The following is a 52,577-nucleotide window of genomic DNA, read 5'->3' as shown; positions in this document are numbered from 1 at the left end:
ATAATAATAACCGCACACTTAACCTCACATTATTTAACCCTGCCTTAACGCCTCTTACAAATACATCCATTTAAACCTTCGAATCTAACTTTAAAACGAAACCACCGTGTTCCCTTACGCATTTACACTAATTTAAAAATGCTTAAATAGGTGATAAATCGAACAAATAGAACCTTTATTTGAACATTTATACTTTCGAATAGTGATAATTGTATGCGCGTCACATTTCGTTTATATAATCTACCCTATTATCTCGCCATCGTTTAGTTACAAAAAGGTTAAAAATGAAAAGATTGATTGCTCATCGTGGAATGTCATCACTGGCACCAGAGAATACATTAGCCGCATTCTCTTTATGTAAAGAACATCACATCCAATGGTTTGAATGTGACGTTGATATTTTAAAAGACGGTACAATCATTGTTTCCCATGACGATACATTAGATCGTTGTACTGATAAGAGCGGTCAATTATGTAAAATCAGTCATGCCGATATCGACAACATCGATGCCGGGAGCTGGTTTGCAGATGAATTCATTGGTGAAAAACTACCGACCCTACAAGAGTTGATTGCATTAGCAAATAAGCTCGAACTAAACATGAACATCGAAATAAAATCATGCTCAGCAAGTGCAGCGCTAAGTTATACCCTCATTGATAATTTAATTGCTGGTTTGAAAGATCTTAATCCTGATCGCGAATTAATCGTATCAAGTTTCAACCACCTTGCGCTAACCGAATTTAAACGTCGTAGCCCAGAAACTCAAGTTGCTTGTTTATTTGAAAGCCACACTTTGTGGGACGATTGGAACTCAATTCTAGATTGGTGTAACGCTGATTACATTCACCCCGAAGACAAAGGCTTAACCCAAGAAATGGTGCACAAATTTAAAACCGCTGGTTTTAAAGTAAACGTGTGGACGGTGAACGATCTGGCTCGTGCAAACCAATTATTCAACTGGGGCGTTGACGGTATTTGTACCGATATTGCTCATAAATTCCCATCAAAATACAAAATTTTAGGTAATAAATAATGAGTTTATTAAGCAAAATTGGTTTTGACTCAAAAAGCCGTTTTTACGGTTTCTTGTCTGTCGTGCTATCAGGACAAATCATCTACTCTGCTTTTGAAGCATTTAAAGGTACGTTTTATAACTTACTGCTAGAAGTTTTAAACATCGACAATACACAGATGGGTGTATTATTCACCTTAATTGGTTCCGCGATGTTCTTCTACATTCCGGCAGGCTGGGTAAACAACCGTTTCTCTGTTCGCTCTATTTTGATGACCAGTATGTTCATTCGATTCTTGAGTATGATGGCCATTATCATCTTCCAACCAGAATTTACTTACTTAATCGTCATTGCCGGACTTTGGGGTCTAATTGACGCTATCTTCTGGCCAGCGGTTGTTAACGGCGTTAACTTAATGTCAGGCGATAACAATAAAGGTATGGCATTTGGTTTATTAGAATCTATCCGCCGCGCGACAGAAATGAGCATGAACGAGATTATCGTTGGTATCATGGCGCTAGTAAGTGGCTCAATCTTAATTTTCCAAGGTGAGATCTTATTCTATACTCTACTTATCCTACCAATGATCTTCTGTGTATGGAAATTCGTACCAGACAATCAATTAGAAGTTAAAGCTGGCGAAAGTAAAAACAAAGCAGCATTACAAGGCTTATTCTATGTATTGAAAATGCCGACAGTATGGTTAGCAGCACTCACATCGCTAACGGTTTACTGGACTTACATCACCCTTATCTACACTGTACCGTACTTACAAGCAGTATTCGGTTTAACCACGGCAGAAGCCGCTATCTTCGGTATAATTAATACCGGTGCGATGGGTGTTGTTGCCGGTCTTGTCGCTGGTTCGATTGCTGACTTTATATTCAAATCATCGATTAAAATGATGCTGTGTGCACTGGGTCTTACGGTTATCTGTTTAGGTATTACCATTTTACTGCCTAAATCAGCTGAAATGTTAGTGATGAACATGATCCTACTTATGTGTTTCTCGTTTAGTATCTTCCTAGCAAAAGGGATTATCTTAGCGCCAATTGCTGAAGCTGGCGTGCCAAAAGAATTCAGTGGCGCGGCAATGAGTGTTGGTTCATTCGCAGCCTATGCATCGGTATTCTGGGCTTACGCACTAAACGGTTGGATCATTGATAGTTACCCTGCTATTGAAGCTTACCAAATGATCTTTGGTATTGGTTTAAGTGTTTCAGCATTTGGTATGTTCACAGCAATTTGTCTGTTGCTACTAAAACGCAAGCAAGGTGATGGCGATATCACTGCAGACGACGCAACACTAGCTTAATATTTGCACCTAAAAATAAAATAGCCGCAGCAATTGCGGCTATTTTTAAAGCGCTGTACACTTAATTATTAAAACCAAGCAACAGCGGCCAGACAACATGATATTCAATCATTTAAAAGTCATATTCATCTTTATTACTGGTTTAACACTTACCTCTTGTAGCCTATTCGATATCCAGCCACTAGATGACGCAACCAGCGTCATTAAACTTTATGATGCATACGAACATCTCGAACAATGTACATTTGTTGATGAGTTAGTCGGCTCTGAAGGGACTTGGTACAACTATCTATTTATTTCCAACAAAGACTTAACGCTTGGCAGTATTAATGATTTAAAAAATCAAGCCAATACCATGGGCGCTAACGCTATTCACATTCAATATAACTTGAGCTTTAATACATCGGTAACCTTTTTTGCTCAAGCCTATGATTGTCCACAATAGCCGGTATTATCATTAATTCCCGTAATAACTGATTAAGCTAAAGATAATACCAACCTCTGTTTTAAAGTCATTGGATTGATTGAATTCAGTAAATGGTTCTACTTCAAAGTACATCCATGACTTATAAAGTAGGTTTCTATAACGAATCGAAATGTAATAATTTTCATTGGGGATATCGTCTGCATCATTGCTTTTGCTGTATTGAACACCACTGACGAGCAGCTGATTCTTGCCGGTAGGTTTGATGTGATAAAAACCAATCTTGCGCCTAGTGTTTGCTTCAGTCTGCAATTTTTGCCAGCTGGCGGATAAAGACAAATAGCTTTTTTCCAGTGGATAGGCAGCCACTGTTTTGATACTTGGCTCCCAGCCGTCTTCTAGAAAATAAGCCAAACGAGGCTGGAGGCTCAAATCAACGTGTTGAACCTGCCAACTAAACTGCATTTCACTTCTTAAGTATACTTGGCTTCGACTAAAACCAATTCTATTTTTAACCTGTCTTTCTTGACCAAATCGCTTAATATATTGAAACGCAACATTTATCCCTTCTTGCTCGTTATCAAGATCTTTTGATTCATAATCTAATAAGAGCTCATCTTCATCAATATTATCAATAACCAAAGCGAACCTTTCATCCCACTTTGGTAAATTCAAAGACACTTTGAAATTAGCATCCACATCACCTAAATCTGCGGTGCGAGGTAACCAAGATAATTGTAAATAACCATTAGCCGACCCCTTATCACTATCACTATCACTATCACTATCACTATCACTGCCACTATAACCAATATCATCTACCCAAGCAGCTGTATCTTGCATCATGGTATTGAGCTGACTTTGTAGCACATCAACTGTAGGTAGCTGCTCTTCTACCGAGACAACCTGTTCTTCCGCCAAGACAATCTCTGCTTCCCCTACGGGTATCTCTTCGGACAAAGTCATAAAAGAGCTTAATAAACAAATACCGGCGACAATTAATTTCATAGGTAATAACACTCTACAGACGAGACATAGTTATGATGCTGTAAGTGAAGTGTATAAACATTAATGTGATCCCGCCATGATAAAGCGATGACTAGGTATTAATAACTATATGTATACTAGTTTGAATTAACAGTAATAACATCGCCACTAAAGACAGTGCAAAGGCGCGTAGCCGATGTGGTATATAGTTCGTTCCGACATGTACATAAGCATGGATATACCTGAACACCATATACGCGACCGATAATGCAATCGCAAAGCTATTCACAGCGCCAACCAACACTGTAATAATGCACAAGGCATAGAAAACCAAAGGTGATTCAAACTGATTATCTAAGTTATTAGAGACTTGAACGACATCTTCTGGCCAAGCTTTGTTATTTAACGCAGTTTTCTTAAAGTCGACCGACTTCGCTTTAATCGCTTTTGATTTACGCATTATCAACAAAATATACAGTGATAAAACTAACAGCATATGCCCAAGCAGTGGATATAAAATGCCTATTCCATCCATCGTTGTTTTCCCTCTTATTTCTAGAATATGATTAATCTATCAATTAGATATAAAGCAAACAACCAGCAATGGGAAATGATTAATAGCAATTGCATTAAATAAGTGAGGAAAGAGTGACAAGGGTTAAAGAAATAAAAAGGCGGTGAAATAAAAAAGCCTCAATGAAAACTGAGGCTTTATGGACGTAGTTAAACTACGTCATTAAACAGCATTACATTGTTTTAGAGAATGTACGGCTGATAACATCTTGTTGCTGCTCAGATGTTAATGAGTTAAAACGCACAGCATAACCCGATACACGGATTGTTAACTGTGGGTAAGCACTCGGGTTTTTAATCGCATCTTCAAGTGTTTCACGAGTTAATACGTTCACGTTTAGGTGTTGACCACCTTCAACTTTTGCAGGTTCTTCAATTGCAATATCACGCGACTCAAAGTTACCAAGTTCAGCTAAGCTAACAACTGCATCTTGTGCAATAACATCATCAACTGTACCAATGCATCTTGCTTGTTCTGCACTTTCATCAATGAGCCAAATTGAATTATTAAGACGCTGATCGTCAGCTTTAGTGATTTGAATACCTTTTAATTTACTCATTGTTTTACCTTCTTTTAGTATGTTTAAGGTCACAATACAACAAGAAACCTTAACAACACAAGGGTTAACATACAAATAGTTAATACTTTATGAGTAGTTTGAATTTATGTACACGCAAAGTTAACAACGCGTTAACCAACCGTGCAACCACTGTTAAGAAACACGTTTTCTGACATTGTCAAAGGCATCTTGGCAGCTAACAATCCAATGCGGCACCGCGGCACCACAACCTGCGGCTTTAACGCGGGGATGAGTTTTCATTATTACTCTAAAGTTATGTTCTTGTACCGGATCAACATCGACAAACAAGATATGTTTGCCTTTTTTGAGTAGCGCTTGAAATCGAGAAAACCGAGAATTCGGTTTTTTGAAACCTAAAAAGCCACCCTCCCAGGTACAAAAAATAAAACAGCCAAGTGCAATGATGATAAATGTATCCCAACCGGCAGGGCCATAATGCCAACCAGCCATATAGGGAATAATTAAGGCGATTAAGGCAAGTAAGGAGCCAATACCAGCACCGATACTTGTGCCTCGAACCACATCTTGTTTAAATAAAGGCTCTACTTTATGTAAATTATGCTGTGCAATTTTGGCATTATCTAAACTGAGCACATGGATCTGAGGTTCAGTGAATCCTTCATCGTGAAGTTCCTTTTCAACAGTCACTAATTCATTAAGGTCATCCGCTACGTAATAGTGTCTTAACATATAATTCACCACCTAATACATCAAATAGAACCATAACTATCTGTTGATACGCCTGTAATCAATATAATTAAAATATATAAGCTTGCTAAACCATAGCCCGATTATTGGTATAAGTGAAGTACACAAGAGTAATTAATGCATTACAGTTATGCATATTGTATTAACGTAATCGACTGAGAATCGTTGTGACCGGAGGCATAAATAAATAATATAATTAACGTCTTAGATCACAAAGTGACTCATCATTTAAGCCATAAAAAATACTCGTGATTCATGCTACAAACCAGCCATTTAAGTTATGTTAAAGTAAGCTATCAATGAGTGTTATACAAATACTCAGCTCAGACTTAAGGTTTAGAACATGGATGATTTCATTACCTCAGTTGTAAGTAATAATATTTTAACCTTAAAAATAAATCGCCCCAATGCACGTAACGCTTTAAATCAGCATATGTATTTATTGCTCGCTCAAGGATTAGAACAAGCACAACAAGATGAATTAATTCGCGTCGTATTAATCCAAGGCACCAATGATATTTTTTGTGCTGGCAATGACATGCAAGATTTTCAAGCTATGTCACAAGGTCAGCCAGATCAATACGGAGCCCGCTTTATGCGCGCGTTAATTAATTGTGACAAACCTATCGTAGCGGCGGTTAATGGCCCTGCTATTGGTATTGGCACAACTCTACTACAGTTTGTTGATTTCCTTTATGTTGCACCAACAGCTATATTTCAAACACCCTTTATCGCAATGGGACTATGTCCTGAGTTTGGTTCAAGTGAACTGCTCGCACAGCAGATTGGTACTCGTAAAGCCAAAGCAATGATACTTGCAGGTGAACGTATGCTTGCAACTGAAGCGGTAACACTTGGCTTTGCTAATGAGGTATCCACATCCGCTGATGATACGGCGGCAGCCAAGGCTGTGAGTCTTGCTAAACTTGCGCCAATAGCCATGCGAACCAGTAAAGCAATGCTAATGAACGCATCTCGGCAGCAGCTATTAGATATAATTGAATATGAAAACAAAAAACTCGCCTACTTAGTAACACAACCTGAATCCCAAGAAGCTGTTAACGCTTTTATTGAAAAACGCCAACCCGATTTTAATCTGTGTTGATAGGTCCGACGTCAATGTTTTTATGGCGTTCTCGTTATAGTTTTTATGGCACTCACGTTACAGCAGCAACCGTTTCTAATAACCACGTCTTAAAGGCCTGCACTTTTTCTATCGAGTCATGTTCAGGCCGCCAAACAATGTAATAAGCTAACTCAGTACTACTATCAAGCGCAGGGAATGGCTTCACTAAACGTCCACAGGCGAGATCGTCTTTGACCAATACGCTACGGCCTAATGCGACGCCCTGCCCAGCCACCGCCGCTTGTATAACAGACGCCGAGTTATTAATCTTCAAGCCTTTAGTCGTGTCTACATCATCCACTTCTTGTACAGCTAACCAACTCGTCCAAGTCGGAAAGCCCGAGCTTATTGGCATAGAATGATCATGTAATAATGGATAATTCGATAAATCTTTCGGTAACGCTAATCCTTGCTTAATCAGATCAGGCGAGCACACCGGAAATATATCCTCCCCCATCAGCAATGCTTGTGACAACCCCAGCCAATTCCCTTTGCCATAACGTACGCCGACATCAATGTCTTCAGCAAAGTAATCAACAGAGCGCGAATTGGTATTTAAGCGCAGATCATAATCAGGGTGTTTAAGTTGAAAATCATCAATACGTAATAATAGCCACTTGGCGGCAAACGCAGGACTTACTGATACGGTAATGGCATTGTTGATGTTCGGTTTTTGTAATAACGCTAACCCTTGAGATATGTGCTCTAAACCGAGACTAATTTCCGGTAATGCAATTTTAGCCTGCGCGGTTAATGTAAGGCGTGAAGCGCCACTGCTAGCGCGAATAAATAAGCTCAGCCCTAGCCACTCTTCTAATAACCGTACTTGCTGACCAATTGCTGCAGGGGAGACATTAAGCTCTTTTGCCGCCAAAGAAAAACTAAGGTGCCTTGCTGATGCTTCAAAAGCACGCACTGCGTTTAAATGGGCTATATTATTCATTTATGCTCTAACCTCGCCTTAACACACCGATAAACAAAAACTATATCGACAGTATAGAAGTAGTGCTTTGTCATAAGCAAAGAATATAGCCATAATTAATACATAAAGTCATCGAACGACTTGCCCTTATCACATGACAGTGGAATAACGATATGAACATTAATAGCGATCTTACCCTAGCTGCAAAGGTATTCTTTAATCAATCAACTTGGATCCCCTCTCCGCTGAAAGGTGTATCACGTAAAATGTTAGAGCGTGATGGTGCAGAGTTCGCTGCAACACCAACAACACTGGTGGTTTATGACGCTGACAGCTATTTCACTAGCCATGTGCATACTGGTGGCGAAGAGTTCTTGGTATTAGCAGGTGTATTTTCCGATGAACACGGAGACTACCCTGTTGGCACGTATAAACGTAACCCCGTCGGTACAGAGCACGCACCAATAGTCAAAGGCGGCTGTATGATCATAGTAAAACTCGGTCAATTCCAAGATGGTGACGAGCAAGATATAGAAATAAATACCGCTAATCAGGCCTTTATCCAAGATGTAAACAGCTCTGCAGTACAATATCAATTACTGCATGCTTTCAAACAAGAAACGGTGCGCTTAGAACGTTGGGCTCCTAACTCACATATCAGCCTAGAAAACGCTGGCGGTATTGAAGTGCTGGTGATTAATGGTGAGTTACATCATCAAGGTGATGTGTATAACAAATTTGACTGGCTACGCTTACCGATTGGTGAAGCGCTAGACATCACCACCACTGCTGATGATTGTGTTGTTTGGATCAAAACAGGTCATCACAGCTATCGATTATAACCATCGTTTAGAAGAAACAGTTTATAAAAGCTCGGTTATCGCGATTAATTTACAACAAACCGTTTATTAACGGCTGCTTTGATACTTAAAAATCTGGATACTTAAAATATGAAAACTGAATTTGTTATTGTTGGCGGTGGCTTAAGCGGGTTATATGCGGCTTATTTATTAGAACAACAAGGTAAAGACTATATTTTACTGGAAGGTCGTCAACGACTTGGCGGACGCATATATACCGAAGACAAGTTTGATATGGGCCCCTCGTGGTTTTGGCCTGATATGCATCCACGTATTACTCAGTTGATTGATGATTTATATTTACCAGTCTTCCCACAGCATGATAAAGGCGCGTTCTTGTTTGATAAATACGAGAACAAAGCACCGCTACGTTATGAATCAGGCTATGCCGGATCGCCACAATCAATGCGTGTTGCAGGTGGCATGCAAACGGTTGTTGACGGCATCGTAGCGAAACTAACAAACGAACGACTGATCTGCAGCGCTAAAGCATCTCACGTAGCACTGCATACAGAGGAGCAAGGTAGTTATTCCATCGTTACCGCTGAAATAAACGGCAAGCAACAAACAATACAAGCACGACAGGTCATCTTTGCAATGCCATTGCGCTTACTTGTAAGCAGCATTAAATTTACCCCTGCATTACCGATGCAGGTGCAAAACAAGTTTGCAACAACAGCGACATGGATGGCAGCGCATGCCAAGTTTTTTGCCATCTACGATACCCCATTCTGGCGTGAAACAGGTTTGTCCGGCTCAGCCAGCAGCCAAGTGGGTCCATTAGCAGAAATACATGATGCCAGTACTATGGAGGCGTCTATTAATGGTAGTGATAATGCGAGTGGCAATGAGAGCGGTGCGCTATTTGGTTTTGTCGGTATTGATGCCCACACTCGTCACTCGGCAGGTAATGAACTAATCAAATCGTTAGCCGTAAAGCAGCTTGTGCGAATTTATGGTGAACAAGCCGCAAATCCTATTGATGTAAAGTTAATCGACTGGAGCCAAGAAACCATGACCGCGACCGATACCGATAAAAATGCACCAAGTGCCCATCCACACTATGGATTACGCGATATGCAATCAGCACTCGTACCAATCCATCAACAAGGTTGGTTCTTTGCCGGAACAGAAGCCGCTGAAGAAAATGGTGGTTATATTGAAGGCGCGTTAGAAGCGGCTGAAGCAGTAATCGTACAACTAAAAATTTAGAGTCTTAATCTTTAAACTACAGCCTGTTTACGCTGACTTTCACTGTAAACAGGCTTATTCATCGTGACGACTTATTCTCAATAATATATAAATCACCAGTACAAGTGCAGCATGTGATTAGTCAAACATTAGCACTACATATGCAAAGAATAACAGCAAGTGAGTCACACCAACTAATACATTGGATTTACCACTCGAAAAGCTCACACTAGTCATCAATAACGTCGCAGAGAGCAACACCATATCAGGTGTAGTTAAGCCCAGTACTACGGGTTGTTCTAACAGCATAGAAATAAATAATATAGCAGGTACTGTTAGCGCAATTGTGGCTAATACTGAACCAAAGAACAGGTTCATCGCTCTTTGTACTTGATTTTGCAATACTGCTTTAACGCCGCCTAACCCTTCTGGAGCCAAAACTAACAGAGCGATGATTAATCCACCTAATGAAGCAGGTGCTCCCAAGCTAGAAATACCTAAATCAATCGGCATAGCTAAATTTTTGGCCAATAAGATAATGACAGCCAAATAGCTTACTAACATCACGGCGTGAAAAACATTACTATGTAAAGGGCCATGATATTCATGCTGATCTTCATGGGCATCATCAATGAAAAAATGAGTATGACTTTTAGTTTGTGTATATAAGAATACGGCATACAACACTAGCGACATGACGATTAAAGCGACATTCATCGCGATACTAGTTGTTCCGGTTCCTTCAGGTGATATAAAGTTTGGCATGACCAAACATAACAATGCCAAAGGTATTATTGCCACCATGTAGGATTTAATACCCTCACGATTATATTCTTGCGTGTGATGTTTCCAGCCGCCGATTAATAATGACATACCCACAAGTCCATTTAATACCGCCATGATAACGGCAAACATGGTATCCCTTGCCATTTCTACGTTCGAGTCACCAGTAACCATAACAGACGAAATCATAACAACTTCAAGTAACACGACAGACAGTGTCAAAATCAATGTGCCATATGGGTCACCTAACTTTATTGCTAGCGCATCAGAATGACGAACCACCGCAAATATCGCCACTAATACAACCGCGAATAAAACTACAGTAGAACTTATATATGTAGCAATTGAATTAGTGTCAAATAGAACTTGATCTCCCCCCATTTTCAATACCAAGACTAACAGTAGTCCTATGAACAATGAATATTCGTGTTTCAACAGTTTTACCATAAATTGATCCTTTAGAAATAAACGAAATTAAACAGCACAGGCTAAGTATCAAGTATCTTCCAAACAGCAATTATTAAGTTAATAGCGCTGTTTTGAAGACGCTTGATTTTACGGGAAGTGAACTTAAAGTCCACTCAACATCGATACTAACTAAACATAATTATTAGGATCATAGCTGCAGCTCTGGAAATACCTAAAAACGGTTTGATAACGTCCAAGAATGGTATGCCACATGGGGTGTAAGTAAGCGCTATGGCAACAACTATCGACGTTACGAATACTAATTTTATCAATAACAGAATCAAAAAAAACCAACGCAAAGCTAAGCCTGCGTTGGATTTTAATACTTGCTCTCAATTCATCACGACACTCAATATCAGTGGCTAGCGACAACCGAGAAATAGTAAATCATCGCAAGTGCAATAACATACACAGACCATTGATCTTCTTGCATACGGCCAGTCGCAACTTTCAAGAAAGCATACACAATCATAGCAGCGGCAATACCATTACCTGAGTTAAAGCTAAAAATAGTCATGGCAACACAGATAAACGCGGGGAAGTATTCGGTAATATCGTCGTAGTTTACTTTCTTCATTGACGACATCATCGAGAAACCAATATAGATAAGCACTGGTGCTGTTGCTACAGTCGGGATCATTGTCGCGATTGGCGATAAGAACAAGGTAAACAAGAATAAGATAGCTGTAACAACCGCCGTGAAACCAGTACGACCACCCGCTTCAACACCTGCCGAACTTTCTAGATATGTAGTCAGCACGGGACACGAGAAGAATGAACCAAAGGTCGTTGCACATGAATCAACGTGAAAGTTCTTTTCAATACCAGGTAAATTACCGTCTTTATCTAAGTAGCCAGCTTGTGCTCCCACACCCAGCAGCGTTCCTAACGTAGAAAAGAAATCAGGAATAAAAAAAGCCAGTAAGAAAGGTAAATACTTCGGTTCTAACGCACCTAAAATATCAATCTCAAACAACATGCCTTCCATGCTACCCGGCATAGCAAAGAACGTCTCCGGTATTGTAGCTAAACCAAACGGCACACTGATAGCGGTGGTGATCAAGATAGCTAGAATAATACCGCCACGGGTTTTCTGAGCAACAAAGAACATCACCAAAAAGAAGCCAGCCATCGACATCAAGGCTTTCGCCGATGATAAGTCACCAAGATTAAGTACATTTTTAGCTGGATTGGCAATTACAATACCCGCTTGCTTCAAACCAAGCAATGCAATGAACAAACCAATACCAACACCAACCGATACCTTGATACTGTGCGGAATAACCCGAACAATAAAGTCACGCACACCTAAAAATGATACAGCCATAAAGATAGCACCACTGATAAACACAATACCCGATGCAATGCTTAGCGGGACACCGTCACCTAACAAAGTAAATGAGAAGATAGCCACACTGCCTAAGCCAGGGCCAAGTACGAACGGACGGTTGGTATAAAATGCCATCGCCAAAGTAGTCAATACTGTCATCACGATAGTTACCGTCATCGCGGCGGAGAAAGGTAACCCCCCCTTACTTAACATGCCTGGTACAACCGCAATCAGATAAGCCATAGTTGCAAACGTTGTAAAACCAGCAATTACCTCCGTTCTTAAGTCCGTATTATTCTTCTCAAACTCAAAGAACTCCTTTATTTTAATCATTACTGATTTCCTTTCCATTTATAGTTTTATGCAAGATATAAAGTGCTTTGAAACGGGATGACGACGGTATTCAATCAGCTGCTCCGACGCTATTTCAGGTTCTTGATCTATTTGATCTCGGAGTAAATCAAATTCAAGCGTCCATTGTGAAATCCATTGCTTTTTAATCACGTCTGGTAACCAACTCGCACCTAGGCTGTTAAGCATAAAGTGTTTCAAACTTTCAATATCAAAGCCAAAGTCTTCCACCATTACGCGATAACAATTTGTGCTGTCCGTCGCATGCATGTGCCAATCATCGGTACAGGGAATGATATTGAGCCCGGCTTTGGCCATGGCTCTGATAGGATGTTTAATTTTCCACTCAGTATGCTCAGGCCACTGACTTAAAAAATAGGTGTTCGACGGCACCACGGTAAATGGAATACCTTGCTCAGCATATTGCTCAGTTAGCTCTGGGTTATCAATAATGCTGTAGCCGTGATCAATACGATCAACTTCGACTAACTCAATACCTGCAACCACATTACGCCAATGTAAACCAAACTCAGAACAATGGGCGGTTAGCTTGTAACCATGGTCTTGTGCTAAACGATAAGCTTGCCAGAATTGTTCTACCGATGCGTTATGCTCTTTATAATCAATACCAATACCCAACACATAAGGATGCGGGTGCTGCAACATAATCTCGACCATTTCCACTGCAAGTTCAGGAGACTTTTCACGATTGATAGAAGGAATAAGGCGGATAGTAATATTAAATTGCTGTAAGGATTTCTCGATGCCTCGAACGAGGGCTTGGTTGACATCTTGATAAGAGATATGGGTATCTGAAGGGTTCCAAAAGGTTTCAATATAACGAACCCCACAGGCGTGGGCATCTTCTGCAACTTCCAAAAGTACGCGTTCGTAATCTTCGGCTTCTTGCATCAATTCATACAGGAAGGTTAACGCCGCAATACCGCCTTTGGTTGAACCGGTCTCTGTTTTATAAGCACGGTAATAACTTTTGGCTTCTAATTCCGATAATGGATAATCATACTTTTTCGCAAAGGCCAACATGGTCTCTAAGCGCACGCCGCCAAGCAAATGATAATGCAAGTCAGCTTTAGGGAACTGACTTAAAAACTGATGAAATGATATTTGACTCACAACAACCTTCAACACAAAGTAAGTAAGCCGTGAGTATCGCTGATTTAAACGTAAGAAAGAAATGCAAAAAATGGTATGGCAATGCAAAAATAGCATTGCCGCAATGCAGAATCGATTATCGACACGAGATCATGTCATCAAGGTGTATAAAACGCCTCGGCAATCTGCCAATCTTCATTGGTTTTGTGCTGCACGGTACGCCAGAACTGTTCAGCCTCTACAGATAAACGCGCGCGATTCCGATATAACCGCACTTGAAAAGGAATACGGTAAACCTCAGGATTAATCGGCACTAATTTACCCGACCTTAACTCATCTTTAATCAAGCAATCAGGTAACCAGGCAATCCCCTTACCTCTTAATGCCATCTCTTTATGCAGCTGGCACACAGATGATTCAAAAACCGGATGACAGTTAAAAGTCGGTTGCTGCATCTGCCCACTGCTAATCAGTCGCGCGCTATAGCTTTCTGAAGAATAACGTAAATACGGTACAGACTCTGCGCCAAGTTGGTACATAGGCAAACCAACATCATCCGCTTTGGTCACTAACAGGAAATCCCCTCCCCCTAAAAATAGATTCTGATACGGGGGTTGTAACAAAGATAAAATATCAAACGCAAACAGAAAATCACACTCGCCATTGGCTAATGATTTAACCGCTAAATCAACCCGTAGGATATCCACACTGTAAGTCAATGATTGCGGTGATTCGGCAATATCCATGAGCTCGATTAGCGTCGGTGAAGAAAGTGAATGTGGGGAGGCAATACGTAAGGGAGCTAGGATAGGTTGATCAATCCCATTGATTTGATCTAAGCCTTGGTTAAGTTGTTTTAATAAACTTTGCGCCAAGCTGCGGAATTGTTTACCGGCAGGAGTAAAGCGAATCGGCTGTGAACTGCGATCGACTAACTGCTGACCGACAGCCGCCTCAAGGGCTTTAATGTGCCGCCCAAAAGCAGGTTGAGTTATGTGCCGCAATTGCGCCGCTTTGGAAAAGTTACGAGTTTCATTGAGGGTTAGAAAATCCTCTAACCATTTACTGTCAAAACTCATCGTGCAACGCCTCGCTAAATTGAACCGCTATTGTAGCGAACCTCACCTTACATCACTACAATTATTACAAAGCCATCATTTTGCTAGGTGAAAAAATAAATGCTGATATCTATTTGTATGTGTACATATCAAAGAGAGCATGTCGTCAATACACTACAAAGTATTGCGGCATTACGTCTTCCTGATCACGTCGGTCTCGAAGTTATTGTGGTCGATAATGACGAACAAGGTTATGCTGAAAAGCTGGTGAAAGACCAAGCTAATCGCATGAATATACCCGTTTTTTATCATCAAGAGACAGCCAAAAATATTGCCCTAGCACGTAACTGCTCACTTGATAATAGCCAAGGCGAATGGGTAGCATTTATCGACGATGATGAAGTCGCCGACCCCGATTGGTTAGCGCAATTATTATCAACCGCACAGAGTTATCAAGCAGACGCTGTTTTCGGGCGCGTTAAATCAATCTACCCGAGTCATACACCGCAATGGATCATTGAATCAGGCGTATTTGAACGAGCCACGGTAACTAACGGACAAGAAGTCACCAGTGGCGCGACTAATTCAACATTAGTGAGCCAAGCAGCGATTAACAAACACCAACTCCGGTTTGATTCCAACTATGGGCTAACAGGTGGTGAGGATGCCGACTTCTTTTATCGGTTATACCAGCATGGTGGTAAATTAGTTTGTTCGAATGAAGCGTATGTCAGTGAAGAAGTGGCTGGTAATCGGTTAAACATCAATTACCTGTTAAAAAGAGCCATACGCATTGGCGAAACATATACCCGTTACCGTATACAACAAGCACCACTAGCCAATAAACTCGCTTACTTTAGCGATGTGTTATTAAAACTCATTATATTACTCTTTATCGTGTTAATTAAATTACCTTTTGGTCAATCTAAATACGCTAAACCATTATTACAGTTAGTTGATAAATACGGCAAGATAAAAGCATTATTCAGCAGCAAGACCGTCAAACTATACAATTAATCATCATTGTCAATCAAATAACGAGTTACCAGCCGCCCCGAAATCGAAGTCAAATCTGGATAAATAGCGCACAAAAAAGCGAGTCAATGCTAACAATGACTCGCTATAGCGCTAAGCTCGAATGTGGATAAAAACGGCCTAGCTAAGCTAAACTCACGCGTTTAATCAGATTTAATTCTAATCGCTGTTTTTCCAGTACCATATCACTAAATCGTTGTCGTAATTGGCAACCATCTTTATGACCGAGGATCTCAACTTGATGGAATAAGATAGGTTCACCCTTATTAATATCAACCAGCAGTGTCGCGCCAGTGGCTAGCCCTAAAGGCAACGCATGATCGTTGACTGAGTGTTCCGCACTGGTCATCTCACCATAATAATCATAACCACCAATACAATCGAGTTTATCGCCTTTTTTCAGGTCACGCTTGGCACGCGTGATAACATCCGAGACTGGCGCGCCCAGCGGGCGGACCACAGATTGATGTTCAACAACGTTCACGTATATACCGTACAAGGCCTCAATACCAGGCATATGATAAGGTAAATACAATAGGTAATTTGGACCATCCCCCATTTTATAATAAGAAAGTGAATTGAGTATCTCGGGTTTATCCGTTGAAATAACAGCAAACACACCGCCACTTGGTTCAACACCACAAACAACTTCAATCACGCCTGTTTGGTTCAAAATACCGCCATCTTCTTTTAATCTCAATAAACCGACAATATCTTCAAGCGTGCCTTTGGCTAAATGCATACCAGGCACATCAGCGACTAAACCTGTGGCATTAGAAACAATGGTCATTTCCATCGACATTTTAGAACCATCTGCAAAGGATGCGATCATGGCTGGTTTTTGTCCTGATTTTTCAGCCCAAGGTAATACTGTATCTGGGTTAGCAAAAGAATCATGAAAGCCTTTGAATTTGCCGACGGCCACAATTTCAAAGCCTAATACATCAGCATAATTATACAGGTGCTTAATTAACCCCGGTTCATCGCCCCACATATTGCTGTATATCAGATCTTTTTCGCGAAATAGCTCAGCAAGAACAGGACCAACAAGCGCATCCGTTTCGGCACTGACTACAAAATGTTTATTAGCCGCTAATGTAGCAAGTGCAAGCTCACAACCAAACTCTGTATCGCCCGTCAATTCAACCACAATATCTGCATCACTACTGCAAAACTCTTCAATGCTGTCGGCAATAATAGATAAAGGTAAGTTCGCATCTTTCAGCAAGGCAATAATTGGCGCTCGCGTTTTGGAGTAAATCGACACGACATCAATAAAATCCAACAGCGAAATCTGTTGTATCAAACCTTTACTGATATAGCCAGCACCCGCGATGGCCACTTTGATATTGCCATGTTCTATTTTATACGCATCTAATAAATTTCGATTAATCATTGATTTTCCCCAGCAGTAACCAGTTATGCCATTGTTATTTCAATTACATGACGTAACTTACGCCGCCAATCCGAAGGTCTAAAGATCGGTGAAATTTTATGACAGTTTAGAATGCCATTTTTAGGCCGTGTGGCAATTGAAGCATACTCTTCACTTGTCACCGCTGTTAAATTTCGGCCCTGCTCACCAGGTTGGTATTTATCTAATTCTTCAAAAATAGCGCAAGCAAAATCGAACCAACTTACTCCGCTATCTCTATCTCTATCTCTATCTCTATCACCACCATCACTACAAAAGTTATAATCACCAAGTTGATACCGACCCGTTTCCGCCTGATTGTCCTTGGCTATATCAACGACTAAATTTGCCAAATCACCAGCATAGGTTGGACAGCCAAACTGATCGTTAACAATACAAATCGGCGCTTTGCTACGATTAAGATACAACATAGTGGTGACGAAATTTTGTGCATACTCACTAAAAACCCAAGAGGTTCGAATAATGATGTAATGGCTCAAATAAGCCTTTATATATTGCTCGCCTTGCAGCTTCGTTCTCCCATACACATTCAAGGGAGATGGCGTATCGGTTTCAACATAACGGCAATGACTGCGGCCATTAAAAATATACTCAGTCGAAAAGTGAATTAATAACGCACCTATACTATGACATTGTATTGCCAATAAATAAGGTCCATAAGCATTAACAGATTCAGCCGCTACCGCGTCATGTTCCGCCCTATCTACGTCGGTATAACCCGCCGCGTTAATTACCACATCAGGCTTAAACGTCTTAAACACAGCCTCTACCTGCTTTGCATTGGCGATGTCTAATGTGTCTATATCAGTAAATAAGACATCCCAGCCTTGATGTTGTATACGGTCTGTTATCGATTGGCCGATCTGACCACTTTGCCCAGTTATCAGTACTCGATACATAGAGGCCGCCATTGCTTAAACATGTCTTCAAATATAAGTTAAAACAAGTCCTTAAAATCAAGACCCATTTTATCTTTGTCTGACAGTAAGGGATTATCACAAGGCCAATTGATGTTTAATTCAGAATCATTCCAAATCAAGCAACCTTCATCACTATTATCATAATAGTCAGTACACTTATATTCAAAATCAGCCAGATCAGATAACACCACAAAGCCATGCGCTAATCCCGGCGGCAACCAAAATTGCAATTTATTCTCAGCATTTAACCGCACTCCATGACATTGACCATAGGTAGGTGAGTCTAAGCGTATATCCACCGCTACATCGTAAACCTCTCCCATTACCACTCTCACTAACTTGCCTTGCGGATTGTTTTTTTGAAAATGCAGCCCACGCAATACGTTTTTTGAAGACCGAGAATAGTTATCTTGAACAAAATCAAACTCCCCACCAATCACATCGCGATAACGCACCGCTTGGAATGTTTCCATAAAGAAACCGCGGTCATCACCGAATACATCAGGCTGAATAACCAAAGCACCATCAATTGCGGTTTTTGATACTTTCATCTACAACTCCTCGCGAAGTAAACCGTAAAGGTACTGCCCATACTCTGTTTTTTGTAATAAAAATGCTTGGTCTTCTAATTGCCCGCGTGTGATCCAGCCTTTAGAAAATGCAATTTCTTCTAAACAAGCCACTTTTAAACCTTGATTATGTTCAATGGTTTGTACAAACATTGCCGCTTTCAATAATGAATAATGCGTCCCCGTATCAAACCACGCAAACCCACGACCAAAGCGCTCAACATACAATTCACCAGCGGCCAAATACATATTGGTAAGATCCGTTATCTCGACTTCATTTCGAGCAGAAGGCGTTAAAGACTTGGCCATATTAACGACTCTGTTATCATAAAAGTATAAACCAGTAACGGCATTATTTGACTTCGGATGCTCAGGCTTTTCTTCAATGCTTATCGCATTACCTGCTTTATCAAATTCAACCACGCCGAAACGTCCTGGGTCTGTTACTCGGTAACCAAATACCGTCGCGCCAGTATCTTTATCTGTCGCATTCAGTAGCTTGCCAGTGAAATGCTGCCCATAGAAAACGTTATCACCTAAAATAAGGCAGACGTTGTCCTCACCAATAAAGTCTTCCGCAATAATAAATGCTTGCGCGATACCTTCAGGTCTCGGCTGCTCGGCGTATTCAATATTCAGTCCGAATGTCGAACCATCGCCGAACAGATCCTTAAAATGAGGCAAGTCATGAGGGGTCGAAATAATTAAAATATCTTGAATATCCGCCAACATAAGCACTGAGAGCGGATAATAGATCATCGGCTTATCGTAAATAGGTAACAGCTGCTTTGAGACAGCTTTAGTAATGGGATGTAAACGTGTGCCAGAGCCACCCGCTAACACAATACCTTTGTATTTTTTATTGCCCATCAGCATTTTCTCCTCGACGTGTTAACTGATAATCACCACTTAAAACACGCTGCCACCACGTTGTATTATCTAAATACCACTGCACCGTTTTTCTGATACCAGTTTCAAATGTTTCTTTTGGTTGCCAGCTTAATTCACGTTGAATTTTACTCGCATCAATCGCATACCTAAGGTCATGCCCCGGCCTGTCGCTGACAAACCTGATAAGGTCGCGATAATACGCAACCCCATCAGGTTTGTCCGGCACCAGGGTTTCCAGCGCATCACAAAGGGTATTGACGACGTCTATATTGCGTTTCTCGTTATGCCCGCCTATGTTATAACTTTCACCAACCTGACCTTTTAGTGCCACCAGCACCAAGGCGCGAGCATGATCGTCCACATATAACCAATCCCTAACTTGCAAACCATCACCATAAATAGGCAAGACTTGGCCATTTAACGCATTTAATATCATGTGCGGAATGAGTTTTTCAGGGAAATGATAAGGGCCGTAGTTATTTGAGCAATTAGTGATTAACGTCGGCAGACCATAGGTTCGTAGCCAAGCACGAACTAAGTGATCTGAACTTGCTTTGGTGGCAGAATAAGGGGAGCTAGGATCATAAGCCGAGGTCTCTACAAACAAGCCATCTTGGCTCTCTTTACTTCCTTGACCAGCTAAATCACCAAATACTTCATCGGTGGAAATATGATGAAAACGAAAACTTGATTTTTTTTCATCTGCTAATGACAGCCAATAAATACGCGCAGATTCGAGTAAGTTATAAGTGCCAATGATATTAGTTTCAACAAAACAGCTTGGATTTTCGATTGAGCGGTCAACATGAGATTCAGCGGCTAGATGCATGACAATATCAGGCTGATGTTGCAGAAAAACACGATCAACCTCTTGTCTGTTACAAATATCAACACACTCAAATGCATACTGCGATGAAAGTAAGGTCGCTGGAATTGAATCAAGATTTCCAGCGTAAGTTAAACTATCTAGGTTCACCACCTGATAATCAGTATCACTCAATATATGTCGAATAACAGCACTGCCAATGAAGCCTGCGCCACCTGTTACTAATATCTTCATATTGCTATTGCTCATAGTTAACGTTTGAAGAGCTTTGGTCTTGTGACTTTCGTGCTGTAGGGATACTCGGTTTTAATAAATACTGGAAATGGTAGATGAAGGCATCCCGAATATGGAAACGTAAAACTCGGTTACTAAATACGTCCTTAAAGCCGCCATCACTACAACGTAATCCATCCGCCCCAACCACAATTTCACTCTCGTAATGGACTTTGTAACCGAGTTCCCAGCACTTATAACAGATATCGGGATCGGCCATAAAGATAAAATATCGGTCGTCAAAACCGCCAATTTTATTCCAAATATCACGGCTTATAGCCATAAATGACGATTGTAACCAGTCGACATTGGCGGGTTTGAAATAATCAAACTCCACATCTTCATAATAATCTGCAATGCCTTTTAATAAAGGCCAGTTTCTGAGTGACGTTCTACGTACGACTTGCGCGACTAAGTTAGGAAAATGGCGCACGGTATCAGGTGTCGAACCATCATCATTAAGCTGGCGAGTACCGACGATACCAACGTCAGGATCGCGTTTATAGATAGCGACAATGTCAGCTAATATACTCGCAGACTTCCATTCAATATCTGGGTTCACAAACAATAAATAGTCACCATTACAGATGTCTGCTCCCTGGTTACAGCCTCGGGTATAACCATTATTGTGCTGATTGAAAATTAACGTCACGCTATCAGTATCATCGTACTGAGACAGTATCTGTTGGTTACCACTATCTATTGAATTATCAATAATAACCACTTCGGTATCAAAATCACCTTGTTGAGTCAGTATCTTTTCAACATTCTGCACAACGCGTTCCGCTTTAAAAAAATCAACAATAACAACAGAAATCAATATTTTCTTAGCCATAGGAGTCTTCTCTTTGCTCAACGAATAATTTTTTATCGATAACCGATGCAAAAGCATGATTGGTGATATCAATTGTTTGGTCATACCTTGGTATAGACATTAACTCTGCAACGGAATATGCTGGCAAAAGTTCATCTGGATACACAACCGTCATATTAGGATTACTTAACTCTTTGGCGATCTGTAATTGATGGTCATCTGAAAACTCGCCAAATTTTTCTAATCTCGGCATAAATATCACTTTCTTTTGAAAAATAAGCATGTGATTAATACTGCCGACACCACAATGACTAATGACAAGACTACTTTCTTTCACCAGCTCATCCATTTTGTCTTTTCCAACCATATCCACTATTTCGCCATTGGCTGGTTTTACATCAACGTCAAAACCACCCGTTTGAATAAACCAACGTACGTTAGGGTCGTGGTAAATATCAAGTTTTGCCATCGCCTCAATCAGACGTGGAAAAGGATAACAATTAGTGCCTGTTGTGACCAAAACCAATGGCTTCTCAGGTGGTGATAGCGGTGTAATGATCTTATTTACTTTACCTTCTAGATCAAAGGTTTTACCCGCATAGCCAACATTATATTGGTTAGCAACCGCTTCCCACTGCGACATAAATTCATCATATAACTTATATTTATGGATCAACTTACCCGTATTCGATAGCTCAACAACGCGTGATAATGTATCTAAATATACAAACCTTAACGGCAAGAACTTACACACCAAGGCAAAAGGTAAAACGATTGGTCCACCAGTAGTAAATACGGTCCGTGGCCTTTCTTTCACTAGCACATAGAGCGCATAAAAAATATTAACAAAATGAATAAATGCATTTTTTTGGGTGCTCCATATTTTATATACCTTCTTAATTTTATCGTCATTAACTAATGAATGAGTCGTTACTAAGGCAATATCGTCAACATGGTTACAAGCACAAAGCGCCTGAGTAAGGTGCCCACCAGCAGAGGCAATAACAAGTACTTTTCTATTTGACATTTGGACACTCCAAATTAAGATCATCAATTAAACATTGGTAATGACTAACAACGGTTCTTTTCTCAAAGATGTCCAACAGATTGGTGCCTAATGCGCGATTGATACGAGCGTTAAATAAATCATGTTGTAAAATCAGCGCTTCCACTTTTTCAACTAATTCATCTGTATTTTGGTTATAAACTTTAACAGCAGCATCAATCCCTTCTAAGTAGCCATCAATACCGGTATTTGCATGATATAAAATAGGTAACCCAGAAAATAATGCTTCAACAAATACCATACCGAATGACTCGTTCTGACTCGGTAATAGAAATGCTGAATACTCGGTTAGTTTTTCTTGCAGCTCTTTATTATCAATACGTCCCTTGATGGTGACGTGTTTACCTATAGACAATGCTGATATTTTATCCTGCACTATTTTCATCTTACTTTCAGGTCCACAACCGTATATATCTAGCTTGATATCCGGATAATTAGCTATAAGTTTAGCGATAGCTTCCAATAATGGCATTATTCCCTTACGTTCATATTGCTCAAAACGAAAAACTGTAACAAAATTAGCGGCTTCTTTTGGCACATGCAGGTGAGATAATTGCTTCATTTCGCAAAGATTGGGTAGCAAGCTCGATTTATCAGTATCATTGTTCACACTTGACTTAAGCAATTGTGTTATCGGGATTTGCGCCCAAGCGCTGACCCAAAAGATATGTTCAGCCTCTTCCAACACCCTTTTCCAACGTCTTCTTAACAATAATTTATGGCGTAAAATACGCACATCGGTACCGCCACGGACAGAGAGAAAATAAGGTACTTTTGCACGTTTAGCTAACGTTGCGCCTAAGGTGCCATCAATAGCAAGTTTATGCCCATGCACAAGCTGATAATTAATACTGTGTTTTTGGATCAGGTTTAACAGTAAACGACGAGCAAGAAACAGCGACAAAGTTAGTGCGAGGCCAAACGGCAGTCCCCAATAGTAAATAGAGTAAAGTCGCGCATTATTTTGGATAACCTTAACTTGCCAAGGCCATGGAGTACGGTGGATAACAAAGACCGTATGTGTAATGCCTGAAGTGGCATCGAGTAGTAATTTTACTGCGGGCGTACTTAAACTATTACGACCGTCAGGGTAATCTGAGTGTACATGTAAAACATTCATATCATAATAACCTACCACAACCTGCATTTAACCAGCAAGTGACCACTGTTAAATAGGAATTATAGGCATTACATTCTGATACTGGCCACATTAATGGTTAAATATAGCAATGATAATATCTAAGTACATAAAAATAAAGCCAAGTTTCACATCATGTATTTTCACTACAATCAGTAATACTTGGCTTAGATAAATAATTTAAGCCGTTAAGCTTAAATCTGCTGTTAAAGGCTTATAGACCTTTATAAACCTTGCTTGTATTGCGCATTGGTAGATACCGGTACTAAGTTGTTTAAAGCCGCTTTTGATGCTTCATCGCCAGCAAGCAGCGCTTCAAAGTATTTGATTAACTGAACTTTATCTTGTTCTTCTTTAGAGCCGGCACCGATATTAGTTAAATCGATAAAGAACTCGTCGAACAGATCTGAGAAATCATTTACTACGTCAAAGTTTAAGAACTGCTCGTCGTTGTAAATACTTGGGTAACCACCCTTTTGTTTATCAACGGCAAACGAAATACCTTTCACATTGGTAATTGTTGTGGCTTTTTCACATTTCAGCATGCAACCATCTTCAATTGCTGGTTTCTTACAGCCAACCGTTTGTTGGAAGAAACATTGGCGACTGGTCATCATCAGAATTGGGTGGTAAATACTGTAGAACATTTTGAAGTTTTTCGGACGACTAATATTTCTGATTTGAATACGGTTGATCTCATTAGAAATAAACGCACCAGCACAGTTTAATTCTTCTTGCAGTGTTAATAACGCATGTGAGTTAGTAGTATTCAAGAACGGACCAGCAACCCACTCAATCCCCATTTCAAAGGCTTTGTAAGCAATACCGGTATTGTTAGTAACAATACGTTTTGGTTTAACTTGTTCAAGGATCTTCACTGACTCTAGGTAGTCTTTACCAATCAGAACCGCTGGAAACCAAGGGATCAAGCGTGGATTATCTTGCAACAGCTTGATGTGTTTAGGGCAATTCTTTTTCAAGCTTTCAGGGATCTTGAAGTAGATATCCGCATCTGTTACATCTGCAAGGTGTAGATCTTTAGCATTAGCAATCATCAATGATAATTTAGGTGTTTCTTCTACTTTAGGGTGCTTAGGCAATGCAGGAACGTCAACGTGTTTAACCACATCACGTGAACCATTTAGGATAAACGCCACTTGGTTTTTAAGTTCGGTTAATTCTTTAAACGGTACTGTCAGATTCGCATCAAAATTGTTGAAATTCATTGGCGCAAGATCAAACGTTGCATTACTAAAGCTACGGAAACGTTTTTCAACGGTTTCAGGGGTAATTGAAATTTCGTCTGCCGCAGTTAATACAGAATTGCTTTGCACTTCAAACGCAGTGTTGCCAGCAGTAACATTCACTGTTAGCGGGCTGTTTAATTTTGCTGAGAATGCCAACGTTAATGCAATTTTATCAATGCTTAGATCTTTGATTTTTTCTGCTAGTTCAGCACCTAAGGCATTTTTATCAGTATAAAGCTCTTGCTTTACATCATGAATTTGTACTACAGAGATAGCATCACTTTTTTCTACCGCGTAATTAACACTGTTATCACGTGGGTTATCTGTAAACATTCTCTTGTTTAGGTCGCCCTGTAAGAATGAGTTAGTAAAGCTACGGTTAAATACTTTATGCAGGTTGCCATCATCAGCGAGTAATTTACCTGATTCTACAAAGTTGTTGATCTGCTTACGCCATGTATCAACCACAGTGTAAACATAGTGTGCGCCTTTAATACGGCCTTCCACTTTTAATGAATCAACACCTGCGTCGACCAGCTGTGGCAGGTCATAATATGCAGAGTTATCTTTTAGATTCAGAGGGAAACGATGACCTTCCGCTGTCACTTCGTATTCGTCACGACAAGCTTGGCTACAACGACCACGGTTACCCGAGTTACCCACACTCACAGAACTTGAATAACACTGACCAGAGAAAGCAATACATAGCGCGCCATGTACAAATACTTCTGTTAATACGTCATGATCGTGTGCAACCGTTGTTAATTGTTTTATTTCAACTAGGTTTAACTCTCGAGATAAGTTGACGCGCGTTGCACCAATTTTCTGTAAGAATAAGATCTGACCTTCGTTGTGAGTGGTTAGCTGAGTAGATGCATGAATATGTAAAGACGGGAAATGCTTTTTAACGATATTGAAAATACCGAGATCTTGCACGATAATGCCATCAATACCACTGTTAACCAGTTTATTAAGCAGTCGCACTAAGCTAACAACTTCGTGCTCTAAGATCACGACGTTAAGGGTTAAAAAGACTTCACAACTGTGTTCGTGTGCAAGTCGTAAAACGCCATTTAGCTCATCAAATGAAAGATTGGACGCACGGTTACGGGCATTGAACATATCCAAACCACAATAGACAGCATTTGCACCAGCAACAATCGCCGCTTTAATTGCTTCTACATCACCGCCCGGCGCCAATAATTCTATTTTTCTACTCATGCGAATAACCCACTTAATGCTTTTATTGTAATTTTTTGAGGGGGCATTCTACCTGTATATGCAGGTCAATGCTATGAATTAGCAGTTATTGATCTAGATCAATAACTATCCGCCTAACTTTTACCCCTCAATATATAGATCTAGGCGCTAGTCTCAACGGCAGATCTCAACTACTTCGCGTCAGGTACCCATTGCTTCACTGTATTCGGTAATAATATGACGATCTTACCGCGCACTGGATGCCATAATGCTGACAACAGTAATAAGGCTGCACCAATGGCAATACCTGTCATCGCAAAGTTAGTTCCAACATCACCATACATGCTCATCAATCTTGATAATGCATAAAGTACATAGACCAGTGATGACACCATAAAGGCACGGCGGTCGATAATAATAGAAACCAGTGACATCAATAAGTACAACGCAATAATAATCGCGATACTGCTAATGCCTTCTTCACCATTTAAAATACCCACGCCTAAAAATACCGGATGAATAATTAACGGTGCTGACAAGAGATGTAACCAAAATGCCGTATCAGTACGGTTAGTCACCCGTTCGCGATCTGAAGCATCCCAGTACATAGCAAACAGAAAGGTTAAAATACCGCAGGAAAATATCACCACTAATATCCAATCAGTAAGTACATTGATCATATCTGGTGTCGTAAACATCGACACAAAAGAAGACACAATAAAACCAACGGTTGCCGCGGTGCCTGCTGCGATTGTAATCGGCACCCGAAAACGACGCCAGTGGCAAGCGGCGGCGATAACTGATGCGCCAGTCGCCGCAATAATCGCTTGTTGATCAAGGGCTGAAAAGACCTCCATCGATAACTTAAATACGCCACCAATAAAAGCAAGTAATAACATAATAGCGGGAAAGGCCATTTTTCTTTTCAGTACAAAGAACTCGGCAAGCGCCCATGACAATAACGCAAAAGTGGCTAGGCCTAGGCGCGGGTCAATGCTTCTGACCGCCCAAAGCGATGAAAACAATAGCAACGCGCAAGCGATAACAATAAATATATCGTTAAATCCGCCAATTAAACGAATATTTTCTTCATCTGCAATCGTCACTTGTTTTGCAGACTGTTGGTCGCGTCGAAACTCATCAACGGACGAAGCAGTAAAAATTCCTTTATCTACTGCACTGTTAAGATCTTCATCTGTATACATAGTGGTCCTAAAAATGTTATTAATAATCTATAAAGTGCTGAAGTGTATTGGCTTTATTTATAAGGGACAAGAAAAGCGTTAAATAATTTCATAAAACAACTAAATAGAATGTAAATACAACACACTGCCACGCCGTTTTAGTTAAAGTGTGACATAGGTCCTACCGCTGGCTATTTATTTAGTCGTATTTTCTAGTTAGTTTTTTTACTATTGAATCCATATTTTATTTCTTTATTCATAATGCCCGCTTTATCACTGGATATTTAATCGCAATAACACAAGAAATAAACAGCAAAAACAAATAATAAAAATCAAAATAGCGTATGCATTCATTCCGTGTTTCAGATGCACCTTCACCGTTATACGCTGTTTTATAAGGAGATATTTTGAATCCACAAGATTACTTTAACCAGCTTAACGATGACTATTTAGCCCTGCACCGCTGCAAAGAAGACCTGTTTTGGCAGACTTACATGGGCACCAGTGATAACCATGACGGTTTTACCGCTGCAGAAGAAGCGCTAAGTGCGTTTATCTCAGACCCAGCTCACATCCAAGCTACACGTGGTAACCTTGAAGTGCTATTACAGTTAACAGATGAAGACGATGAACTTGTCAAAGGTCTTAAAGGTTGGTTGGCCTTTTTCGATGCCAATGCGATTGAAAGTGCCGAAGGTCGAGATAAAATGGCCGCGCTTATTCGTACTGAATCAGCGCTATTTGCCAAACGCCAAGAATACCTGATGTATTGTAATGACGAAAACGGCGATAAACAGCAAGCATCTCTCACCGTACTTGCCGCTAACATCCGTACTAGCAATAACGAAAGTGTTCGCCAATCAGCGCACCAAGCATTATTAGACCTTGAACAATGGGTACTGAATAACGGTTATATCGAGCTGGTTAAACAACGTAACGACTTTGCTCGTCAACAAGGGTTCCGTAACTTCTTTGATTATAAAGTCAATAAAACCGAGCAGATGACACCTGAGCAACTGTTCACTATTTTAGATGATTTCGAATTACGTACCCGTGAACGTAACCACAGCAGTATTAACAATCTAGCCGAAGTTAAAGGTAACAGCGCCGTTCAAGGCCATAACTTTAGCTTTATGTATGCTGGTGACGCTGCACGTCAACTTGCCCCTTACGTGCCATTCTCGCAATCGTTACGTCGCTGGATGGAATCATTCGGTCGTCTAAATATCGATTATTCACAAGCTGATTTGACCCTGGATTTATTAGACCGACCGGGTAAATACCAAAATGGTTTCTGCCACGGCCCTATCCCATCGTTTTATGCAGAAGATGAATGGCAAGCTGGCAAAATCAATTTCACCAGTAATGCCAAACCCGATCAAATCGGTAGTGGTTATGATGGCATCAATACCTTATTCCATGAAGGTGGTCATGCTGCGCACTTTGCCAATGTGAAACAAAACTCACCCTGCTTCTCACAAGAGTTTGCACCGACATCAATGGCCTATGCCGAAACTCAATCAATGTTCTGCGACAGTTTATTAACGGACGGTGATTGGTTAAAACAATACGCTTATAATGCCAATGGTGAAGTAGTACCAGACGAGGTTATCCAAGCATTGATTGCCGCAAAACAACCCTTCAAAGCTTATGAAGAACGCAGTATTTTAGTGGTACCTTACTTTGAATGGGCCGTATATAGCTGCGATGAAGACTTACTAACACCTGAGTATTTAACCACGCTAGCTCGTGATACAGAGCAACGTATTCTAGGTTTAGCCGCAAGCCCGCGTCCATTACTTGCCGTACCGCACTTACTGTCACAAGAAGCAGCCTGTTCATATCAAGGCTACCTACTCGCGCACATGGCGGTATACCAGACTCGCGCTTATTTTACCGAGAAGTTTGGTTACCTAACCGATAACCCAGCCATTGGTCCATTATTGGCTGAGCATTACTGGAAACCGGGTAACAGCATTAGCCATGATGCCACCTTGCGCAGTTTAACGGGTGAAGGCTTCTCTGCTGCATACCTTGCCGATACCTGTAATAAAACCAGTGCGCAGGCTTGGTTACAAGAACAAGCGAAAATTGCTGCTGCGCAAGCCAGACCCCGCGTCGAACCCGCTGCTCTGAATGCTAAGATCAGTATTGTGGATGGCGCTGAAACCATCGCTGATAATGGCATATCTGACGGTCAATTATGCGATGATTTTGAGACTTATATTACCCAGCGTTATGGTAGTGACTGTTAACAGGTAAACACTGGCAAACAATAAATATCATTGTTCAAGGAATGAAAGGACGAAATTATGGACGAGATCGTGATACAAGAAGAGCTGCAACAAGAATTGCTACAACTGCAGGGGGTGTACACTATGCTCACTGAATTTGTGGTGCAATACAGCTTCCAGATTTTTGGGGCGATGATTATCTTCATCATCGGCTTGTGGGTGGCGAGCAAAGTGCAACGCTTTATTGCAGCTTTGTGTGTAAAGCATGATGTTGACGTCACCCTGAGCGGATTTATTTCCAATCTTGTGCGTATTCTCGTTATTGTGATGGTCGCGGTGATTGCCCTAGGTAAACTCGGGATCAGTGTCGCACCGTTCATTGCAGCCGTCGGTGCTTTGGCATTGGGTGCCGGTTTAGCCCTGCAAGGGATGCTGTCAAACTATGCGGCTGGCGTTACCATTATCCTAACCCGCCCGTTCGTGGTGGGTAATACCGTTAAGATTCAGGGTGTTGTTGGCGTAATTAAGGAAGTCTCGCTCGGGATGACTATTCTTACGAATGAAGAAGGTGACAAGATCACCATTCCTAACAGACACATCGTTGGTGAAATCCTACATAACTCCTTCGAGTATATGTTGGTGGAAGCCAGCATCGGTATTAGCTACAGCGACAATCCGGAACAGGCAATTGAGACCTTAAGCGCGGTGCTCACGAGCATCGATGCAGTAGCCAAAGATCCCGCCGCTAAAATCGGTATCGAAGCCTTTGGCGATAGCTCAATCAATTTAGGCATACGTTTCTGGGTACCAACACAAGACTATTACGAAGTAAAATACAGCGCTAATCTGAAGATGTTTCAAGCACTGCAACAAAGCGGGATCACCATCCCCTTTCCGCAACGTGAAGTACGGTTATTGTCAGACACAGCTTAACCGAAGCCGCCCTCTCGTTTTAATATTCAACGAGGGGCCACTAACGGTATGTACAAATAAACATCCATATTCTCTAGCAGCCACTCTTCGCCAAATGAAGTAATTAATTTAATATAAAGTGGGTGTATAAGATAGCTACCCAAAATGGTCATGCACAAGGCCACGATAACGACCATACCCCAACAGTGCAAGAAGCTATTCTTGCTTTACTCTATTTTAAAATATGGCTCCGCTATAAAAATTTCTAATACACAAGAATAAGCCCTTCTCATTAACCGACTTCATTTCGCAACCGCTCTTTCAGGTATTTAATAAACAACTGCGTACGAGTATGTTCATAATCCAACGTAGGATAATAAGCACATACGGCACCATGATCGACAGTCACATCCGGTAATACTTGGATCAGATCGCCTACTTCGATTAAATCTTCAAGCATCTTCTGGCCAGCGAGCAATACTCCCATACCGCATTTCGCCCCGTAGAACAGAGCCTCAGGGTTCGTGGTAGCAAAGTTTCCTCTTAAGGTAATTCGATTGCCAGTTGATAATTTCACATCGCGTATCGGTCGTTCACCCCAAATAAGCATGTTATGCGATTCAAGATCATCGATACTTTCTGGTATACCGTATTTTTCAATATAGTCTGGTGACGCAAAGAACTTGGCATCATTTTTAAACAACTCTACGGCTTTATAACTGTGTGTATTTAACTGTTCTAAATCACGGCTGATAAAAACATCCACATAAGTTTCGGGCATTTGCCCCGGTAATGTGGTCAGCAATTGTATTTGAATTTGAGGGTACATCAGTAAAAAATCGTTTAAGTATTTTATAATAAATTTAGAGCCAATCGCCGTTGTCGCGCCAATTCTCAATACCCCAGTGGGGGTTTGATTGACCGACCGCGCTTCATCCACCATCGACATCCACTGATCAAGTTGCAATCTGGATCGCTGATAAAACAGTTGTCCCGCTTCCGTCTGATCTAACGATCGCGTCGTACGCTTGAGTAATTGTACACCAACCTGCTCTTCCAACCAGTTGATACGCTTACTGATCGCAGAGCCAGTGGTATTCAGTTGATAAGCCGCACCATTAAAACTACCCTCTTCCACGACTTTGATATAACTTCGCACGCACATGATCCAATCCATCACTATATACCTATGTTAGTATTACAAATAAAATTAAGTCCCACAAAGACCTAATCACATTCCAATAAACCTTATTATCATTTAAATATTCTTAATGTAAACTAAGTTCATGAATATAAATAAAACCAAATTTAACAAAATCCCACTTGCTTTAGCCATGATGATCATTGCTACTGGACAAGTCGGTGTCAGTATTTATCTGCCTTCACTACCGTTAATAAGCCGTGATCTTGGTGTATCTCAAGCTGATGTACAGCAGTTGGTGACACTATTTTTACTCGGCTTTGGCTTATCTCAGCTTTTTTATGGTCCGCTATCAGATGCAATTGGTCGTCGACCGGTATTTCTACTCGGACAAGGTATCTATTTAGTCGGTACTCTCTTGTGTGTATTACTGCCCAACAGTTATAACGCACTTATTGCGGGTCGTTTGTTGCAAGGTTTAGGGGCTGGCAGCGCATCGGTACTAGGGCGCAGCGTGATCCGAGACAGTTACAGCGGTAGCCAGCTAGTTCAAGCCATGTCTTATATGTCGATAACCGCATCGATATTACCGATTATCGCACCGGTTGTTGGCGGTTGGGTTGCGTGGCATTTTGGTTGGCAGTCGGTATTTAGTTTTGTATTAGTCTATCTCTTGGCTATTTTGACCTTGGGTTATTGCGTGCTGCCTGAGACATTACCGCATGCGGTGACTAAGTTTAACATTAAAGAGACCTTACGAGGCTATTGGCGTTTATCCCGAAACTACCAAGTTATTTCATCTGCGAGTTATAACTGGATTGGTTATTTATCCAGTTTAGTGTCTGTTTCAGTACTGCCTTTTTTATTACAAGAAGGACTAGACCTGAGTGCGGCTGATTATGGGCAAGTGATGATCATTCCATCAGCGGGATTACTCATGGGTAGCTTGATTTTAAATAGATTAAATAAACGTTTCACCACCAATCAACTCATGTATCTTGCTTCAAGCATCATGCTGATAGCGGGCTGCTGGTTGGTATTTAATGAGATGTCGTTGGTCAATCTTATCTTTGGTTTCACTCTGTTAGCCATTGCCCAAGGCATCAGTTTTCCCCTCTCAATAAGCATGTTATTAGCACCACACAGTAGACAAGTTGGGGCAGTCTCGGCATTATCAGGGTCCGTGCAAATGTGTCTAGCAGGACTTGTTGGCGGCTTCTTAATTAAACATTTTATCAATGGCCAAATGAGCCTTGGTTTGTTTTATATAGCAACGGGATTCTCAATTGCCTTGGTACTGACACATAGCCGCTACAAACAGAGACAAACTAATGCGGCTAAATGTTATCAATAACACAGCGCTCATGAACTAGGGATTGTAAAAACGCCCTACTTTGTATTTTGGTCAATACGCAAGTTTCAGTATTGATCAAAGTATGACCTTGAAACACATCTTGCAGCCAGACGTCACGCCTAAACACTTAGTTTACATAACCCGTCATTTCCACAAAGCCCTCTCCGTTATGAGTCCCCTGAAAAGTAACCATGCCCTCAAAATATTCAATACCAAAACGCATGATCTGCTGCTGATTTATGACAGCGACACGTACATCAACATTGAAACCAATACTTTGTTTTTCTACCTGTAAGTCAAAAGCATAGGGATAATCTAGCGTATCACTAACATGACTGCTCAACTTAATATCGTTGGTATCGAGGATATCGATATTGCCATCACTATGCATCAAACTACCATAAACAAAATCTTGATCAGAAGAACGAATACGGTAAATCATCAGCGCTTTATCTGCTGACAAACGCAGAGAAAACCAGTCCCATCCCTGTTGATCCTTGGCGAGCATTGCCGACCCCCATTCACGGTCAAACCAAGCAGAACCGGTCACATTCAACCATTGTCCCTGCCATAATATTTGACCTTTAACGTCAATAAAGGGCTGAGAATAATAATGGCTAGCGATCGCTTCACGCTGATGTTTTTTACTATAGCCCTGCTCGCCTTGCAGAAAAAATGGACTCATCGTCGCCAGCGATAATATAACCTGCCACTCTTCATCGGCGGTGCGCGCAGAACCATAGCTAAGCTGTGCAGGTAATAGCTTTGAAGGTAATAGCTTTGAAGGTAATAGCGCCGCCGATGACTGCCATAACCAATCATCAATTGCAGCGCTAAAAGGTTGTTCAGTAATTTCAACATTAGCAAACTCCTCCCTGCCCTGGCGAAAAGCTGCAAGATGCACCTTGGAATCAGCAAGCGCACCATGAGCAAAGTACCACTGCGCTTGATTGACCGCGGTACGGAATAACGTCCATTGCGTGGCAAAACGCATACCACTGTCACTTTTTAGGTTAGCAGTTAAATACCACCATTCATGGCGATAATCTTTATGCGGCGAATGTGCTTGCGGAAAACTGAATATGTACTCTGGTGACGCTTGCGTATATTGCTGTTCATTTGGTTGGATTTTAAGCGGATTTTGATTTAAACCAGAAGGTGTTTTACCTTGCTTCTCACAAGACAATAGCAACAATGTCACTAATACTAAAAACACGAACAATTTTAAAAATTTACGTGACTTCATCTGCGACTCCTTAGGTTCAATTTAAACAGCGGGATACCCAGCGCTGGCAACAGAAATAACAAGCCGAGCATACTGCTAACGGCAAAGGAGCCAACGTTGAACAGCAGTGGCATTGACCAACCAAAAGAAGCCGGTAATGCCTGACTCACCAATGCATGCGCCAATATCGTAGCCACAGGCCAACTCAGCAGCACGCAACTAACAGCAAGTAATAACCATTGCATCAGCATATGAGCAAACAACTCAGCCTTGCTATAACCCAGACTACACAAAATATATAAATCGGCTTTACGCGCCAGCTCTAAACCAGTCGCCGATAAAAACAGTCCAAAGCAAGCAATCACCAGTAATATCACCGAGATCAGCTGAGTCAGTACGAATGTCTGCGCAAATACTGCCAGTGCTGATTTTTTTACTTGTGCGGGGTCATATATTTGATCTTCGGCCAGCCCCAGCGTCAAACTCACCGCTTGCTTGTCTATGACTGTATCAGGATTAAAATACACGCCGAAGCCACTATAAATCCAACCACTAAAGAACTGATTTGCTTGTGGTGAATCTAAAACTAGCGAAAATCCCGGATAACCATATTCATAATAGATACCCTGAATAACACAGCTATATTGCTTCTTTCCCTGACTAAAGATGATTGATTGATCGACAGTCAATTGCCGTTTAAGCGCGAGCTGCTCATTGATAAAACACCCCGATTTGGTCTTGATTGATGACGACTTTAATAATAGCGATGCCAGTTGCCGTGATGAATGAAAGTTGGATACCTTAATTGAATCATTACCTCGCTTTGCCCAAGTATGCTGACGCAGGATATATTCATCAATATTACTGTTATTTTGCAGCCAATTTTCCACTTGTTGTTTTTGACCATGATGATAACGGATCAATAAATCAGCACTTAATTGCTGATCGAGAAAACGCACAAATGCCCCCTCGAAACTGTGTACCATCAAAGCGGCAGCAATACTTGTCGTCAGCGCCAAATAGAAAGCAGCCAAAGGTAAATAGCGCCGTTCAACCTGGTTACTTGCATCTTTAAAAATATAGCTAACCCAGAAAGAGTTAAATCGAAAAAGATTAAAAAAATGTTCACCTAGAAATAACATGCCTTGTAAAAAATGGGGGAGTAGCGCCACACTCGCGATCAATAACAGTCCATACTTCACCATGATCTGATGCCAACTATGACTCGGCCACCAGCTAAATAACAGCAATAAACCAACCGCTATACCTAAGGTCAGCAATCGAGGAAAACGCGCGATTAACACATTTTCTAATTGCGCGACGTGGGCAGTACTGATCCGCTTAAATTGTTTCACGAGCGCCAGCAAGACCGCAACCAAGGAAATAACCAAAGCCCATAACACGTATTGCCATTGCCAAACAAAATGACCACTCATATTAAGGGCATAAAGCTGACTAAATGTTAAGCCCAATAATGGTAGCAACACTGTCACTAAAGCCACTGCAATCAACATCCCAAAAACACTGGCAACCAGCACCAAACATAAAGCTTCCAGTAACATCGCCATTTTAATCGTCTGCAGCGTTACCCCTAACAAACGTAATTGCATCGCTAGTTCTGCACGTTTATACCATGCCTGCTCTCCTGCCTGAAACGCAATAAACATGCTCACAACAAATCCTAATGACGCTAATGCCATTAAATTTAGGTGTAGCGCATCGGCAAAGCCACTGCGTTCTTGGTATGACCAAGGCTCGTTGAGAGATAAATGCGCAGGCAATGCTGTCTCTAACTCTTGCTTCTGCTGTGCTGTCAATGGCGCGACCATTAACGCACTAAAACCTGTCTGCTGGGGAAATAGCTGCCAAGCGAGTCCAATATCAAGCAATGCGACTTTACCCCATTCCTCACTCGTTGTTAAAGCGATAGGGATAGTGGTGTTATCAGCCAAGGTAAGTACTGTATTAACATCTGAGTTGATACCACTATCAGCCGTCAGTGACACCAAGTGTGCTTGAGTGAGTAACACCGCTTGGTGATTATATTGCGCGGGGTTGGCAATGCTCAGCGCCAGCATATCAATCGCCACAAACTTCAGTCGTTTGCCATTCTTCAGGTGTTTTCGGAACGTTAATACCGGTGTGACTTGCGTAAATCCTTGTCTGCGCAAGTCCGAAAAATCACTTTTAGTCACTCGTGCCCCCTGCTCGGCAACGATATAAAAGCCGACCGGACTGGTTAACTGGGTATTAGCTTGTTGATATTGTTGTTTACTCGCATGATTTAACACCAGAATGCATAACAAGGTACTGGTGGCGATAGCTAAGCTGAAGATAAAACCCAAATGTAATAAGCGATGCTGCTTATATTCTGCCAGTTGGGTTTGTAATACCAACCAGAGTTCTTGCCGACCTGATCTGCTAAAGAAACAGCGAAGAAAATAAATAATATGGTGTTCCGTCACTTAACCGTCCCTCTTTGGACTCTGATTAAATAAGGTTAGCTGACCATTCGCTAATTGATAACGCTTATCCATTGTCGCTGCGACATGAACGCTATGGGTGACCAGTACCAGTGCGGTATCGTGAGACTTTACTAACTTGGTCAACAATGCCACCACACGGTGACTGTTATTGTCATCAAGATTACCGGTTGGTTCATCTGCCAGTAATAATGTAGGTTGCGCGCTCATCGCTCTGGCAATTGCGACGCGTTGTAATTCACCACCAGAAAGGGTTTGTGGGTACTGCGTTAATAAGGACTCAATCTCCAACTGTTGGGCTAATTCACAGCACAAGTCAGCATCATAACGTCCAGCCAGTTTGGCACTAAAAGCTATGTTGTCCTGTACCGACAAACTAGACAATAAATTATACTGTTGAAAAATGATCCCCAGCTTTTGCTTTCGCAGTTCACTCAGTTGCTTGTCATTCGCTTGCGCCATTGGCAGTCCCGCAAGCGTGATTTGACCTTGTTGTATCGGCTCAAGTCCGGCAATAAGATTAAGTAAGGTCGTTTTTCCACTGCCACTGTCACCCATTAGACCAATACATTCGCCAGCTCCCACCGCTAAGCTGACATCTGACAATAATTGTCGCTGACCATGGCCGTCGGTGATTTGGTGACTAAGGGATTCGATGATTAATGACAAGTGTACTCCTTGGCAAACAGTAATCGTGGCGATATAGATGGGAAAATACCAACGTCCTTTTAAGAATAGGCTTTACGTCGGCAACAGACCAACTAATACTGCACCAAGTAGCAGAAAACCAAATCGCACAGCAATGCAGTGCATTGTTAATGAATGATATAAGAACACACTGCTACTCTTTGCTATTATTATTGATTATTAAATTTAAGAAGGTAGGCAGTATGTCAACTTGGAAGAGTCTTGTTATGGTATGCGCTTTGTTGCTAAGCGGTTGCTCTAGCATACAAGGGTTACGAGATCTGGACGTGAGTTTAGTTAAGATCGAACCAATACAGCCAGTCGGATTATCACCCCGCTTTAACGTGCATTTATTAGTCTCAAATCCCAACGCGGAAGATTTAAATATTGAAGGGATAAGTTTACAACTTAATGTCGCAGACCAAAAAGTACTGTCTGGCGTATCTAACCAAATACCGGAACTGAAAGCTTACGGCGAAACCGCGATTGAAATACAAACCAGCGTCAATTTATTTTATATATTCAAGCTACTCACCGCTTTAAACCAACAATCAGATAAAGGTATTAAATACCAGCTTAAAACAACCATAGATCCGGAGGGTTTTGTGCCATTTAATGTGAGTAAAGAAGGCATTTTAGATGAGGATATTTTACAGGGTTTAAGCAGTCTTACTAAGTAATGGAAGACTGAAATAGTGCGGTCAATGATTTACATTGACCGCTAAAACGATTAAAGCCTAATCGTTATTTCTTAACCGGACGTCGACGACGTGGCGGTTGTGAACGTTTTGGTACATAACCTAAGATAGAATCAGGGATACCAACTTTCGCTGCAAAACCGTCAACTTCTTTACGTTCGATAACATGCTCTAGCAATTGTTCGATAGCACATAAACTACGGAAATCATCACGAGATACCAGTGAAATCGCTTCACCCGTTGCACCAGCACGGCCTGTACGACCAATACGGTGAACATAATCAGCGGCTTCTTCAGGTAGATCGTAGTTAACTACACGATCTAAATCATCAATATCAATACCACGAGAAGCAACACCAGTAGCAACAAGCAAGCCTAGATCACCGGCTTTAAACTCTGCAAGTAACTGCTCACGCATCGCTTGACTACGACCACTGTGGAATGATTCTGCTTTGATACCACGTTTTTCAAGCTGAGCAACTAATTTAGCCGCGCCACGTTTAGTCTCAATAAAGATCAACGCTTGCTTCCAATCATTTTCAATAATCAAATGGCTAAGCAATGCAGATTTCACATCTTTATCAACCACTGTTAACCACTGTTCAATTTCTGGTGCAGTTGTATTTTCTGGTTCAATCGAAATTTCCAGCGCGTAGTTAATTGCCGTTTTTGCTAAGAAACGCACTTTGTTTGATAACGTTGCTGAGAATAATAAGTTTTGACGTTCTTGCGGTAAACGCTCAATGATTTTGTTGATGTCGTTAACAAAACCCATATCTAGCATTCTGTCCGCTTCATCGATAACTAATACTTCAAGTTCATCAAAATGCAGTGCACGTTGATGGATCATATCTAATAAACGACCTGGCGTCGCAACCAGAATATCAACACCTTCGATTAGACGTTGTTTCTGTGGTTCTAGATCAACACCACCGTACATCGCCATTGAGGTAAGGTGTAAATGACGACCGTATTGTTCGATGTTGTCAGCTACCTGAACCGCTAGTTCACGTGTTGGTGTTAAGATCAGCGCACGAATACGTTTAGCACGTAGTGTATGTTTGTGGCTGAACATTTGTAATAGTGGTAATACAAAACTTGCTGTTTTACCTGTGCCTGTTTGCGCAGCCGCGATCAGGTTTTTACCCGATAAAATAGCCGGTATTGCTTTTTGTTGAATTGGAGTTGGTTGCGTATAGCCTTGTTCCGCTACCGCTTGTGTAATTAATTTGTTTAATCCAAACTTAGAAAATGGCATTTTTGATCTCAGGTATTTGATAAATAGGTAAAATAAATAAACTGTTAAGATTGGAATAAGTAACAGTTGGATATTGGCGTGCATTCTAACACGAAGCAAGGCTTGCGGGGTAATTTAACGTTTACTGTTTTTATTTTGATACATAAGTTGATCCGTTTGTGCAATCATCTCTTCAAGTATCGGCAGGTGCTCATGATGGAAGGCTCGATAACCATAACTAAGCGATGTTATTTCATTTGTATCGAACTCTGACACCGCACTATTATAACCGCCCAATATACGTAATGCGAGTTTCTCCAAGTGATGTTCATTATCATCCTCATCACTAAAATATGTCATAATAATAAATTCATCACCACCAATACGGGCAATAATATCACTTTCACGGCAGTTCGCTTGCAATACATTCGCCAAGGTTATAATGCATTTGTCACCGATCTGATGCCCATGTTCATCATTGGCCCGTTTCAAATGATCAATATCAATATAAACAAAACCAATGTTTTGTTTAGCACGTCGCGCTTCTTTGATCCGTTGCTCGCCTAAAAAAGATAAACCTCGACGGTTGTGAATACCTGTTAATTCATCCGTTAACGCTAAATCACGGATCTCTTGGTAATCACGTAACATTTTTAAATCTGCAGTAATTAACCGACAAAACTGTTCAAGTAATTTAATTAATGTTAATGAATGTTCTGTTGCTTTAATATCAATAATGCAGATAGTGCCAAACAATTCACCATCGGGCCAAAATATCGGCAGGCCACAATAAGAGCGTATTTTACCTTCAACAACAGGTGGCGACAACTTCCAATCAGCGTCAGAAAGCGCCTCTTGTACATTAAGCGCTTTCTTAGTTTCGATAATTTTGCGACAAAAACTATTAAGATCCCATGACCATGAGTCATTACGAGACAGAAAATTATCCTCATTTTGACTCGCAACAACCACATTAAATTCATTCTGGCGTAATTGCACAATCGTGCCGCATGCCGAGCCAAACAGCTCAGCAATAAGATCAACCGTTTGCTGCCATTTATCCAGATCGATAACTTTTTGCTGTGAACGGGATAAACAAGCTTGGTTATCGACCATGGTTTCTTTCCTTTTCATATCTTAAAAATAATTATAGCACTGGGAATAACAACTCTTGGTTATAGCCGCTATTTTTTGTATGCTGCATTATGCTCATAATTTTTCTATCATATTTTAACTCAGATTATAGTCAATACCTCTCACCACGACCAAAGAGCACTTATTTTATGTTTGATGCCATTAAAAAATTCATTAGCCCAAGTGCAAATCCGGATATAGAAAAAGCGTTCGCATATCAAAATACCTACTTACCGACATTGTGGTTATTAGGTAAAACTGGCGCAGGCAAGTCCTCACTGATCCAAACTATCACAGGGGATAGTGACGTAGAGGTCGGTAATGGCTTCGAACCTTGTACCATGACATCACACGCTTACAGCTATCCTAAAGCAACGCCCCTTCTCCGGTTTCTTGATACTCGCGGTTTGTCTGAGGCCAATTACGACCCAACAGAAGATATCGACGTCAGCGCGCAACAAGGTCATGCCTTACTTATCATCGCTAAAGCCGAAGAACCAGAGCAACGCGATGTTATCAATGCACTTAAAAAGATTAAAAAACAAGGTTCAATCAAACAAATTTTAATCGTGCACACTGCAGTGAAACAGCTTAGTGTTGATGAACAAATCAAAACCGTACAATACAACCAACAGCAGTTAGAAAAAACATGGGGAAATGAGATCCCGTATGTCGAAGTCGATTTCGAACTCGCCAACGGGGATACATTTGGTATCTCCACATTAAAAGACCAGTTAACGGAACTATTACCTATCATCCAGCAGTTTAATAATGAACAGCAACATGCGGGTACCGAAAGTGCTAATTTTCAAAAACTAAAAACTGAAGTACTCTGGTATGCAGGTTCTGCAGGCGCTGCTGATGCCATCCCCGCGGTTGGCCTTGTGGCCGTACCAAGTATCCAAGCTAAAATGCTACACAGCCTCGCTAATCAATACGGGATTACTTGGGATAAACGCGCATTTGGTGAGTTTATTAGCACCTTAGGCTCAGGCTTTGCGCTGCAGTACGCATCCAAATTAGGCATTCGCCAACTAGTTAAGTTAATTCCAGCATATGGACAAACCGTTGGGAGCGCATCCGCTGCCGTTATCAGCTTTGCATCAACCTATGCCATTGGTCGCGCCGCCTGTAAATACATGTACCATAAAAGCAAAGGCGAAACCGTATCGAATAAAGATATGCAGGATATATACAAAGACGCATTAGCAAATATTAAAGAGGTAGCGAAAAGTGAGACGCGTTAAAAACAGCCTGACCCAGTTAGATAAGCTTTCCAGTGGTGTAACCGCCGTTCTTACGCTCGCCATATTACTGCCTCTATTGGTACTGTGTGGTTTTGGTCTATACGCCATAATTCAATATGGGTACACCTTACATTTTGCCATTGCACTGGTCGCTAGCTTTTTCTTATTCTATATTCCGCTGTTACTGTTACGCCGAAAAGCAAACGCTAAAGTGGCTACATTTAAAGTGAGCGAAGACAGTCTTGTTCAAGCATCTGCAGATTGGTCAGAAGCTGAAAATGCGATTTGGCAGCGCCTTAATCAAAACATTGAATCGCGATTAGCCGAAGAAGATGCGTGGAGTTCCTTAAAAAGCCATGGCTTAGCTATTGCCAACACGACAGCACAAGAATTTTCTCGCGGAGATCTGCAATTCTCTGTCACTGACGGTCTAAAACTACTCGAAGAAGTGAGCAGACGCTATCGCGTGGTCCTGAAAGAGAACGTGCCTTTTGTCGAAAACATTAAACTCTCGCACCTCAAGTTTGCTTTTGATCATCAAGACAAAATTGCCACCGGAAAACAAGCGGCGGACTTACTCAGTAAAGCCTATCGCGTTTATCAATTTATCAACCCTGTTGCAGCTATCACTAAAGAAGTCCGCAATAAGTTGCTCGGCGATATTGCCGGTAACGTCGGGGATAACTTACAACTCAATATGAAACGAGCATTTTTGCAAGAAGTTGCTGCCGTTTCCATTGATTTATACAGTGGCCGCTTTTCGGTTGAAGATAAAGACATTAAGAAAAGTACCATCGCAGTGGAAGATGAGCAAAGTGAACCTAAGCCACTGGAGCCTTTACGCATTGCCGTTATCGGGCAAATTAGTGCGGGTAAATCATCACTGATTAATACCATTAAAGGGGCGCTTGATGCCGAAGTCAGCGCGTTACCTTCAACCAATGCGGTGAATGTTTACAGCTGTGCGGTGGGTGATGTTGAAGTACTTAATCTTGTCGACTTACCGGGGCTTGATGGCAATGACAAAACCAATAAAACCATCCTTAAACACGTCATTAATGCAGATATGGTGTTGTGGGTGCTAAAAGCAAATCAATCATCACGACAACTTGATCGCCAATTTATGCTCAGCTTAGAGGATTTTTACGCCAACAAGGATAACTTGCATCGTAAAAAACCGGTTATTACCGGTATTCTAAACCAAGTGGATAAGTTAAAACCTTTGGGGGAGTGGTCACCACCGTATGATTTAACCCTATCCGATTCAGCCAAAGTGACCACCATTAATAAAGCCATTGACTACAACCAAAAACTGCTTAATTTGGATAGCATCATTCCAACTTCGTTTTCATCAGGATCGCAACAATGGGGGCAAGAAAGCGTAGAACAACTGATTGCTAAGAATGTCGATAACAGCATTAACGTACAACGTAATCGACAGCGTTTAGAAAGTAGCAATAGCAGCACGTCAGAACAATTTAAGCGTGTCTTTAAAGGCAGTAAAACGCTATTTAAAAAAGCTATCTCCTAACGACTTCCGAGCTACTTCCGAACTAGCCCACTCAGCATCACCGACAGCCGTTCAATTTTGATATTGGATAACTGTCGGTAATCAAAATAGGGGCAGACAACTAAACGGTTTTTTACATCAATCGCAAATTCGTCATCTAACCAAATTAAGTTAACCTGTAATTCACCGGATGCTAATAGCTGCTTGGCATAAGTGCGCCCACAGATAATGTGAATAGTCTGGATATTTGCATTAAGTACTGGCGGGCTAAATAACAAGGCTGTTGCACTGCCCCTTTGCAACAAATAACTATCACGATACTGCTGCCAAGTCGGCGCACGCTGTGCAAAGTCAAAATCTGCGGGATTTAATGCATACAAGAGTTTTGCATAGACGTTAAAGACTTTACGCCAGCCATTGCCACAGGCTTGACCGATAGCATTCACTTCACCACTGACGAGTGAATTAACGCTGCTTATGTCTTGGTATTCCAACATGTTCGGCGTATTTGCTAGATATACTGCAAAGGTAAATTTAGCACAACCAAGTCCTGTGTTTGTCATCACTCACGATGCCTATATTTCGATTATTAACAGGGCTGCATTATACAGAGATGTATTAAACAGACACGTAATATACATAGCTATAAACAACTTAAAATAACATCAGTGCACAGAGATATCCAACTTAGCGATGAATATCTCGTCTGCACTTTTTATGGCGGTGTTTTAGAGATGTTTTTATGACAGTGCTTTAAGACTTTTTTTAGGCATCTGTTTTATATCGCATTTAAATAAGACTTGTACGAATGTAAGCGTACCGTCGCTGCACCAATCACATCAATAAAACCAAAGAAAGCATGTGGTTTTTTAGCTGCAATCCAAGCAGAGCCCGTCGCACCAATTGGAATTATTTTGCCATCAGGTTCAACAATTTCAAGTATCACTGTACGACCGTGCGCACTGGTATTTGCGCCTACATGTTGCCTTACACTCTGCGGACCTTGTATCGGAGAGATAGATGATTCACCTGTACCCGCGGTAAAGCTATGTACTTTTGCACGAAATATTTCCCCAGGATAAGCATCGACATAAAACTCTGAAAATTGACCCGGTTCTACGTAACGGTAGGTTTGATCAGAGATGCGCATTTCTACAAACTTCTTCGAGGTATCATAAATATGCATATTACCAATACGACTGCCATCGGCGATATTAACCACTGCAATTTGTCCATCAAAAGGCGCTCGAACCGTTTTTCTTTTTTGCACAAATAACGTTTTGTCTAAATCGGCTTCCAGCGAAAGTAGCGACGCATTAGCAACTTTTAAATCAGATTCAAATTTTTCAATATCTCTAAATTTAAATATCTCAGGTGACTTTTTCGCTCGTTTCAAATCGCGCTGCATTTGCGAAATTGACTCTTGTTGTTTCACAATAGAGGCTTTAATTTTCTCTATATCCGCAGCAGAATTGGTGTCCACTAGGGTATAAATAATGGCGCCTTTTTTAACCACCTGATTGTGTTCTACAAAAACTTGGTCAATCTCTTCACCAAATAATGGTGACAATACCGCATGAGGTGCTTTTACTGTTGATGAATAGGTTAAATCTACAGGCGCCCACAAGCGTGACATAATGCCTAATATAACTAAAATAAATACACCACCAAACACTATCCACACCGCACTTTTTAAAGACCACTTTATCGCGCCGGTAGAAACTAATACCCACATCAGTAGGATATACGGAATTATTATTTCTTTCATTGTCTTACCCTTTTATTCTGGTTGTAAATCTACAGGCCTAATTAATGTGATTTCGCATCTTTATTTATCAGCGTATTCACCTCATCGGCTCCTGCTTTGTTGTTTTTTGTCGCTAAGCCATTTTTAATAATGTTGGTCAGTGAAGCACCGATATGTTGCCAATTCGCAAACGCAATAATAATGGCAAGCACCCACCAAGCTTTGTGTATAAACAAGCCACACAGTGATAGCGCAAACACCAATTGGATATGAGTACTATTTTGTTCCTGCGCTTTATGTACGGCAACTTCGTGCAGCTGCCAGAGTAGATAGACAACAAAAATAACCACCGCGAGGGTAACGGCAAACAGGTAACCACTAAAATACTCTGAATTAAAAACGACCATCATGGTGTCATTAGGCGTGTTAGTGAAGGTGCTTAAATCTATCTGTTTAGAATTAATCGTACCGAGTGGCGCCAGTAAATAAGCGCCGCAAAGCATCAAGGACATGAAGCAGGTAAACTTAAATAAAACTTTAAAAATTATCGCGATTACTCGATAAATACTTTTTAAGATGTTCATATTATTTCCTATTTAGTTCTCAATTTTTGAGTTCTCAATATGCTGCGAGGTTAATGCGTCTTGCCATGCTGATGAACGTCTTTATTGCGTGACAGTTCACCTGAAAAAATCTGATATATATCTATGTCTTTCAGTGCAGGCTGATTTAATTGACTGCTATTGGCATTTTCTATCGCGATAAGTAAGCCATTTTCATCATGAATATGCGGCACACTCATGTCGATATCACCACCGCAGGCGAACGCGTTAAATGCCACGAGATTACAACTGAAAAACATCACCGATAATGTGCTAACTACTCTTTTTTTCATCGTCTCGTTCCTAAACTTGGGTATGCCAACGGATGTAGATTGCAGGCATACCCGGGGTTATTCATTTCCAGAACTAATTAACGAAGTGTGATTTTTGGAGACTCCGCAGGCTTATCGAATAAACTGAAGAACTCAGGCACCGCTTTCGCATCGCCTTCGACTTGGATGTAACCCTGTTTAACAGCTTCAACAAAATCGACTTTACCAACCAGTAATCCTAGGAATACATTTTTAGTTAGCTTAACGGTTGCTTTAGGTTGGCCTGCAAAATCTTGATGGAATTGCGCAACACTACGACGAATTTCAAGTGCATGGGTCTCGTTAGTATCAGCAAATTCAAACGCAACAGTGAAGTGCTTATCTTGACTACGCTGTGCATTCAAACCAAAACGCATCGCGCTAACCAATTGTGCTGGTTCAAACTCAGCCATCAAGTCAGGTGCTTGCAGGTTGATTTTTTTAGAGTAATCGATACTACCATCAAGCTCTTGTGCCGAGGTTAAGTACCAATTACGCCAATTGTTGTTGGTTTCACGGTAAGCCAGTTCACGCAGTGCTGTTGCTTTTAGTTCACGCGGAGCCATATCGTCTAAATCGATACGAATTGCATGTGTTGCCAATTCTGCGCACCACTGATAATCACCGCTATCACAGGCGTCAATGGCAAACTCCATCATCTTCTCTTTACCGCCAACCATGTTGACGTAGCGTGTTGATGCCTCTACCGAGTAAGTTGGGTTTAGTGTTGTCGGATCACCATCAAACCACCCCATTTCACCAACAAATATTTGTTTTGCAGCATGACGAATCGAACCATAGAAATCACCTAACCATGGGTGGTTAACTAGGTGTGCAGGTAGTTTGATTTGACGAATTAAATCTTCTTGCGTCGCACCATCATTAATCGCTTTGATTGATTGATCATAAGTAAACTGGATCGCATCACGGTATGACGTTAATGTGTCATCAACATGCTTGGCACCGTTTACAGGACGACCATGTGATACCATCATCGTGTTAGCGTTGTATTCACGTAACATATCAACACCTGGGAACCAGATGCTTGGGTCACGATATTGCGTGCCACGAATAGTATGCAGATTCGGGAAACTTTCACCTTGAATAACTTCAGAACCAAACAACATGTCAAATTCAGGGAAGTAAGCAGTGATCTCATCAGATGCTTCAGAAGGTACGTGCTGGAACTCCACCTTTATGCCTTCGATTTCCATGTCTAGCTTGCCAAACTTACCTTCAACTAAGGTATTTGGCTTAATCAGACTGTGCTCACGAATTTCAAAGTCAGGCCCTAGACCACCGTTAATACGGCCATCTTCTTCAACATTAAGCAAGGTACCTAACGAGTAATCAACACGAAAGCCAAGCGCTGGACCAGTTCCGCCCATCGAGCCTTTAACAACGTTTTCCATAAAAGTTTCATGGGCGATAATTTTAGCGTTTTCAGCGCCTTTAATACCACGTACACCAGCGTAGTGATCTGGGTGCCAATGTGAATACATAATCGCCGCAACAGGTTTGTTATTACCGGTTACTTTACGAAAGTCTGCCATGACCAATTGCATTTTGTCGACTGACTCAACGGGATCAAGGATTAATAAACCATTATCACCATCAACAATCATCGGTGAAGTTAAACCATAGCCATAAATCTGGAAGAATTTATTTTTATAAGTAAAAATACCTTTATCCATCTTTTGTGAATGCGCGGTTAACTGTGGGTGAACCTTGTCAGATTTCGCATCAAAAGCATCATTACCGCCAGTGCGGGTAAAGGTCATGTCTTTGGTATCGCCATGCCAGAAATGCGTTGCACCCGAGTTTTCACCTAAATAATAATCGTGAGAGAGTGTTGGGATATCGACATTAACGCCGTCAAAACGGTGCTGATGGTTATCATCTGCTAATGCAATGCTTGAAAGAGAAGTCGCGAGCAGTACAGATAAACTAATAATAGAGCGTTTCATATTAAGCCTCGTTAAATGTTTAGACATATTTAATGAGGCTATCGTAACTAAAAAATGCAGAAGTTAAGTGATATATGATATAAGTTAACTTATGTCAGTTGCGCTATTTTATAAAAAGGGTAAGAGATGAAGCATTCAGATTACAGTTTAATTCCCACATTTGTCGCAATTGTTGAAGAGAAAAGCTATACCGAAGCAGCAAAACGCTTGGGCATCAGCCAATCGGCAGTGAGCCAAGGTGTTACGAGATTAAAAGAAGTGTTTAAGGACCCGTTGTTTATCCGCGGTAGCCGTGGCGTTGAACCCACACAGTTTGCATTAGACATTTACCCGACTCTGGCAAGTTCTGTCGAAAATATCGCGTATATGCTGCCGGAATTCAAAAAGTTTGACCCCTTACTGTGCGATAAAGAATTTGTGATTTCCTCACTCAGCGTATTTGGCTTCACTATATTGCCAGAACTATCAGCACTGATGAGTCAAGAGGCCCCTCTAGCGAGCGTCAAAGTTGAACCTTTATACAGTCACGACCACAGCAATATACTGCGTTCACAACAGTGTGACTTGATTATCGAAGCCTACTCAAACCAAAGCTCACAGTTACGCTCTAAAGTGATAATGGAAGATACTTTGAGTGTGATGTGTCGAGAAGATCACCCAAGGCTGACCGGTAACGCGATCACACCTGAACAGTTTTTATTTGAAAGTCACGTCACCCATTCTCAATTTGAGAAAAAAGGCGGCTATTTATTAGGGCGCGGCCTTAAAGATGAAAGCATACTCGGTAAACGTCGTGTCGCTTGGCAAGCCAGCAGTATCATGGAAATGCTTCCCGTGATTGAGCGCTGTGATTACATTGCTTTGTTGCCACAAAAACTGGTGGATAAATATATTCACATCCACAACCTCAAACAGCTCGACGCTGATTTCTTACAAGAACCAGTCAAAGTAGCCATTTACTGGCATTCATCACGAACCAATGACGCCACGCACAAGTGGTTTAGAGAACTCTTTAATCGCGCGGCGAAAAAGTATCGAGAAGCTTAAAAATTAATCCAGATCAATAAACCACTTATCAAATACACATTTCAATTTACACCTATTCGATAGTGATGTAAAAATCACATCATTCTCGGTATTAAGGTTTTTGTATGCAAACAACTCTCGATCAAGCGATGTTACAAATTGCACTCGATCTCAATTTAAACTTACCTTCAGGGCATCATTACCAGCGTTTAATGCAGTCCCTACAATCCGTTTTACCTTGCGATGCCAGTGCGTTGTTTATTCTAAATGATTCAGGTTTGTTGTCTGCTGCTGCAGTTAATGGTTTATCCGATGAAGTATTAGGACAACGATTCGACCCACAACAGCACCCTCGCCTGCAGGCTATTTTAGCCAGCCGTGAGCCAGTGCGATTTCCCGCCAGTTCAACTTTACCCGATCCGTTTGATGGTTTATTAAAGAATGATCCAAACCGCTCGATTGATGTGCATGACTGCATGGGTTGTAGCTTATATGTCGAAGATCATTTAGTCGGACTTATCACCCTAGATGCGATGCAGGTCGGGGCTTTCAATAGCATTGATGATATTACCGTGGCGACCTTTGCTGCGCTAGCCGCAGCGACAATTAGAAATGTAAATCAAGTTGAAGCCCTGCGTAAAAGCCATCGTCAACAGCAAAACATGAATCAAGTACTGATCCAAGAAGCGCGCAACAAAGGCGGCGAATTAGTGGGTATCAGTCCTGAAATGCAAACCCTGCGTGATAATATCAGCATGGTTGCCTACTCGGATTATGCAGTGCTAATCAGCGGTGAAACAGGCACAGGTAAAGAACTTGTCGCTCATTCGGTACACTCAAATTCATCACGAGCCACCAAGCCGATGATTTACGTAAACTGCGCCGCCTTGCCAGAAAGCCTTGCTGAGAGTGAATTGTTTGGTCATATCAAAGGGGCATTTACCGGCGCGACCAGTAACCGTGCAGGTAAATTTGAGCTAGCGGATGGCGGCACTATTTTCTTAGATGAAATTGGTGAATTACCGCTGTTAATGCAAGCTAAACTACTGCGTGTGATCCAACAAGGCGAAGTACAGCGTGTTGGTGCTGATAACAATTTAATCATTAATGTCCGCATTATCGCGGCAACTAACCGCGAGTTAACCGAAGAGGTCGCAGCCGGTCGTTTTCGCAGTGACCTATACCACCGCTTAAATGTCTTCCCAATTAAGGTACCACCGCTGTGCCACAGACAAGGCGATATAGCGGTATTATCCGGCTACATACTTGATCGTGTTCGTACTCAATTCAATGTAGAAAAATTACAATTACACCCACAAGCCTTAGCGGCGCTAATCCATTACAGTTGGCCTGGTAATGTACGAGAATTAGAGCATACCTTAATGCGAGCAGGCTTACGGGCGATTCAAGCACAACAAAGCTTGATCCAGCAACAACACTTATCTGATGAAGTAAGTAATACTTATTCATACCATGCCGAAACCAAACCAAATGATCTGCCCACGACCTCATTTGAGCTACGTGGCGCAGTCGAAAGCTATCAAACCAAGCTTATTTCCCACGCCCTCCAGCAATCTAACTTTGTATGGGCGCAAGCAGCCGAGTTTTTACAAATGGATCGCGGTAATTTATACAAAATGGGCAAAAAGCTTGGTATTGAAACGAAAACATTACGCGCTGCAGAGTTAGTATAAAGTCAGCAAATAAAGAATGATGTACTAATTACATCAGCAACGTTGTAGTTAGTACATCAAACCTAGTGTAGGAAAAACATAAAAACCATAAATATCAACAAGATAAAAGTTGGCACGTTAGATGCAATATAGATTCCGAGATCATCGTTAATTCGATATCAATAATATAATTATAATGGAGTCTTAAATGTTCTGTATTCAATGTGAGCAAACTGTTCAAACACCAACGGCTAAAGGCTGTTCTTATACGCAAGGTATGTGTGGTAAAACGGCAGATGTGTCGGACCTACAAGATATACTCGTATTTAATCTTCAAGGTGTGTCTTTCTGGGCAGAGCTAGCGCGTAAATATGACATCATCGACGCTGAAATTGATGCTTGGGCACCACGTGCATTCTTCTCTACATTAACTAACGTCAACTTTGTACCAGAGCGTATTACTGAATACACTGAAATTGCTGAGCGTTACAAGATCCAATTAAGCACCCAAGTAATGGCAGCCGCTGCAGCCGCTGGTGATACATTACCTGAATTATCGCCAGCAGCGCAGTTTGTATTACCAAGCACAGCTGAAGAAATCATGAACTTCGCACCAGAAGCAGCGGTTAACCGTGGTCACGAAGAGTTACACGAAGACATCATTGGCTTGCGTCTATTATGTCTTTACGGCCTTAAAGGTGCAGCGGCATACATGGAACATGCTCATGTACTTGGTCAGAGTGAAGAATCAATCTGCGCTGAATACCATCAAATCATGGCATTCTTAGGTACTGAACCGACAGATGCCAATGCGCTACTTGAAACATCAATGCAAATTGGTTTATTAAACTACCGCATCATGGAAATTCTAGACCGTGGTGAAACCAATACCTTTGGTCACCCACAACCAACACAAGTAAACGTAAAACCAGTTGCGGGGAAATGTATTCTTGTTTCTGGTCATGACTTACATGATTTAGAAAAAATCTTGCAACAGACTGAAGGTAAAGGCATCAACGTTTACACCAATGGTGAAATGTTACCTGCTCACGGTTACCCTGAACTAAACAAATACCCACACTTAGTTGGTAACTTTGGTAGCGCTTGGCAGAATCAGCAAAAAGAATTTGCTAACTTCCCTGGCGCAATTGTGATGACATCTAACTGTCTAATCAATCCAAACGTAGGTCAATACGCAGACCGTCTATTTACCCGTAGCATCGTGGGTTGGCCTGGTGTTGTGCATATTGAAGGCGATGATTTCTCGCAAGTTATCGAATGTGCATTAGCACAAGACGGTATCGCGCACACAGAAATCGAACACATGATCACGGTTGGTTTTGGTCGTAACGCACTAATGGAAGCTGCTCCTGCAGTTATCAAAGAAGTTAAAGCGGGCAACATCAAACACTTCTTCCTAATTGGTGGTTGTGATGGTGATAAAGAAGAGCGTAGCTACTTCACTGATATCGCTGTTAATACCCCTGAAGATTCTGTAGTACTTACCCTCGCTTGTGGTAAATACCGTTTCAATAAGAAAGAGTTTGGCGATATCAATGGTATCCCACGTCTGTTAGATGTTGGCCAATGTAACGATACTTATTCTGCAATTCAATTAGTGTTAGCACTGGCTGAAGAGTTTGATTGTGGTGTGAATGAATTACCATTAAGCATTGTTTTATCTTGGTTCGAGCAAAAAGCAATTGTGGTGTTATTAACCTTATTCGCTTTAGGTATCAAAGGTATTTATACCGGCCCAACTGCTCCTGCGTTCTTAACTGACAACTTAATCAAAGCGCTGCAAGATAACTTTGATATGCGCAGTGTTGGCAACGTTGAAACTGACTTAGCGACTATGCTTTCAGGTCAATAATCCTAACGGGTAAATAGTACTGATAAATAGTACTCGTTAATCAATGCGGTAATATGCCGCATTGGTTAAAGACGTTCGACACGCCGTAAACCCATTCATGGGGATTATTTCTAG

General features: G+C 41.3%; 46 protein-coding genes. 16 read left to right on the top strand and 30 right to left on the bottom strand.

The features are described from left to right. Positions 1 to 284: 284 nt before the first annotated feature. The 3 genes from QNK26_RS05275 (at position 285) to QNK26_RS05265 (ending at position 2,774) form a co-directional block, all read left to right on the top strand. A complete protein-coding gene (locus QNK26_RS05275; RefSeq protein ID WP_319221314.1) occupies positions 285 to 1,034 on the top strand; it encodes a glycerophosphoryl diester phosphodiesterase in 750 nt (249 codons plus the stop codon). Next, positions 1,034 to 2,329, top strand: coding sequence for an MFS transporter (locus QNK26_RS05270; protein ID WP_319221312.1), 1,296 nt, complete (start codon positions 1,034 to 1,036; stop codon positions 2,327 to 2,329). The genes QNK26_RS05275 and QNK26_RS05270 overlap by 1 nt, the downstream gene beginning before the upstream one ends. Before the next feature lie 97 nt (positions 2,330 to 2,426). Continuing rightward, positions 2,427 to 2,774: a DUF4156 domain-containing protein gene (locus tag QNK26_RS05265; protein ID WP_319221310.1), complete on the top strand. Its 348-nt coding sequence runs from the start codon at positions 2,427 to 2,429 to the stop codon at positions 2,772 to 2,774. Between the two features lie 12 nt (positions 2,775 to 2,786). Here QNK26_RS05265 and QNK26_RS05260 read toward each other — a convergent pair whose 3' ends face one another. The 4 genes from QNK26_RS05260 to QNK26_RS05245 all read right to left on the bottom strand — a co-directional run bounded on the left by QNK26_RS05260 (position 2,787) and on the right by QNK26_RS05245 (position 5,584). Further along, the gene (locus tag QNK26_RS05260; RefSeq protein WP_319221309.1) at positions 2,787 to 3,761 is read right to left on the bottom strand and encodes a hypothetical protein; all 975 of its coding nucleotides are present in this window, start codon (positions 3,759 to 3,761) and stop codon (positions 2,787 to 2,789) included. A 91-nt stretch (positions 3,762 to 3,852) separates the two neighbouring features. After that, positions 3,853 to 4,275, bottom strand: a complete 423-nt coding sequence (locus QNK26_RS05255; protein ID WP_319221307.1) for an MAPEG family protein — start codon at positions 4,273 to 4,275, stop codon at positions 3,853 to 3,855. Between the two features lie 211 nt (positions 4,276 to 4,486). Next, the gene (grcA, locus tag QNK26_RS05250; protein WP_319221306.1) at positions 4,487 to 4,873 is read right to left on the bottom strand and encodes an autonomous glycyl radical cofactor GrcA; all 387 of its coding nucleotides are present in this window, start codon (positions 4,871 to 4,873) and stop codon (positions 4,487 to 4,489) included. A gap of 153 nt (positions 4,874 to 5,026) precedes the next feature. Then, entirely contained in the window at positions 5,027 to 5,584 is a 558-nt protein-coding gene (locus QNK26_RS05245; RefSeq protein ID WP_319221304.1) for an NAD/FAD-utilizing enzyme, read from the bottom strand. A gap of 361 nt (positions 5,585 to 5,945) precedes the next feature. Between QNK26_RS05245 and QNK26_RS05240 the strand changes: the two genes are divergently transcribed. Continuing rightward, positions 5,946 to 6,707, top strand: coding sequence for an enoyl-CoA hydratase/isomerase family protein (locus tag QNK26_RS05240; RefSeq protein ID WP_319221303.1), 762 nt, complete (start codon positions 5,946 to 5,948; stop codon positions 6,705 to 6,707). A 52-nt stretch (positions 6,708 to 6,759) separates the two neighbouring features. Here QNK26_RS05240 and QNK26_RS05235 read toward each other — a convergent pair whose 3' ends face one another. Further along, positions 6,760 to 7,671 (bottom strand): LysR substrate-binding domain-containing protein, encoded by a 912-nt coding sequence (locus QNK26_RS05235; protein WP_319221302.1) that lies wholly within the window; start codon positions 7,669 to 7,671, stop codon positions 6,760 to 6,762. Positions 7,672 to 7,823: 152 nt separating this feature from the next. Here QNK26_RS05235 and QNK26_RS05230 point away from each other — a divergent pair, with 152 nt between their 5' ends. Together QNK26_RS05230 and QNK26_RS05225 are read left to right on the top strand one after the other, a co-directional pair. After that, on the top strand, positions 7,824 to 8,492 hold the full coding sequence (locus tag QNK26_RS05230; protein ID WP_319221300.1) for a cupin domain-containing protein: 669 nt from the start codon (positions 7,824 to 7,826) through the stop codon (positions 8,490 to 8,492). Between the two features lie 108 nt (positions 8,493 to 8,600). Then, positions 8,601 to 9,722 carry a flavin monoamine oxidase family protein gene (locus QNK26_RS05225; RefSeq protein WP_319221299.1) on the top strand — a complete coding sequence of 374 codons (1,122 nt, stop codon included), beginning with the start codon at positions 8,601 to 8,603 and terminating at the stop codon, positions 9,720 to 9,722. Positions 9,723 to 9,839: 117 nt separating this feature from the next. Here QNK26_RS05225 and QNK26_RS05220 read toward each other — a convergent pair whose 3' ends face one another. The 4 genes from QNK26_RS05220 to QNK26_RS05205 all read right to left on the bottom strand — a co-directional run bounded on the left by QNK26_RS05220 (position 9,840) and on the right by QNK26_RS05205 (position 14,825). After that, positions 9,840 to 10,931, bottom strand: coding sequence for a calcium:proton antiporter (locus tag QNK26_RS05220; RefSeq protein WP_319221297.1), 1,092 nt, complete (start codon positions 10,929 to 10,931; stop codon positions 9,840 to 9,842). Positions 10,932 to 11,307: 376 nt separating this feature from the next. After that, on the bottom strand, positions 11,308 to 12,615 hold the full coding sequence (locus QNK26_RS05215) for an NCS2 family permease (RefSeq protein WP_319221296.1): 1,308 nt from the start codon (positions 12,613 to 12,615) through the stop codon (positions 11,308 to 11,310). Positions 12,616 to 12,633: 18 nt separating this feature from the next. Further along, the gene (locus tag QNK26_RS05210; protein WP_319221295.1) at positions 12,634 to 13,767 is read right to left on the bottom strand and encodes an adenosine deaminase; all 1,134 of its coding nucleotides are present in this window, start codon (positions 13,765 to 13,767) and stop codon (positions 12,634 to 12,636) included. 137 nt (positions 13,768 to 13,904) lie between these two features. Beyond that, the gene (locus tag QNK26_RS05205; RefSeq protein WP_319221293.1) at positions 13,905 to 14,825 is read right to left on the bottom strand and encodes a LysR family transcriptional regulator; all 921 of its coding nucleotides are present in this window, start codon (positions 14,823 to 14,825) and stop codon (positions 13,905 to 13,907) included. A gap of 99 nt (positions 14,826 to 14,924) precedes the next feature. Between QNK26_RS05205 and QNK26_RS05200 the strand changes: the two genes are divergently transcribed. Then, positions 14,925 to 15,821 (top strand): glycosyltransferase family 2 protein, encoded by an 897-nt coding sequence (locus tag QNK26_RS05200; protein WP_319221292.1) that lies wholly within the window; start codon positions 14,925 to 14,927, stop codon positions 15,819 to 15,821. Between the two features lie 142 nt (positions 15,822 to 15,963). Here QNK26_RS05200 and QNK26_RS05195 read toward each other — a convergent pair whose 3' ends face one another. From QNK26_RS05195 to QNK26_RS05150, 10 genes are all read right to left on the bottom strand, one after another. Continuing rightward, positions 15,964 to 17,235, bottom strand: a complete 1,272-nt coding sequence (locus QNK26_RS05195) for an NAD(P)H-dependent oxidoreductase (protein WP_319221290.1) — start codon at positions 17,233 to 17,235, stop codon at positions 15,964 to 15,966. Between the two features lie 23 nt (positions 17,236 to 17,258). Continuing rightward, positions 17,259 to 18,173: a dTDP-4-dehydrorhamnose reductase gene (gene rfbD / locus QNK26_RS05190; protein ID WP_319221288.1), complete on the bottom strand. Its 915-nt coding sequence runs from the start codon at positions 18,171 to 18,173 to the stop codon at positions 17,259 to 17,261. Between the two features lie 38 nt (positions 18,174 to 18,211). Next, positions 18,212 to 18,745: a dTDP-4-dehydrorhamnose 3,5-epimerase gene (gene rfbC, locus QNK26_RS05185; protein ID WP_319221286.1), complete on the bottom strand. Its 534-nt coding sequence runs from the start codon at positions 18,743 to 18,745 to the stop codon at positions 18,212 to 18,214. Then, positions 18,746 to 19,633 (bottom strand): glucose-1-phosphate thymidylyltransferase RfbA, encoded by an 888-nt coding sequence (gene rfbA / locus QNK26_RS05180; protein ID WP_319221284.1) that lies wholly within the window; start codon positions 19,631 to 19,633, stop codon positions 18,746 to 18,748. Next, complete coding sequence (gene rfbB, locus QNK26_RS05175; protein ID WP_319221282.1) at positions 19,623 to 20,714, bottom strand: dTDP-glucose 4,6-dehydratase; 1,092 nt, start codon at positions 20,712 to 20,714, stop codon at positions 19,623 to 19,625. The genes rfbA and rfbB overlap by 11 nt, the downstream gene beginning before the upstream one ends. Positions 20,715 to 20,718: 4 nt before the next feature. Continuing rightward, the gene (locus tag QNK26_RS05170; protein ID WP_319221281.1) at positions 20,719 to 21,588 is read right to left on the bottom strand and encodes a glycosyltransferase family 2 protein; all 870 of its coding nucleotides are present in this window, start codon (positions 21,586 to 21,588) and stop codon (positions 20,719 to 20,721) included. After that, positions 21,581 to 22,594, bottom strand: coding sequence for a glycosyltransferase (locus tag QNK26_RS05165; RefSeq protein WP_319221280.1), 1,014 nt, complete (start codon positions 22,592 to 22,594; stop codon positions 21,581 to 21,583). Before QNK26_RS05165 ends, QNK26_RS05170 begins: the two co-directional genes overlap by 8 nt. Continuing rightward, on the bottom strand, positions 22,584 to 23,753 hold the full coding sequence (locus QNK26_RS05160) for a glycosyltransferase (protein WP_319221278.1): 1,170 nt from the start codon (positions 23,751 to 23,753) through the stop codon (positions 22,584 to 22,586). Before QNK26_RS05160 ends, QNK26_RS05165 begins: the two co-directional genes overlap by 11 nt. A gap of 242 nt (positions 23,754 to 23,995) precedes the next feature. Further along, complete coding sequence (locus tag QNK26_RS05155) at positions 23,996 to 26,239, bottom strand: peptidase U32 family protein (RefSeq protein ID WP_319221276.1); 2,244 nt, start codon at positions 26,237 to 26,239, stop codon at positions 23,996 to 23,998. Between the two features lie 170 nt (positions 26,240 to 26,409). Next, positions 26,410 to 27,423, bottom strand: a complete 1,014-nt coding sequence (locus QNK26_RS05150) for a hypothetical protein (protein ID WP_319221275.1) — start codon at positions 27,421 to 27,423, stop codon at positions 26,410 to 26,412. Between the two features lie 386 nt (positions 27,424 to 27,809). On the opposite strand from QNK26_RS05150, the gene QNK26_RS05145 reads away from it, so the two are divergent. Together QNK26_RS05145 and QNK26_RS05140 are read left to right on the top strand one after the other, a co-directional pair. After that, positions 27,810 to 29,657 (top strand): M3 family metallopeptidase, encoded by a 1,848-nt coding sequence (locus QNK26_RS05145; protein ID WP_319221274.1) that lies wholly within the window; start codon positions 27,810 to 27,812, stop codon positions 29,655 to 29,657. A gap of 57 nt (positions 29,658 to 29,714) precedes the next feature. Then, positions 29,715 to 30,569, top strand: coding sequence for a mechanosensitive ion channel family protein (locus tag QNK26_RS05140; protein WP_319221272.1), 855 nt, complete (start codon positions 29,715 to 29,717; stop codon positions 30,567 to 30,569). A gap of 271 nt (positions 30,570 to 30,840) precedes the next feature. Here QNK26_RS05140 and QNK26_RS05135 read toward each other — a convergent pair whose 3' ends face one another. Then, the gene (locus QNK26_RS05135) at positions 30,841 to 31,725 is read right to left on the bottom strand and encodes a LysR family transcriptional regulator (protein WP_319221270.1); all 885 of its coding nucleotides are present in this window, start codon (positions 31,723 to 31,725) and stop codon (positions 30,841 to 30,843) included. A 109-nt stretch (positions 31,726 to 31,834) separates the two neighbouring features. Between QNK26_RS05135 and QNK26_RS05130 the strand changes: the two genes are divergently transcribed. Further along, positions 31,835 to 33,043 (top strand): multidrug effflux MFS transporter, encoded by a 1,209-nt coding sequence (locus QNK26_RS05130; RefSeq protein WP_319221269.1) that lies wholly within the window; start codon positions 31,835 to 31,837, stop codon positions 33,041 to 33,043. A 127-nt stretch (positions 33,044 to 33,170) separates the two neighbouring features. Here QNK26_RS05130 and QNK26_RS05125 read toward each other — a convergent pair whose 3' ends face one another. From QNK26_RS05125 to QNK26_RS05115, 3 genes are read right to left on the bottom strand one after another with little or no spacing between them, the layout of a single operon-like run. Next, positions 33,171 to 34,289 carry a lipocalin-like domain-containing protein gene (locus QNK26_RS05125; RefSeq protein WP_319221267.1) on the bottom strand — a complete coding sequence of 373 codons (1,119 nt, stop codon included), beginning with the start codon at positions 34,287 to 34,289 and terminating at the stop codon, positions 33,171 to 33,173. Continuing rightward, complete coding sequence (locus QNK26_RS05120; RefSeq protein WP_319221265.1) at positions 34,286 to 36,733, bottom strand: ABC transporter permease; 2,448 nt, start codon at positions 36,731 to 36,733, stop codon at positions 34,286 to 34,288. Before QNK26_RS05120 ends, QNK26_RS05125 begins: the two co-directional genes overlap by 4 nt. Next, entirely contained in the window at positions 36,734 to 37,420 is a 687-nt protein-coding gene (locus QNK26_RS05115; RefSeq protein WP_319221263.1) for an ABC transporter ATP-binding protein, read from the bottom strand. A 221-nt stretch (positions 37,421 to 37,641) separates the two neighbouring features. On the opposite strand from QNK26_RS05115, the gene QNK26_RS05110 reads away from it, so the two are divergent. After that, complete coding sequence (locus QNK26_RS05110; RefSeq protein ID WP_319221262.1) at positions 37,642 to 38,118, top strand: LEA type 2 family protein; 477 nt, start codon at positions 37,642 to 37,644, stop codon at positions 38,116 to 38,118. Positions 38,119 to 38,182: 64 nt separating this feature from the next. Here QNK26_RS05110 and QNK26_RS05105 read toward each other — a convergent pair whose 3' ends face one another. Together QNK26_RS05105 and QNK26_RS05100 are read right to left on the bottom strand one after the other, a co-directional pair. Beyond that, the gene (locus tag QNK26_RS05105; RefSeq protein ID WP_319221260.1) at positions 38,183 to 39,394 is read right to left on the bottom strand and encodes a DEAD/DEAH box helicase; all 1,212 of its coding nucleotides are present in this window, start codon (positions 39,392 to 39,394) and stop codon (positions 38,183 to 38,185) included. A gap of 114 nt (positions 39,395 to 39,508) precedes the next feature. Next, entirely contained in the window at positions 39,509 to 40,489 is a 981-nt protein-coding gene (locus QNK26_RS05100; RefSeq protein WP_319221259.1) for a sensor domain-containing diguanylate cyclase, read from the bottom strand. A 167-nt stretch (positions 40,490 to 40,656) separates the two neighbouring features. On the opposite strand from QNK26_RS05100, the gene QNK26_RS05095 reads away from it, so the two are divergent. Both QNK26_RS05095 and QNK26_RS05090 read left to right on the top strand, forming a co-directional pair. Next, positions 40,657 to 41,754: a YcjF family protein gene (locus tag QNK26_RS05095; protein ID WP_319221258.1), complete on the top strand. Its 1,098-nt coding sequence runs from the start codon at positions 40,657 to 40,659 to the stop codon at positions 41,752 to 41,754. After that, positions 41,741 to 43,285, top strand: coding sequence for a GTPase family protein (locus QNK26_RS05090; protein WP_319221257.1), 1,545 nt, complete (start codon positions 41,741 to 41,743; stop codon positions 43,283 to 43,285). Before QNK26_RS05095 ends, QNK26_RS05090 begins: the two co-directional genes overlap by 14 nt. A gap of 11 nt (positions 43,286 to 43,296) precedes the next feature. Here QNK26_RS05090 and QNK26_RS05085 read toward each other — a convergent pair whose 3' ends face one another. From QNK26_RS05085 to QNK26_RS05065, 5 genes are all read right to left on the bottom strand, one after another. Next, the gene (locus QNK26_RS05085) at positions 43,297 to 43,827 is read right to left on the bottom strand and encodes a DUF6942 family protein (protein WP_319221255.1); all 531 of its coding nucleotides are present in this window, start codon (positions 43,825 to 43,827) and stop codon (positions 43,297 to 43,299) included. Positions 43,828 to 44,042: 215 nt separating this feature from the next. Beyond that, positions 44,043 to 45,032 (bottom strand): efflux RND transporter periplasmic adaptor subunit, encoded by a 990-nt coding sequence (locus tag QNK26_RS05080; protein ID WP_319221254.1) that lies wholly within the window; start codon positions 45,030 to 45,032, stop codon positions 44,043 to 44,045. Between the two features lie 41 nt (positions 45,033 to 45,073). Next, positions 45,074 to 45,595: a magnesium transporter gene (locus QNK26_RS05075; protein ID WP_319221253.1), complete on the bottom strand. Its 522-nt coding sequence runs from the start codon at positions 45,593 to 45,595 to the stop codon at positions 45,074 to 45,076. 50 nt (positions 45,596 to 45,645) lie between these two features. Beyond that, entirely contained in the window at positions 45,646 to 45,906 is a 261-nt protein-coding gene (locus tag QNK26_RS05070) for a hypothetical protein (protein ID WP_319221251.1), read from the bottom strand. A 77-nt stretch (positions 45,907 to 45,983) separates the two neighbouring features. Further along, positions 45,984 to 47,891: an alkyl/aryl-sulfatase gene (locus QNK26_RS05065; protein ID WP_319221250.1), complete on the bottom strand. Its 1,908-nt coding sequence runs from the start codon at positions 47,889 to 47,891 to the stop codon at positions 45,984 to 45,986. A gap of 126 nt (positions 47,892 to 48,017) precedes the next feature. Between QNK26_RS05065 and QNK26_RS05060 the strand changes: the two genes are divergently transcribed. The 3 genes from QNK26_RS05060 (at position 48,018) to hcp (ending at position 52,463) form a co-directional block, all read left to right on the top strand. After that, positions 48,018 to 48,938 (top strand): LysR family transcriptional regulator, encoded by a 921-nt coding sequence (locus QNK26_RS05060; protein WP_319221249.1) that lies wholly within the window; start codon positions 48,018 to 48,020, stop codon positions 48,936 to 48,938. Positions 48,939 to 49,042: 104 nt separating this feature from the next. Beyond that, the gene (gene norR / locus QNK26_RS05055; protein ID WP_319221248.1) at positions 49,043 to 50,611 is read left to right on the top strand and encodes a nitric oxide reductase transcriptional regulator NorR; all 1,569 of its coding nucleotides are present in this window, start codon (positions 49,043 to 49,045) and stop codon (positions 50,609 to 50,611) included. Positions 50,612 to 50,798: 187 nt separating this feature from the next. Then, complete coding sequence (hcp, locus tag QNK26_RS05050; protein WP_319221246.1) at positions 50,799 to 52,463, top strand: hydroxylamine reductase; 1,665 nt, start codon at positions 50,799 to 50,801, stop codon at positions 52,461 to 52,463. Positions 52,464 to 52,577: the final 114 nt, after the last annotated feature.

This window comes from Moritella sp. (genome assembly GCF_033791185.1).
In the GTDB taxonomy this organism is placed as follows: Bacteria; Pseudomonadota; Gammaproteobacteria; order Enterobacterales; family Moritellaceae; genus Moritella.
The sequence above is the reverse complement of the archived record's forward strand: the minus strand, read 5'-3'. Positions and strand labels throughout refer to the sequence as shown.

Excerpts from the sequence above, each read along its gene's own strand:
- QNK26_RS05275 (WP_319221314.1), top strand. The coding sequence starts at position 285 with ATGAAAAGATTGATTGCTCATCGTGGAATGTCATCACTGGCACCAGAG.
- hcp (WP_319221246.1), top strand. The coding sequence starts at position 50,799 with ATGTTCTGTATTCAATGTGAGCAAACTGTTCAAACACCAACGGCTAAA.
- QNK26_RS05205 (WP_319221293.1), bottom strand. The coding sequence starts at position 14,825 with ATGAGTTTTGACAGTAAATGGTTAGAGGATTTTCTAACCCTCAATGAA.
- norR (WP_319221248.1), top strand. The coding sequence starts at position 49,043 with ATGCAAACAACTCTCGATCAAGCGATGTTACAAATTGCACTCGATCTC.
- QNK26_RS05225 (WP_319221299.1), top strand. The coding sequence starts at position 8,601 with ATGAAAACTGAATTTGTTATTGTTGGCGGTGGCTTAAGCGGGTTATAT.
- QNK26_RS05245 (WP_319221304.1), bottom strand. The coding sequence starts at position 5,584 with ATGTTAAGACACTATTACGTAGCGGATGACCTTAATGAATTAGTGACT.
- rfbB (WP_319221282.1), bottom strand. The coding sequence starts at position 20,714 with ATGAAGATATTAGTAACAGGTGGCGCAGGCTTCATTGGCAGTGCTGTT.
- QNK26_RS05155 (WP_319221276.1), bottom strand. The coding sequence starts at position 26,239 with ATGAGTAGAAAAATAGAATTATTGGCGCCGGGCGGTGATGTAGAAGCA.
- QNK26_RS05230 (WP_319221300.1), top strand. The coding sequence starts at position 7,824 with ATGAACATTAATAGCGATCTTACCCTAGCTGCAAAGGTATTCTTTAAT.
- QNK26_RS05150 (WP_319221275.1), bottom strand. The coding sequence starts at position 27,423 with ATGTATACAGATGAAGATCTTAACAGTGCAGTAGATAAAGGAATTTTT.
- QNK26_RS05270 (WP_319221312.1), top strand. The coding sequence starts at position 1,034 with ATGAGTTTATTAAGCAAAATTGGTTTTGACTCAAAAAGCCGTTTTTAC.
- grcA (WP_319221306.1), bottom strand. The coding sequence starts at position 4,873 with ATGAGTAAATTAAAAGGTATTCAAATCACTAAAGCTGACGATCAGCGT.
- QNK26_RS05070 (WP_319221251.1), bottom strand. The coding sequence starts at position 45,906 with ATGAAAAAAAGAGTAGTTAGCACATTATCGGTGATGTTTTTCAGTTGT.
- QNK26_RS05130 (WP_319221269.1), top strand. The coding sequence starts at position 31,835 with ATGAATATAAATAAAACCAAATTTAACAAAATCCCACTTGCTTTAGCC.
- QNK26_RS05140 (WP_319221272.1), top strand. The coding sequence starts at position 29,715 with ATGGACGAGATCGTGATACAAGAAGAGCTGCAACAAGAATTGCTACAA.
- QNK26_RS05265 (WP_319221310.1), top strand. The coding sequence starts at position 2,427 with ATGATATTCAATCATTTAAAAGTCATATTCATCTTTATTACTGGTTTA.
- QNK26_RS05195 (WP_319221290.1), bottom strand. The coding sequence starts at position 17,235 with ATGATTAATCGAAATTTATTAGATGCGTATAAAATAGAACATGGCAAT.
- QNK26_RS05235 (WP_319221302.1), bottom strand. The coding sequence starts at position 7,671 with ATGAATAATATAGCCCATTTAAACGCAGTGCGTGCTTTTGAAGCATCA.
- QNK26_RS05165 (WP_319221280.1), bottom strand. The coding sequence starts at position 22,594 with ATGTCAAATAGAAAAGTACTTGTTATTGCCTCTGCTGGTGGGCACCTT.
- QNK26_RS05095 (WP_319221258.1), top strand. The coding sequence starts at position 40,657 with ATGTTTGATGCCATTAAAAAATTCATTAGCCCAAGTGCAAATCCGGAT.
- QNK26_RS05105 (WP_319221260.1), bottom strand. The coding sequence starts at position 39,394 with ATGCCATTTTCTAAGTTTGGATTAAACAAATTAATTACACAAGCGGTA.
- QNK26_RS05060 (WP_319221249.1), top strand. The coding sequence starts at position 48,018 with ATGAAGCATTCAGATTACAGTTTAATTCCCACATTTGTCGCAATTGTT.
- QNK26_RS05100 (WP_319221259.1), bottom strand. The coding sequence starts at position 40,489 with ATGGTCGATAACCAAGCTTGTTTATCCCGTTCACAGCAAAAAGTTATC.
- QNK26_RS05125 (WP_319221267.1), bottom strand. The coding sequence starts at position 34,289 with ATGAAGTCACGTAAATTTTTAAAATTGTTCGTGTTTTTAGTATTAGTG.
- QNK26_RS05075 (WP_319221253.1), bottom strand. The coding sequence starts at position 45,595 with ATGAACATCTTAAAAAGTATTTATCGAGTAATCGCGATAATTTTTAAA.
- QNK26_RS05220 (WP_319221297.1), bottom strand. The coding sequence starts at position 10,931 with ATGGTAAAACTGTTGAAACACGAATATTCATTGTTCATAGGACTACTG.
- QNK26_RS05085 (WP_319221255.1), bottom strand. The coding sequence starts at position 43,827 with ATGACAAACACAGGACTTGGTTGTGCTAAATTTACCTTTGCAGTATAT.
- rfbC (WP_319221286.1), bottom strand. The coding sequence starts at position 18,745 with ATGAAAGTATCAAAAACCGCAATTGATGGTGCTTTGGTTATTCAGCCT.
- QNK26_RS05200 (WP_319221292.1), top strand. The coding sequence starts at position 14,925 with ATGCTGATATCTATTTGTATGTGTACATATCAAAGAGAGCATGTCGTC.
- QNK26_RS05160 (WP_319221278.1), bottom strand. The coding sequence starts at position 23,753 with ATGAATGTTTTACATGTACACTCAGATTACCCTGACGGTCGTAATAGT.
- QNK26_RS05080 (WP_319221254.1), bottom strand. The coding sequence starts at position 45,032 with ATGAAAGAAATAATAATTCCGTATATCCTACTGATGTGGGTATTAGTT.
- rfbA (WP_319221284.1), bottom strand. The coding sequence starts at position 19,633 with ATGGGCAATAAAAAATACAAAGGTATTGTGTTAGCGGGTGGCTCTGGC.
- QNK26_RS05110 (WP_319221262.1), top strand. The coding sequence starts at position 37,642 with ATGTCAACTTGGAAGAGTCTTGTTATGGTATGCGCTTTGTTGCTAAGC.
- QNK26_RS05260 (WP_319221309.1), bottom strand. The coding sequence starts at position 3,761 with ATGAAATTAATTGTCGCCGGTATTTGTTTATTAAGCTCTTTTATGACT.
- QNK26_RS05240 (WP_319221303.1), top strand. The coding sequence starts at position 5,946 with ATGGATGATTTCATTACCTCAGTTGTAAGTAATAATATTTTAACCTTA.
- QNK26_RS05065 (WP_319221250.1), bottom strand. The coding sequence starts at position 47,891 with ATGAAACGCTCTATTATTAGTTTATCTGTACTGCTCGCGACTTCTCTT.
- QNK26_RS05135 (WP_319221270.1), bottom strand. The coding sequence starts at position 31,725 with ATGGATTGGATCATGTGCGTGCGAAGTTATATCAAAGTCGTGGAAGAG.
- rfbD (WP_319221288.1), bottom strand. The coding sequence starts at position 18,173 with ATGTATCGAGTACTGATAACTGGGCAAAGTGGTCAGATCGGCCAATCG.
- QNK26_RS05255 (WP_319221307.1), bottom strand. The coding sequence starts at position 4,275 with ATGGATGGAATAGGCATTTTATATCCACTGCTTGGGCATATGCTGTTA.
- QNK26_RS05215 (WP_319221296.1), bottom strand. The coding sequence starts at position 12,615 with ATGATTAAAATAAAGGAGTTCTTTGAGTTTGAGAAGAATAATACGGAC.
- QNK26_RS05170 (WP_319221281.1), bottom strand. The coding sequence starts at position 21,588 with ATGGCTAAGAAAATATTGATTTCTGTTGTTATTGTTGATTTTTTTAAA.